This window comes from Novosphingobium sp. ZW T3_23, from assembly GCF_044987305.1.
Taxonomy (GTDB): domain Bacteria; phylum Pseudomonadota; class Alphaproteobacteria; order Sphingomonadales; family Sphingomonadaceae; genus Novosphingobium.
Map to the genome: position 1 here is coordinate 1 of NZ_JBJDRF010000027.1, position 54698 is coordinate 54698.

Sequence of the window (54698 nt, forward strand, 5' to 3'; positions counted from 1 at the left end):
GTTCGCGGATGAAGGCGGCGCCGTGGCGGCCGAGGCGGCGCGTCTCGTCCAGCGCGTTGATGACGAAGGCCGTGCGGGACAGGCCTTCGGGACCGGCATCGCCGAATACTTGCGGAAGCAGGGCCAGCGTATCGGGCTGGGCGTTGATCGTGCAGACGTGGGCGCAGGCATGTTCGATCAGGCGGCGGGCCAGGCGGGTGTCGCCCGAGGGCACGTCCACCACCAGCACACGTTCCTTGCCGGGCTGGAAATAGCCCAGATCATTGAGCATAGGCACGAAATCGAGATCTTCCGATGCGCGGCGCCAGCTGCGCAAGTTGATGCCGCCGACCAGGACCGCCTCGTCCGCAGGCGCGGTAAGCGCGGGGAGCGAGGTCGCCGGCGAAAGGCCGAAGTGCAGCGGAAGCGTGTCGCGCGCGGCCACGCTGACGACGGTCACGTCCGAACCCTGCGCCGAAAGGCCCATGGCCAGATGAGCGGCAACGAAAGTGTTCCCGGTTCCCCCCTTGGGACCGTGGCAGACGATCATCGGCATCAGATTTCCCCCCGGGCGCCAAGGTCCGACAAATGACGCAGCATCGCTCGTACATCGCGAACGGGTTCTTCAACAACTGGTTTTGCAATCGTCGTTGAAACGGATTGTTGCTCGTACCTGCTGAACAGGTTCTTGAGAGGCTCTGCGGAAAGTTCCTGAGCGGAACTTTCGATCTCCGCAGGCGCGCTTTCGATCGCAGTCTGGTCGAGCGTCTGGAGGCGAGGGTCGCGCAGAAGTGCCTCCAGGATGGGCCAGAGTTCAAGATCGGAAAACCGGTCCTCGAATTCCTTATAGGCGAATTCGTTGCGACCCAGACGGTCCAGCAGATTCCTCGCATCAATGCGCATGACGATCCCCGTTGTTGCCTGGAGAGGACTGACAACTAATGGTTAACATCGTATTTATACGTGAAATTCCGGTCCGAAAATCCCTGACTTAGCAGTTTTTTCTCGAATCGAGGGCGTTTCCGCCATCCACCCCGACCATCTGTTCACTCTGGAACGCATGCAGCGTTCGCCCCTCACTTATGTTGGAAGCTAACGATTGCAGATTTTCGGAAGGTTAAGACCGGCAAAGAAAAAGGCACCACCCTCCGAGGAGAGTGGTGCCCGGGGACGGGATCGAACCGCCGACACCATGATTTTCAGTCATGTGCTCTACCAACTGAGCTACCCGGGCAAAACCAAGCTTTTCAGCGAATTTTCCGACTGCCGAAGCGGTCGTTCGCTGCTGGTGGCGGGCCTATGAAGAACCTTGGCCAGCTTGGCAACCCTAAAATGACGATCCTGTTTCAATCGTCCTGTGGATAATTTTCCGAGTCCGGATTTTGTGCCGCGGGCGCGCCGGGCAGGGCGTAGCCGTCGCCCAGCCATTGCAGGAGGTCGCGATCGCGGCAGCGTTTGGAGCAGAAGGGAGCATGTTCGGCCACGCGCGGCTTGCCGCAAATCGGGCACTTCGCATTGGCCCTGACAGTCTTGTTCTCGGTCATGACGTGATCGCCTGCGCGAATCCGCCCCGCAGCGCAAGAGCGGCATCCTCTCGCCACGCGATCGTCCGTCCGGTGCGGCGGGCGAGTTCGCCTTCCCACTCGGCCGTCACCCGCGCACGCACGCGAGGGTGAGCGGTCAGGAGCAGGGTGCCGGGTTCCTGGATGCGTTCGGCCTGCCGCAGCAGGAGCCGGGCGCAGGCCGTGGCCGGTTCGTGGCGCAGGCGGTGAAGCAGCGAAGGGCGCTCCAGCCGCGCGACGAGGTGGACGAAGCCGAAGCCGTTCATCGCCGTGTGCTGGTGGGGCCAGTGGTCGAGCGCGGCGGCGAGCGCATCGTCCACGGCGCGCCGGTCTTCCTTGCGCTCCAGCGAGGGGAAGTCGATGCCGATCGAGCCGCCGAGGTCGAAGAGGCCGATGGCGCGCGCGATCGCAGGAACGGCTGCGAGGGCCAGTGCGCGCGGAGGAAGGGTGCCGTCGATGTCGATCAGCGTCATCGCGGGCGTGGGGATCACCAGCAGTTCGCCGCCGTCGAAAGCCAGTTCTCCGTCCAGCGCTTCCGCGAAGACTTCGGGCCAGGGGTCTTCGGGGAAGGCCCTGACCCGGCGCGCGGGTATTCCGGTGTCGCGCAGACTATCGAGCAGCGGGGGCGCCGGGCGCGGCGATTGCGTGGTCGGTCTTGCCTGAGCGCGCTTGAGGCGGCCGGTCTCCGCCATGGCGGCGCGGGTGATCTGGACGCGGAGCAGGGCGCCTTCGGCGGCATCGGGCGGGAGGCCGTCCACAAGAGCTTCCTCTCCGGAAAGAAAGCGCAAGGTGCCCCGCCGCGCGCCTTTCGCGCGGGAGATCAGCACGGCCTCGGCCACTTCACCGGCGGCGAGGCGGCCGTCCCATTGCAGCCTGGCGGCGACGACTTCGCCGTTTTCGACCAGGATCGCGCGACTTTCGCCGATCCCGTCCTCGATCAGCCATTCAGTCATGGGCGCCTTCAGGCGACTGCAAAACCGGCTGCCTTCAGCAGTGCCCGCGTTTCGAAGAGAGGGAGGCCGACGACGCCGGAATGGCTTCCCGAGATCGTGGCGATCAGGCCTTCGGCGCTGCCCTGGATGGCATAGCCACCGGCTTTTCCGTCCCATTCGCCGCCCTCGATATAGGCATCGATCTCCTGCTGGGAGAGCGGCTTGAAGCGCACGATCGTCTCCGAAAGCCGCTCGCGCAGGGTTCCGTCGGGGGATCGCAGGGCAATGGCGGAAAGCACGCGGTGGCGGCGACCGGAGAGCAGGGTCAGGCAGGCCCGGGCCGTCGCTTCGTCTTCGGCTTTGGGAAGGATGCGGCGGCCACAGGCCACGACGGTGTCGCCGGCCAGGACGTGTGCATCGTCGGCAGCGATGGCCAGCGCCTTTTCACGCGCCATGCGGCGGGCATATTCGCGAGGTATTTCCCGGTCGTGCGGCGTCTCGTCGATGTCGGCGGCCATGACCGCATCGGGAACGATGCCCAGCCTGCCGATCAGTTCGCGGCGGCGCGGGCTCGCGGAGGCGAGGACCAGCCGCAGATCGGGCTGGGGCGCGAGAACGTCTCCGCCAGGAGACGCAATATCAGTAAGAACCGGGGCCACCGCGACCAGGCATGAAGCGGTAGGTGATGCGACCCTTGGTAAGGTCGTAAGGGGTCAGCTCGACGAGCACTTCGTCACCCACCAGCACGCGGATGCGGTTCTTGCGCATCTTGCCCGCGGTGTGACCGAGGATCTCGTGGCCGTTTTCCAGCTCTACGCGGAACATCGCGTTAGGGAGGAGTTCTACGACCCTACCACGCATTTCAAGGAGTTCTTCTTTCGCCATCGGCGATCAATACCCGTAATCTTGCTGATGATTGCGGCGCGCCATAGCCACGACTCACCGAAAATGGAAGCCTTGGCTGACGAGCGCGCGGCCGTGATTTCCAGATAGCGCGTTTTCATGTCGGGCCGTTTCCCAAATGCCGCAGCATTGTCGATGGAGTCATGACCGAAACGACCTGCGACAACTGCACGAAATGTGCGACAAAAAGTTACCCGGCGCGATCTTGCCGGAGCCTCGCCAGCACGGCATCAGCACGGCGAACCGACTATAAGGTTCGGTAAAAGACGGAGACTTTGCCGTCTTCTTGCGGAGATTTCAGGTGCGGCGCGTTCAACTCCTTCCCCTTGCCGGGGCCCTGTTCGGTAGTGTCTGTCTGCCGGCGCTCGCTCAGGCCCAGGTAGGGACTACATCGCTGGCGCCGACCTCGCTTGCAGCGACATCGCTTGCAGTAGCGGGCGCCGTCGGTGGCACGGGGGGCGGAACCGATCCGGTCGCGCCTGCCGCTGCTGACGACGACAAGGACGATGAGGATCCGCTGGAAGTAATCGGCGCTGACATCGTCGTCGTGGCGCCGCGCATGCAGGGGCAACTCGATGTCCCCAACCAGCCGATCGTGACTTTCGACGAGGACGACATCGCCGCCTATGGTGCCGATTCGATAGGCGACCTGATCGATGCGATCTCGCCGCAGACCGGCAGCGGGCGTGGGCGCGGCTCGGGAACACCGGTGATCCTCGTCAACGGCCAGCGGATCACGTCCTTCCGGGAGATGCGCAACATCCCGCCCGAAGCGATCCGGAAGCTGGAAGTGCTGCCGGAGGAAGTGGCGTTGCGCTTCGGCTACTCGGCCAACCAGCGCGTGGTGAACCTGATCCTGAAGGACAGGTTCTCGGCGACTACAGTAGCCGGAGAATACAACGCCCCAACGCGGGGCGGCTACGACAACTACGAGCTGGAAAGCGGCGTGGTGAAGATCGCCGGTCCCCGCCGTTACAATTTCAACGCCAAGTATACCGACACCTCGATGCTCACCGAAGACGAGCGCAACGTGACGCAGACGGAATCGTCCGTGCCCACCGTGGCAGGCGATCCGGACCCGGCCCGCTATCGCAGCCTGGCGGCCGCCGATTCCGAGCTGACGCTGAACGGCACGCTGACGCAGAACCTCGGGGACGGCGGCATGGCGGGATCGATCACCGCCAACGGCGCCTATACCCACGGCGTGACGACATCGTTTTCCGGCCTCGACACCGTGACGCTGACTTCGCCTACCGGCGCCGCCGCCGTGCGAACCCTGCCCGATCCGCTGACGACGCGCGTCGTCACCGATACGTTCTCGGCCGGGCTGGGCTACAGCACGATGATCGGCCGATGGATGTTCAACATCACCGGCGATGGCAGCTATGTCGATGCGGACACGCGGATCGACCGCCGGCGCGACCTGTCCGGGTTGCGCGACGCGGCGCTGGCGGGCACGCAAGACATTGCCGGAGCGCTGCCGAGCGTGCCCGGTGCGGGAGTGGACACCGCGCGCAGCCGAACGGCCTCGCTTACGTCGCTTGCCACGCTCTCCGGCACGCCGTTCAGCATGCCGGCCGGCGATGCCAACCTCACGTTCAAGGGCGGCTATGACTTCAGCCGCGTGCAAAGCGCCTACCGGTCGGACACGTTCTCGCAGAACACGCTGAGGCGCGGCGATGTCTCCGGGGGCGTGAACCTGGCGATCCCGCTGACGAGCAGGGGCGACTTCCTGGGCGGCATCGGCGATCTTGCGTTGAACGTCAGCGCGGGCCTGAACCACTTGTCCGACTTCGGCACGCTGACCGACTGGAGCGCCGGGCTCACCTGGTCTCCCACCGAGAAGCTGACGTTCCAGGCGAGCTACCTGGTCGATCAGGAAGCCCCGACCCTGGCCCAGCTCGGCGCGCCCAACGTCACGACCTACAATGTCTCGGTCTATGACTTCACGACGAATTCGACGGCGCTGGTGACGGTGCTGAGCGGCGGGAACCCCGATCTTCTCAAGGAAACCCAGCGCGACATCAAGCTGTCGGCAACCTGGGAACTGCCGTTCATGCAGCGCTCGAATCTCATGATCGAGTATTTCCGCAACCGCTCTTCCAACGTGACCAATGCCTTTCCGCTCCTGACCCCGGCCGTGGAAGCGGCGTTTCCCGACCGGGTGCAGCGGGATGCGGACGGCAACCTGACCTATATCGATCAGCGGGCGGTGACGTTCGACGAGGAAACCAGCTCGAGCATCCGCTGGGGGCTGAACCTGTCGGGGAATCTCGGCAAGGAGCAGCCGGGCGGCTTCGGTGGCCCACCGCCGCCCGGAAACGGCCCGCGTGGTGGTCAGGGTGGCAGCCAGGGTGCAGGTCAGGGCGCGGCGAAGGGCGCAGGCGGCGGATCGGGCGGACCGCCCCCGGGCGGCCCCGGCGGCCCCGGAGGAAAGGGAGGACGCTGGAACCTCTCTGTCTATCACACCTGGCGCTTTACCGACCGCGTGAAGATCGCGGATGGCGTGCCGGTGCTCGATCAGCTCGACGGCGAAGCGCTCACCTCGGGCGGCGTGCCGCGCCACGCCATCGAGGCTGAGGGCGGCGTGTTCAAGAACGGCTACGGCATTCGCCTCAAGGCCGAATGGGAGGCACCCAGCCGCGTCGACGGTACTGGCGCGGCCAGCAGTTCCGATCTGCGCTTCGGCAGCACGTTCGACGTGAACCTGCGCATTTTCGCCGATCTGGGCAAGAACGCCGATCTCGTGGCGAAGATGCCGTTCCTGAAGGGCACGAGAGTCTCGCTGGTGGCGGACAACCTGCTCGATTCGCGCCAGAAGGTGACGGACGCGACTGGCGCGGTGCCGCTGGCCTATCAGGCCGCCTATCGTGCGCCGCAGGGCAGGGTGCTGGGCATCGATTTGCGCAAGATGTTCTGAACCCCACGTCCCGGGCTCGACCCGGGACCGCTGGCCGTGAACGGCCCACCTCACGGCAGGGCGCCTCTCACGCAAGCTATCGCCTCAAGAGCTGCCAGCGGTCCCGGATCAAGTCCGGGACGACGTTTTTGGAGAGCGCTTCCCCTCCGGCCCTTCAATCTCTATCTGGCCCTCATGGCGCGCACCCCTGCCGGAACTCCGGAACATCCCAACCGCACCGAACGCTTCAACGAGGAACGGGCGACGTTCACCCTGCGCGGTTCGGAGCAGCCCGACCTTCAGGCAGGCGTCGAGGCGATCCGCGAAGTCGTGCGCACCTTGCCCGCCAAGCCCGGCGTCTACCGCATGCAGGACGCACGCGGCGACGTGCTCTATGTCGGCAAGGCGCGGGTGCTGCGGAACCGGGTCGCCAACTATACCCAGTGGGAGCGGCTCCCCGGCCGCCTCCAGCGCATGGTCAGCCAGACGCGCAGCATGACCATCGTCACCACCAATTCTGAAGCCGAGGCGCTGTTGCTGGAAGCGCAGCTGATCAAACGCTTCCGCCCGGCCTACAACGTGCTGCTGCGCGACGACAAGTCATTCCCCTTCATCCTGCTGCGCGCGGAGCACGACTTTCCACGCATCATGAAGCATCGCGGCGCGCGCAAGATGAAGGGCAATTATTATGGCCCCTTCGCCAGCGCCGGTTCGGTGAACACCACGATCAACGCGCTCCAGAAGCTGTTCCTGCTGCGCTCCTGCACCGACAGCTTTTTCGCCCGGCGTGACAGGCCCTGCCTGCTCTACCAGATCAAGCGCTGCTCGGCGCCCTGCGTCGGCCGGATCGACGAGGCGGGCTATGGCGAACTGGTGAAGGAGGCCAAGGACTTCCTCGGCGGCAAGTCCAGCGCGGTGCAGAAGAAGATCGAGAGCCAGATGGCCGAGGCCGCCGCCTCGCTGGATTTCGAGCGCGCCGCCATGCTGCGCGATCGCCTTCGCGCGGCGACGTTCATCCAGGGCAGCCAGGCGATCAACGCCGAAGGCATGGACAGCGCCGACATCTTCGCGATGGCCTGCAAGAACGGCCAGATCGGCGTGCAGGCCTTCTTCATTCGCGGCGGCCAGAACTGGGGCCACCGCGCCTTCTTTCCGACCCATACGGAGGGACTGTCGGAAGAGGAGGTATTCCAGAGCTTCCTCGCCCAGTTCTACGAGGAAGTGCCGCCTTCGCGCACGATCCTGGTCGACCGTGAACTGCCCGAGGCCGAACTCATGGCCGAGGCCTTCCGCGAACTGGCGGGCGGCAAGGTGGAGATATCGGTGCCCCAACGCGGCAGCCGCCGCCGCCTGATGGATCAGGCCGTGCGCAATGCCGTGGAGGCGCTCGACCGCCGCATGGCAGAGCGCGGCTCGCAGGCCAAGATCTGGCGCGAGATGACGGAATTCCTCGAACTGCCGGACCTGCCGCAGCGCGTGGAAGTCTACGACAACTCGCATATCCAGGGCAGCAAGGCAGTGGGTGCCATGGTGGTGGCGGGGCCGGAAGGCTTCCTCACCAGCCAATACCGCAAGTTCAACATCCGCGAGGCGCAGTCCAACGACGACTTCGCGATGATGCGCGAAGTGATGACCCGCCGCTTCGGCCGTGTGCAGGAGGAAGACCCCGAGCGCGAGAGCGGGATGTGGCCCGATCTCGTGCTGATCGACGGCGGCAAGGGCCAGATGAGCGCGGTGAAGGACGCGCTGGAGGAACTCGGCATCGAGGACGTGAATCTCATCGCGATTGCCAAGGGGCCGAACCATGGCCGCGAGGGGCGTGAAATCTTCCACTTCCCCGATGGGCGCGAGAAAATGCTGCCAGTCAATTCGCCGCTGCTGTTCCACCTTCAGCGCCTTCGCGACGAAGTCCACCGCTTCGTCATCGGCGCGCACCGGGCGAAGCGCAGCCGGGCGATCACCGCCAGTCCGCTGGACGAAATTCCCGGCATCGGCCCGGCGCGCAAGCGGGCGCTGCTGCTGCACTTCGGCACCGCCGGAAAAGTGCGCGCGGCCAGCCTGGCAGACCTCCAGCGCGCGCCCGGCGTCAGCGCGGCGGTGGCGCAGACGATCTACGATTTCTACCATCCGAACGGCTGACCGTTTCCATACGAACAGCCGACCGCCATCGACGAACGACATGACTGACCCGTGACAGCGCCCGATCCTTGGCGCTAGGACACGCGCATCCGCTTGCGCGCGCGAAAACTCTCGCGCATCAGCAACAAAGCCCAGTTCCCGGAGCTTCAGCCTTTCATGCGTTCTTCCCTGCGTAACCTTGCCACGGCCGGCGCCGTGATCGCTCTTGCCGTTTCCACGCACGCTTTCGCCGCGACCGTGCCCCCCGCATCATCGGGCGAGCCGGTGCCGCTGGCCGCGACCGTGCCGAGCGACCTGCCGCGCAATGCCCGTCCCACCCACTATCGCATCGAGATCACTCCCGATGCGCAGAAGCTGACGTTCTCGGGCACGGTTTCGATCGACCTCACCGTCTTCACCGCCAGCGATGCCTTGACGCTTCACGGTAACGGACTGGCGGTCTCCGCCGCGAAGCTGATCACGGCGAACGGTGCCCAGATCGCCCTCCAGACCACTGCCGACGACAAGGCGCAGACCCTGCGCTTTGCAGCCGGGAAGCCGATCGCGCCGGGCAAGTACCGCCTCGACGTGGCCTATTCCGGCAAGATCGGCACGCAGCCCTCGGGCCTGTTCGCGCTCGACTATCCCGACAAGCGCACCGGCAAGGACGTGCGCGGCCTGTTCACCCAGTTCGAGGCTCCCGATGCCCGCCGCTTCGTCCCCAGCTTCGACGAACCGAGCTATAAGGCGACCTTCGACCTCACCGCCGTCGTCCCCGCCGATCGCATGGCCGTGAGCAACATGCCGGTGAAGGGCCAGGAAGTGCTTCCCGGAGGCCTCAAGCGCGTGGTCTTCGCAACGACTCCGAAGATGAGTTCCTACCTGCTGTTCTTCGGCATGGGCGATTTCGAGCGCAGCGCGAAGAAGGCGGCGGACGGCGTGGAAGTGGGCATCGTCTCGCCCACCGGCAGCGGCGCCAAGGCGGACTATGCCCGCGACGGCCTCGCCCAGATCCTGCCGTGGTTCGACGACTACTTCGGCGTGAAATTCCCGCTGCCCAAGCTCGACAACATCGCCGCGCCCGGCTCGTCGCAGTTCTTCGGGGCGATGGAGAACTGGGGCGCGATCATGACCTTCGAGCGCATCCTGCTGCTCGATCCCGCCGTGACCAGCCCCTCGGGCAAGCAGAGCATCTACAGCGTCCAAGCCCATGAAACCGCGCACCAGTGGTTCGGCGACCTCGTGACGATGGCCTGGTGGGACGACATCTGGCTGAACGAAGGCTTCGCCAGCTGGATGGCCGACAAGGTCACCGATCATTTCAACCCGGAATGGAACTGGAAACTGAACGGCATCGACGGCCGCGAAGGCGCCATGGCGCTCGACGCGCTGCCGACCACGCACCCGGTGGTGCAGAAGATCCGCACCGTTTCCGAGATGGAACAGGCCTTCGATTCGATCACCTACCAGAAGGGGCAGGCGGTCATCTCGATGCTGGAAGATTACGTGAGCGCAGATACCTGGCGCGCGGGCATGCAGACCTACATGCGGATTCATGCCTTTTCGAACACCAGCAGCCGCGACCTCTGGGCGGCGATGGAATCGGCCGGCGGCAAGGACGTGGACCTGATCGCAGAGGCCTTCACCCATACGCCCGGCGTGCCGCTGCTGCGCGTGAACGTCTCGGCCTGCGCGGACGGCAAGACCCGCCTCGACCTGACGCAGGACGCCTTCTCGCTCGATCCCTCGAACAGAGGCGGCGAGAAGCCGACCTGGCCGATGCCGCTGCTGATCCGCGCCGGCAACGGTGAGCCCACGCGTCACCTGATGACCGGACGGACCGAGAGCCTGACCGTCGATAGCTGCGATGCCGTGCTCGTGAACGCGGGCCAGCTTGGCTACTATCGCACGCTCTACAATGCCAAGGCGCTCGATGGGCTGGTTTCCTCGTTCGGTTCGCTGGCGCCGATCGACCAGTACGGGCTGCTGCGTGACAACCTTTCGCTTTCGCTGGCCGGTTATCAGGACATGTCTACGGGCCTGCGCCTGCTCTCCTCGGTCCCCGGTACGGCCGATGCGACGCTGGCGGGCAAAGTCGTCGGCCAGTGGGAAGGCGTCTACGGCCTGCTCGACGACGCCAGGGTGAAGGGCAAGCTCGCAGCGCGCATCTCGAAGACCTGGGCGCCGCGTCTCGACAAGCTCGGCTTCGATCCGGTCGCCGGTGAGCCGCTGACCGACACCAAGCTGCGCGCGCAGTTGATCGACACGCTCGGCTCGATCGGCGACAAGCGCGTCGTGGCGGAAGCGCGCCGCCGTCTCCAGGGACTGGCCACCGATGCCAAGTCGCTCGACGGTCCGCTCAAGGGCACCTGGCTCGGCGTCGCGGCGGCCAACGCGACCCGCGCGGACTGGGATCTTCTACGCCAGCAGGCCGCCAAGGCCGGCAGCTTCGTGGAACGCCAGCTTTACTACACGGACCTCGGCATGGCGCGGGACGAGGCGATTGCGAAGGACGCTCTCGCGCTCGCGATTTCGGGCAAGCCGGACGCGACCAGCGCTTCGCAGATCATCACCACGGTCGGCCGCGCACACCCGGAAATGACCTTCGATTTCGTCCGCGAACATCAGGCGGCGATCGACGGACTGATCGAACACTCCGGCCGCGCGCGCTTCTTCGCACGGATCGTTGCATCGAGCACCAACCCGGAGATGGTCGGCAAGATCGAGGCCTATGCCGCGACGCTTCCGGCCGATGAGGCCAAGCCGGTGGTGCAGGCTGTGACCGGGCTGAAGGAGCGTCTGGCCAATCGTCCGCGGCAGCGGGTCGAGGTGGCGGCCTGGGTGAAGAAAGCGAAGTAAGATTCCGGGGGATGATCCCCCGGACCCTCGGAATGGCAGCGGAGCGCACGACCTATCCGTCGTGCGCTCCTTGCGGCGCAGCCATTAAGTCTCCCGACGCAGCCATGGGCACGCAACGGCGTTGGTCCGCTTGAGCTAGACAGTCATGGGGGTGCAGGGGGGCTATGCTCCCCTGCTTCTCTCCTACTTCCTGAACCTGCGAAGCACCCGCCAGACCAAGGCCTTCCCCCGGTTCCGCTTCGGCCACCGCCCGGTCCGGCGCGGCGTCAGTCCCAGCCCCCGCAGCCAACCGTTGAACGCCCGCGCGTCCGCTTCGGCAAAGCTCCATTCCGAGCGCCAGGTGATCGACAGCGAAACCGACGGCGCGCTGCCGTTGCGCACGAAGTGCGGCGCCATGACCGGAACGTAGACGGCCTCACCCGGCGAGAGCGCGAACTCGGTGCCGCCGGAGAGCAGCTCTTCGCGCCACTTGAGTTCGCGGCCGCCGCCGGTGTGGTAGGTCTCGTGGACCTGATCGGGCGCGAAGCGGGGATCGCCGGCGGGGAACTGGGTCATGACTTTGTTGCCGCGTAATTGCAGCAGGATATTGTGCTCAGGGTCGAAGTGGTAGGGCGTGACACCGCCAGCGGACGTCACGAAGGCGAAGGCCTGGAGCTTCATCATGCGGCCGGTCCTGGCCTCGATCGCCGGGCGCAGCTCGTCGAGGAGTTCACCGAGCAGCCGCGCATAGTCCGGGTGTTGCTCGATGTTCTTGATGACGGCCCAGGAATTGGTCGTCTCGATCTCGCGGATGGTCCGGCCGATGGGAATGCCGGTGGGCGCAGGCTTGCCGTCCACGCCGAGGGGCTGGTTGCCGAAATTGTATTCGACCGAAGCGGCGGGCAGCGATTCCGCAAGCGCGGCCAGTGCTTCCAGGGACATCAGCGGATGTTCGCCCAGGGCGTGGGCCAGCTTGTGCGGCACTTCGGGGTAACTTTCCGAGAAGCGCGCGCGGACTTCCTCCGGGAAGACGGCGGCACTCCCGGTTTTCGAGAACAGGTTCACGAGTTCCCTCCTGCGGGGCTGCGCGCGATTTCCGCGCGGACGAAATGGCGGAAGAGGCGGCGGCGGATCGGGCCGCCGATGGCGATGGAGAGCCGTGCCATCGCCCGGCGTTCGCGCCAGATATGGTCGATCATCGGATGGTCGGCGGCGGCGCAGCTATCGGTCCAGCGGATATCCGCCCGTTCGAGAATGCGCAGGTTTTCGCGCTGGAGCAGGACGCCGGGGGAGAAGCGGGAATAGCTCTCGTCGAAGGCCGTCTTGAAGGAAAAGGCTCCCGGCGGGGTCAGGAAGCTGGCGAGCATGGCGATAGGGCGGCCGTCCAGCGTGAGGGAAAGGCGTTCGAGGCGTCCCCTCTCGGCCGCGCCATGCAGGCTTTCGCGGAAGAGGTTGCCGGTGGCGGCGTGATTCGCCAGCGCGGAGCCCGCCTTGCCCTTCCACCCCGAGGCTTCGAGCGCGAGAAAGGCGTCGCACCAGGCGCCGAGGCCATCGGCATCCTCGCGTCGCTCCACTGCGAGCGTCCCGATTTCGGCAAGGCGGCTGGCCTGACGGCGCAGTTCCTTGCGTTTCTTGCCCGAAAGCGAGGCTTCCAGATAGGCATCGGGCGCAAGGCTGGAAGCGAGCAGGGCACGGTCCTCGCGCAGCACTACTTCGCATTCGCGTCGCTGCCGGGCCAGGACTTGCGAAAGCGTGGCATGGAGCGGGCCTTCGAGGGGGATGGCGCGCAAGTGGAGGAACAACGCCTTTCCCGCCGTCTTGTCAGCCCAGTCCAGCACGGCCCGCCAGAACAGGTCTTCCGCGCCGCGACGTACCAGCGGAGCGCCGCAGAAGCAGTTGTCGTGCAGCCAGCTTGCCAGATTGGGCACCGGCCAGCGATAGTAGCGCGGGCTGCGCAGGATCGGCATCAGTCCGGCAAGTCGGCCGTCCATCTCGAACCGCAGGATCATGACGGCTTCGCTATGCAGAAGGCGACGCAGCGAGGGCAGGAGATACCAGCTCTCGAAGAAGGGGTTGGGCTCGCTGGCGTCGACGGCGAGGCGGTCCCAGGCCCGGACTTCGGTTTCGAGCGTCCGCCATGGCACGCAGCGCAGCGAAACGGCCGCCGAGGCGGTCTCTTCGCGAACCGAATGGGCCTCTGGGTCGAACATGGTCTCGCCTGCTTATCCTCGCAGGGGTTCTAGCGCATCGCTCTCAAGGAAGTGCTAACGTGGGAAAGAGTCCGGCCCCGGCGGAGCGATCCGCCGGGGCCGGACGCCCACATATTATCCGTTTCAACCTGCCGCCAGCGCAGCCAGCAGCAGCAGGGCGACGATATTGGTGATCTTGATCATCGGATTGACCGCAGGCCCTGCGGTATCCTTGTACGGGTCGCCCACGGTGTCGCCGGTGACGGCAGCCTTGTGGGCTTCCGATCCCTTGCCGCCGTGGTGGCCGTCCTCGATGTATTTCTTGGCATTGTCCCAGGCGCCGCCGCCGGAGGTCATCGAGAGCGCCACGAACAGTCCGCCGACGATCACGCCCAGCAGCAAGGCACCGAGCGCGGCAAAGCCATTCTCCGTGCCGGCGACGGCGGAGATCGCGAAGTAGACCACGATCGGCGCCAATACCGGCAGCAGCGAGGGCACGATCATCTCCTTGATCGCCGCCTTGGTGACGAGGTCCACCGTCCGCGCATAGTCGGGCTTGGACTCGTAGGTCATGATGCCGGGATTGGCCTTGAACTGCTCGCGCACGTCCACCACCACGTCGCCCGCCGCGCGGCCCACGGCGGTCATGCCCATTGCTCCGAACAGGTAGGGCAGCAGCGCGCCGAGCAGCAGGCCGACGATGACGTAGGGGTTCTCCAGGCTGAAATCGACGTTGAGGTCCGGGAAGAACTCCTTGAGGTCGGTTGTATAGGCGGCGAAGAGCACCAGCGCGGCGAGGCCCGCCGAGCCGATCGCATAGCCCTTGGTGACGGCCTTGGTGGTGTTGCCCACCGCGTCGAGCGCGTCGGTCTTCTCGCGCACGGCATCGTCGAGGCCTGCCATTTCGGCGATGCCGCCGGCATTGTCGGTGACGGGGCCATAAGCATCGAGCGCGACGACCATGCCGGCCAGCGCCAGCATCGCGGTGGCCGCATAGGCGATTCCGAGCAGCCCGGCGAGCTGGTAGGCGATGACGATGCCCGCAACGATCACCAGAGTTGGCAGCGCCGTGGCTTCGAGGCTGATCGCAAGGCCCTGGATCACGTTGGTGCCGTGGCCGGTTTCCGAGGCCTTGGCGATCGAGCGCACCGGGCGGTAGCCGGTTCCGGTGTAATACTCGGTGATCCAGATGATCAGGCCGGTGATGACCAGGCCGAGCAGTGCGCAGTAGAACAGCGTGCGGCCGGTGAAGCCGGTCTCGCCGATCATCGCATTGATGCCGCCGAGCGAGAAGTCGATTGCCCACCAGATTGCCGGGATCGAAAGCACGGCGGTGACCAGGAAGCCCTTGTACATGGCGCCCATGATGTTCTGCGAGCTGCCGAGGCGGACGAAATAGGTGCCGACGATCGACGTGACGATGCAGACGCCGCCGATCAGCAGCGGCAGCGCCATCAGGCCTTCGAAATTGTCGATGCCCTTCATCAGCAGGGCGGTCAGCACCATCGTCGCGCCCACGGTGACGACGTAAGTCTCGAACAGGTCGGCGGCCATGCCGGCGCAATCGCCCACATTGTCGCCCACGTTGTCGGCGATGACGGCGGGATTGCGCGGATCGTCCTCGGGAATGCCGGCCTCCACCTTGCCCACCAGATCGGCGCCGACGTCGGCCGCCTTGGTGAAGATGCCGCCGCCGAGGCGCGCGAAGATCGAGATCAGGGAAGCGCCGAAGGCAAGGGCGGTAAGGCCCTGGACCACGGTGCGGTCCTCTCCGCCGACGTCATGCCCGCCGGGACCGGTCAGATACCAGTAGAACACCGCGATGGCGAGCAAGGCCAGCCCCGCCACCAGCATGCCGGTGATGGCGCCCGCGCGGAAGGCCAGCGTCAGGCCCTGCTGCAACCCGGTCTGCGCGGCGGCGGCGGTGCGCACGTTCGAGCGTACCGAGATGTTCATGCCGATGAAGCCGGCGAAGCCCGACAGGATGGCGCCGATCACGAAGCCTACGCCCGAGACGGTTCCCAGCGTGACGACGATGATAAGCGCCACGACGATGCCGACGATCGCGATCGTCGAATACTGTCGCTTGAGGTAGGCTTGCGCGCCTTCCTGAATGGCGGCGGCGATTTCCTGCATCTTTTCGTTGCCGGCTGGCGAGCCGAGCACTTGGCGGCTGGTGACGAAGCCATAGAGAATGGCCAGAAGCCCCAGGACAATTGCGATCGTGACTGGATTCACAAAACGCCCCCTTTTCCCAACGATGTAACGACGGGTTTTCCCGTTCGACGCGACTATGGCTATAGGGAAGCGCGACTAGTGGCAAGCGCGTTGATCGGATGGGGAATAGTACCCAATCCGTCGTCCCGGACTTGATCCGGGACCGCTGTCAGTTCTTTAGGCGCAACCTTGCGGGGAGTCTCACCACGCCTATTTGTGGGCGCGGCTTCGACAGCGGTCCCGGATCAAGTCCGGGACGACGGATTCACAAACCGGATTTAATGCTGGTAGCCGAGCTTCTCGGGCAGGGGTGTCGGCTGGCCGTGCCATTCCAGCGCGATGCCGTCTCCAACGCTCACCGCGCCGATCGGGTGGACGCGCGAACCAGCGCAAGTGGCGGCCGCGCGGACGTAGGCGCTGTTCACAGCCGGCGCGGTGAACAGCAGGACGTAGTCGTCCCCGGCGGTCATCGCGGAAATCCGCTGTTCCAGCCCTTCGCCCACGGTGGCGACGAGGGCGCGGGATAGCGGCACCTCGTCGGCGGCGATGGTGATTGAAACCTTGCTGGCCGCCGCCATGCGGCGCGCATCGACCAGCAGCCCGTCGGAAACGTCCATCATCGCCGTCGCCAACGGGGCGAGTGCCACGCCGAGCGCAGGTTCCGGCATCGGGCGGCGATATCGGTCGGCCAGCAGTGCGGCTTCCGGCGTCTGCACCCGGCTGCCCGAGGTCAGGAGTTCGAGCCCGAGTCCGGAATCGCCGATAGTCCCGCTCACCCAGACGAGATCGCCGGGCTGGGCCCCGCTGCGCGACGGCACCGGGCAGTCTTCCGGGCCGCGTCCCAGCGCCGTGAGCGAGAAACTGCGCGCCGACCCTTGCGGCATGCGGACGGTATCGCCGCCCAGCAGCGGTAGCTGGAAATGGCGACAGGCAAGCTCAAGGCCGGAAAGGAACGCGCGGTCCCATTCCTCGTCCCCCAGGGCGTGGGACTTGAGGCAGCCGAGCGGTTCCGCGCCTTTGGCGGCCAGGTCAGAGGCGTTCACGGCGACGAGTTTCCAGGCGACGTCTTCCGGCGGATCGTCCGGCAGGAAGTGAACGCCCTCGACCAGCGTGTCCATGGTCAGAACTAGCTTCTCGCCGCCGAGATCGAGCACGGCCGCGTCGTCCGCCAACCCGCGCGCGGCGGGGGTGACGGCAATGGCGCGCAGAGCGTCGATGAAGGCGAATTCGCGGGTCATGATGCAACAATGGGCCCCGCAGGGCCCATTGTCGAGATCAGGCGAGAACGCCGCAATGCTGCGCAAAAAATCAGCGAACCGCCTTGGCCACGGCATCGAGCACGCCGTTGACGAACTTGGCCTCGCGTGCGTCGAAGAAGGCGTGGGCGACGTCGAGATATTCGCCGATCGCTGCACCCGTGGGTACGTCCGGGCGGGCGAGCAGCTCGTAGACACCCGCGCGCAGGATCTGCAGCATGGTCTTGTCGAGACGGGCCAGCGACCAGCCTTCGGCCAGCTTGCCGGACAGCAGTTCGTCGATCTCGTCGCGGCGGGCGATCACGCCCTTCACCACGTCGTCGAAGAAGGCGACCTCAGCCTTGGCGTACTGATCTTCGTCGATTTCCGCGCCGAGCCGGTGGCGGTGGAATTCGTCGAGCAGGATGGCCTGCTGGGTGCCTTCCATGTCGAACTGATAGAGCGCCTGGACGGCGGCGAGGCGCGCGGCCGAACGGGCTTGCTTCGAATTGGGCTTGGAGTTGCTCATTGGGAAAGTCTCACGGAAATGGAGCGCGCGTGCGCGGGAAGCCCTTCGGCGTCGGCGAGGGCAACGGCGGCGGGGCCGATGGCCTCAAGCGCCGCCTGGTCGAGCTGGATGAAGCTGGTGCGCTTCATGAAATCGAGTACGGAAAGCCCCGAGGCGAACCGCGCGCGGCGCCCGGTGGGCAGCACGTGGTTGGGGCCGGCGACGTAATCGCCCACCGCTTCGGGGGTCATGCGGCCCAGGAACACCGATCCGGCGTGGCGGATCTTGCGGAACAGGCTTTCGGGATCGTCGGTGGCGATCTCGACATGCTCGGCGGCCAGGGCGTCGGCCAGGGCGGGAGCTTCGTCGAAACTCTCCACCACGACGATCACGCCGTAGTCGTTCCACGACTGGCGCGCGGTCGCTTCGGTGGCGAGGGCGGAGAGTTCGATCTCCACCGCCTCGGCCACGGCATCGGCATAGGCCGCATCGTCGGTGATGAGTATCGACTGCGAGGTAGGGTCGTGCTCGGCCTGGCTCAGCAGGTCGGCGGCGATGCGGCGGGGATCGTTCCTGGCATCGGCGATCACCAGGATTTCGCTGGGACCGGCCACCATGTCGATGCCGACGACGCCGTAGAGCTGGCGCTTGGCCTCGGCCACCCAGGCATTGCCGGGGCCGGTGATCACATCGACCGGCGCGATCTGATCGGTGCCATAGGCCAGCGCGCCCACCGCATGGGCACCGCCCACGCGCCAAACTTCGTCCACGCCCGCAAGGTGGGCGGCGGCGAGGACGAGCGCGTTGACTTCGCCCTTGGGGGTCGGCGTGACGACGACGAGGCGTTCGACCCCGGCCACTTTGGCGGGGATCGCGTTCATCAGCATCGAAGAAGGATAGGCTGCGCGGCCGCCCGGCACGTAAAGCCCGGCAGCATCGACTGCGCGCCAGACCGCGCCGAGGCGCACGCCGGCAGCATCGGTGTAGTCGCGGTCCTCGGGCAGTTGCGCGGCGTGATAGGCACGGATGCGCGTTGCCGCGAGTTCGAGGGCTTCGCGAAGTTCGGGCGAGAGCGCCTCGAACGCCGTGCGGCACATCTCGGCCTCGATCCGCCAGCCGGTCTGGTCAAGATCGTGGCCATCGAACCGTGCCGTATAGTCGGCCAGCGCCACGTCGCCCCGCTCGCGCACCGCGGCGAGAATATCCGCCACGTCACGCGCCACGTCCACCGCACTTTCGCGGCGATCGGCGACGACGCGTCGGAAAGCCTCGGCGAAATCCGCGTCCTTGCTGAACAGGCGCAGCATCAGGCGGCGGCCTTCGCTTCGGCAACCAGCGCGCGAAAACGCTCGACCAGCGCCGCAACGCGATCGTCGGTCTTCAGGGCGGCGCGGTTGACGATCAGGCGTGCCGAGATGTCGAGGATGCGGCTCGTCTCGACGAGGCCGTTCTCCTTGAGCGTGCGGCCGGTCGAGACGAGGTCGACGATCCGGCTGGACAGGCCGAGCGAAGGCGCCAGCTCCATCGCGCCGTTCAGCTTCACCACTTCGGCCTGAACGCCCAGCTTCTCATAATGCTTGCGGGTGAGGTTCGGATACTTGCTGGCTACCCGCAAGTGCGAGGGCAGGGTGCCGCCCTGTTCCCCTTCGCGCTCCGCCACCGAGAGGCGGCAGTGGCCGACGTTCAGGTCCACCGGCGCGTAGAGGTCGGGATAGGCGAATTCCTCGACCACGTCCGAACCGACGATACCCACCTGGGCCGCGCCATGGGCCACGAACGTCGCCACGTCGAAAGCGCGCACGCGGATCAGGCGCATGTCGCTGTTCTCGCAGGCAAATGAAAGCGCGCGAGACTTCTTGTCGTGGAACTCCGCCTCGGGCACCACGCCGGCATGCGCCATCAGCGGCAGCGCTTCGTCGAGGATTCGGCCCTTGGGCACGGCGAATGTCAGGGTTGTCGGCATGGTGCGCGCATTTAGGCTGGGATTGCTAAAAGGGCAACCGGGGATAGATCCCCGGTTCAACCGCGGATAACGGCGCGCGGTTTTACTCTCCGGGGGCGCGTGCCTTGATCGCAAGGGCATGGACGCGCTGGCCGGGGATGTCGCCGAGCGCGGCGTTCACCAGGCGTTGGCGCTGGAGGCGCGAGACGCCGGCGAAGGCAGCGCTTTCGATATCGATGGTGAAATGCGATTCGCCGGTGCCGTCATCGCCCATGTGACCCGCGTGACTGGCGGAATCGTTGACGACGTCAAGATAAGTGGGGGCGAAGGCGGCTTCGAGAAGCTGCCGCATTTCCTGTGCGATCGGTCCGTTCATGGGGTTCCATTTAGGCGTTCGATCCCCCATCTGGAAGCCGGTGAGACATTCTAGATTTCATGGCAGGGTCGAATCCGGTGGTCGCATGTGCAACTGGCCGGGCTGCGAGGAGGCGGGCGAGTTCCGCGCGCCGGGCGCGCGCCTGCCCGGTTTCGACGGGCCGGGCGACTATCGCTGGTTCTGCCTCGGCCACGTTCGCGAGTTCAATTCGGGATACGACTACTTCGACGGCATGAGTGCCGAGGAGATCTTCCGCGCGCAGTCACCCCTCCATGGCTGGGAGGCGCAGAGCCGTGCGTTTCGCCCGGATGCTGGAGTGGACGGCACGCCGCGCTGGGCCGATTTCTCCGATCCGCTGGAAGCGATCAGCGGCCGGGCCCGGGCGCACATGCGTCAGCGGCAAGCCGACATGAAGCCCGAATATGCCCGTTTCAACCCGGATGAACGGCGCGCTCTCGACGTGCTGGGGCTGGAGGGCGACGTTGACAGCAAGACCCTGAGGCTGCGCTACACGCGCCTGCTGCGCCAGTATCACCCCGACCATAACGGCGGCGACCACAGTCGCGCCTCGCGTCTTCAGGGTGTGGTGGAAGCCTATCAGTTGCTGCGGAAGTCGCCGGCTTTGGCTTAGGGCTGTGCTGACAATGGCAACGGAATTTGTCACTAAAGATTTCGCGGACTTCCCTTAGGATATCTTTTGCCGAGTCATTGGATTGGCTCGGAAAAACTCTATCCTGGAGCCATTTCCGCCATGCAGAGACGCGACTTTCTTGGAGGATCGGCCTTCGTGGTGGCGGCGGGGCTGGCGCGCCCGGTTCTCGCGGAAGCGCGCGCGCCGATCGTCAGCCGGATCGCGCTGATGAGTGGCCGCGTGGTGACACCGGTGACCATCGGCGGAAAAGGGCCTTTCCTGTTCATGCTCGATACTGGCGGCGCAACAAGTCTCATTGAGACCGGCCTTGCCCGTGAACTCAAGCTCAAGTCCACGGGGCCGACCCGGATGGTCGGCATGGGCGGACAGGCGGTGCTGGGCAGCTATATGGCGCGCGATGTCGTGTTCGGAGGCGGCGTGAGGCAGCCGACCGCTTCCTTCTCCGCCATGGAAAACCGTTTCGGTGAGGGCGTGCGCGGATCCCTGGCAGCAGGCCTGCTCACCACCATGGACAGCGACCTCGATATCGAAGCGGGCGAATGGCGAATCTATCCCGACGGGCGCCCTGCGCGCGAAGGGCTCATTCAGCTGGAAAACGCCATTCGCACCGACGGGTCGTTGGGGCGGAATGCAGCTTCTCCGCGCCTTTGGGGAGCCGCCGCGTTCAATGGGACGGCGATCGACTGCCTGCTCGACACCGGCGCACCGGGCGCGTTTTCGATGGGCCATGATGCGGCGCGACGTCTCGGCCTTTGGGACGATGCCCGTCCGTTCGCCCCGCAAGCCGTCGGCGGCGTAGGAGGAACTGGCGGCATCGGCAGGATCGTGAGGTTGGAGAGCGTCGTGTTTGCCGGGCAACGCTTCGAACGGCCACTCGTGCTGCTGCGACCACCTTCCGACGCTGTAAGAAGCCATGATGCGATCGTCGGCCTGCACGTCCTTCAAGGCTTCAATCTTTCCACCGAAGTGCGGACGAGATCGCTTTGGTTGCAGCGACATGCGAACGCCGTTCCCATGCTGGAACGCTACGGGCTTTCCGGGTTGTGGCTGAAGGACGAGGGGCGCGGGGTGCGCGTCGCCGTCGTGGGACCGGGAAGTCCGGCAGCGGTCGCGGGTATCCAGGCCGGAGATCACATCGTGGGCTTAAACCTGAGGGCGGCGATCGCGCTCGTTACCGGACATCCGGGAAAGGAAGTCGCTCTATCGGTCGCGAATACGGGGCCGACGCGATCGATACGTTTCGTGCTCGCCCCATTTCTTTGACCGGTAAGGCTGGCACTCTCACCCTCGTTCCCGCTCGCAAATCTCGGCAAGCTGTTGCGCGCAGACGCCCCAGCCTTCCTCGAAGCCCATCTCCTCGTGCTGCTTCATAGTCTCGGCGCTCCAGTGGCGGGCGCGGGCGGTGTAGCGGGTGCCGTTGGCTTCGGGGGCGATTTCCCAGATGCCGATCATGAAGGGGCCGGACGGCTGGAAACCTTCCGTGACGGCATCCGTGGTGACGAAGCGACGGCCTTCGTCATAGGCCAGGTAGATGCCGTTCTGCGGCGCGGTCTCGCCATCGGGGCCGAACATCGTCATGCGACAGGTGCCACCGGGACGCCTGTCCTGTTCGTCGATTTCGACACGCCAGGGGCGGGGGCACCACCACTCCTCCTGCCGGTTCGCCATGACCTCCCATACTTCGGCGACCGGTGCGTCGATGTAGCGCGTGACCGAGAGTTCGTGGTTCGTATCGCTCATGGCAGGTTCTCCTCAATCGCGGTCCGGGGCGCCGAGCGGGAAGTAGGAACGGAACGGGCGGGCATCCTCGATGCAGCGCGAGACCGGCGGCAGGGCAAGGAGATGTGCACGCCAGGCGCGCAGACGCGGGCGGTCCTCCGGGATCGGATGAACCCAGTCGGCATAGAACAGCGATGGTGCCGCGGCGCATTCGATCAGCGAGATCTGGTCCATCTGCGGATAGAACTGAAGCCAGCCTTCCAGCCAGGCATAGACCCTGTCCAGCTGTTCGCGCGCTTCGGCACAGCGCGCCTGGTCCGGGTTGGCGGCGTCCCGAATATATTCGTTCACGACGATCTGCATCACGTTCATGACGTAGTTGTCGAAGACGCGGTCGAGCATGCGAATGGCCGTTGCCGCATCGGGATCTTCCGGAATCAGCATCCCCGGCGAGACATGATGCCGGTCGAGATATTCGATGATCGTCGTCGCTTCGAACAGAAGGTTCTCGCCGTCGCGCAGCACCGGGAATTTGCCGAGCGGCCCGGCCATCTGCACCACTTCGGCATGGTCCGGATGCTCCTGGTCCAGGATGCGGAACGCGAAAGGCACTTCATAGGCGTAGAGCGGGATCAGCGCCTTCCAGGTATAGGACGAGAAGGGGTGGCCGAACAGTTCGAGGCTGGGTTCGGGGTTCATGCCCCGGCGGTTCCGGAAGCGTTTCCGGCGACGGCGGCCTCGATCGCGGCGATATCGATCTTGCGCATCGTCATCATCGCTTCCATGCCCCGCTTGGCTGCCGCACGATCGGGATTGACGAGGGCGTCGCTGAGGGCCTTGGGGGTGATCTGCCAGGAGAGGCCCCATTTGTCCTTGCACCAACCGCACATGCTTTCCGCGCCGCCGTTATCGACGATGGCGTTCCAGTACCGATCGGTTTCCTCCTGGGTCAGCGTCTCGACCTGGAACGAAAACGCCTCGGACTGCGGGAACGTCGGGCCGCCGTTCAGGCCGATGCACTCGATGCCCATTACCGTCAATTCCACGGTGATGACGTCTCCCGCCTTGCCGTCCGGGTAGTCGGTGGGCGACTGGACGACGCGGGTGACATGGGTTTCCGGAAAAACCGAAGCGTAGAAGTTCGCCGCTTCCTCGGCTGCGTCGTCGTACCAGAGGCAGACCCGGTTCTTGGCCGTCACTTTTTCATCTCCTCGATGAGGGCGTTGTCCACGGCTTTGGCCGCCTTGTAGGCATCGCGCGCCTGGAGGCGGTCGGCATAGGCCACGAAGGCCGGGCGAGGCGGCATCGTGCCGAAGGTCAGCCCCCAGTCCACTGCACTGCCGACATAGACGTCGGCCATGGTGAAGCGCTTGCCGCAGACGTAGTCCGCCCCTTCGAAATGCCCCTCCAGCGCATTGATGGTTCGCTCGAAGTTGCCCCAGCCGGCCATTACCTCCTGTTCGGGGGAAGGTTCGCACTTGAAATGGCGCGAGGTGATCGCCTGCTCCACCGGGCCGGCGGCGAACAGCGTCCAGCGGTAATAATCCGCCGCTTCCGCATCGCTCGGCAGCAGGCCCGCTTCGGGGTGCATGTCGGCTAGGTAAAGACAGATGGCCGCCGCCTCGGTGACGGTGCGGTCTACGCCGTCGGCATGGTGGACGATGGTGGGCACTTTACCCATGGGGTTCACGGCGAGGAAGCGCTCCGGCTTGTCCTTCCAGTCAACCAGCACCTGCTGGTAATCGGCGCCGGCCTCGTGGAGAGCCCAGCGTGCGATCTGCCCGCGCGACATAGGATTGGTGTAGAAGGTGTAGTCGGCCATGATCTCCACTCCGTCGTCCTGGTTGATGGCGGAACAATTATGGAACATTGCTCCGCCGTCAATGGCCTTGCGGTTCCGTCGCTTTTCAGTCGCCTTTGGGGCCGACGAGCCCGAAACCGGCGCCTTGCGGGTCGGTCGCCACGACGATCCAGTCGCCGCCGGGCACCTCATGCGGTCCCATCAAGACCGTCCCGCCATTCCCCTCGATCGCCTTTTTCGCCTCGGCGATGGAGGGTACGCCGAAGTAGAACATCCAGACCGAGGGCTGGCTTTCCTCCTGGCGTTGCATGATCGCGCCGAGCGTCTGGCCATGGTGGCCGATAAAGCAGTAATCTCCCATTTCGCCCATCGACATCTTCTCGTCGAAGGTGAAGCCGAAGTGCTTGCCGTAGAAGGCCATCGATCCGGCCTGGTCGGGGCTGGCCAGTTCGTTCCAGCGCACTCGCTGGTTTTCGGATACGGAGAACACGTCGCTGGCCGCGTCGGGCCGGTCGGCGGGCGGGATCGGCTTCATCAGGTAGATCGGCACGCCCTGCGGATCGGCGACCATGGCGATGCGGCCGACGGGCAGGTCGGTGGCGGGCATCTGCACTTTGCCGCCCTCCGCCGTGATCGCCTCGACTTCCGCGTCCACGTTCTCGACGTAGAGATAAGGCAGCCAGATCGGCCGCGCTCCACCCTCCGCCATGTCCTCGGTGATCTGCATCGCCCCGCCTGCCATGCCGCCGTCGTCACGGACGATCATGCGGTAGTCCAGGCCGCCGGATGATTCCGGATCGGAGTGGGTGGCGATGGTCCAGCCGACCACCTCGCGATAGAACGCCGCCGCGCCCTCGACATCGCTGGTCAGCAGTTCGTACCAGATGAAGCTTCCTACGGGATTGGCCACGCTCATTCTCCCGATCGGCTGGCGGGCAGCTCGAGAACGGCGTCGAACCCGCCGAAGATCATGCGCTTGCCGTCGAAAGGTGGCGGGTTGGTGGCCGGATCGAAGCGGGGATCGTTCTTCATGAGTTCCATGAGCAGGCCCATCTGCCTGTCGCGCGTCTCCTTGTCGGGCCACTCGATCCAGCTGAAACACACCGTTTCGTCTTCCTTGGCTTCCACCGAGCGGAAGAAGTCGGTCTGCTTGCCGTGCTGGATATCGTCGCCCCAGCATTCGACAACGCGGGTGGCGCCGTATTCCAGGAAGTACTCGTCCATCTCCCGGGCATGGGCGATGAACTTGTCCTTGTTGGCAAGCGGTACGGCAAGCACGAAACCATCGATATAAGGCATGGCTATTCTCCTAGTTGGCGGGAGAGGCGTAGCTTTCGAGTTGTTCTGCATGTGCCCGGCGAAAGGCGGGGCGGTTTTCCCCACGCGCCTTGTAGGCGGCGAGCGCGGGGTAGTCCTGGAGGATCGGTGTATGGTCGAGGATGCGCAGCACGGTGACCATGAGGATGTCGGCGATGGAAAAGGAACCTGCCAGGCAGTCCCGTTCCCCCAGCGCCGTCTGCAAATCGACGAGGCGGGCCGTCAGCAGCTTGACCGCGCTTGGCCGCGCCTCCGCGGCCCAGGGCTTTCCGGCTTGGAACAGGTCGAGCATCGCGATCTGCGCCACGAAGGGCTCCACGCTGTTGAGCGCCGCGAAGAGCCACGTGATCGCCTGCCAGCGGGCTGCGGGATCGACGGGAAGCAGCCGGGCGTCCTGCTCGCCAAGATAGAGCAGGATGGCGCCGCTTTCGAACAATTGGTGCTGGCCGTCGTCGAAAGCGGGCACCTGGCCGAACGGTTGCCAGGCCTTGTAGCTGTCAGGACGGGGCTTGAACACGTCCAGCAGGTCCACCCGGTAGTCCCTGTCGATTTCCTGGAGGGCCCAACGGATCCGCAAGTCGCGGACTTGCCCGCGAACCGGCGCGGGGACGTCTGCATAGGCCGTCAGGACGGTCGAGGCGGAATCGCATTGCGGCATCGATTCTCTCTCCGGTGCGATCGGATTCTCTCTCCGGTGCGATTGCGCGCGTGCCGGGAGCGATTCGTTATTGCGGGAGCCTGACAATTCAGGTTACAAAAAGCAACCATGAAGTTTGAAAAAGAAACTGGGTCACGCACAAGGCAGCGGTCACCTGATGATGGTCAGGCGACGCCTCACGGCCGCTGGTATCGCGACGCTTGCGGAGCGGCGTTCGCGATGGAACTCGTCGGTGAGCGTTGGACCTTGCCGATCATCCGCGAAATGATGCTCGGGCCGCGCCGCTTCAACGGTCTGCGCGCCGCGCTGCCCGGCCTCAGCGCCAAAGTGCTGACCGAGCGGCTCGCCAGCCTGGAGGGGACCGGGATCGTGCGCCGCGTGACACTACCGCCGCCGGCCTCGGTCCAGGTCTATGCGCTGACGGAATGGGGGCTGGCGCTGGAGCCGGTCATGCAGGAGCTCGGCCGCTGGGCGGTGCGATCACCGGGTCATGATCCGATGCTGCCGCTGACGCCGGTGGCGTTCATGCTCTCACTGCGGACGATGCTAGTGCCCGAGCGGATCGGCGATCTGGAACTGCGGGTGCTGTTCGAGGTGGGTGCGGCTCGTTTCGCGGGGACGCTGGGGCAAGGCGAGCTGCGGATCGCGCCTGCCGGAGAAGACGTGCCTGCGCCGGACCTCCGCTTTTCGGCGGAGACGGCCACCGATTACCTACCGGTATTCTACGGCAAGCGGTCGGTGGACGAGGCGGGCGGGAGGCTCTCAGTTGCAGGAGATGGGGCGCTCGCTGCGAGATTTATCGATCTGTTCGCCTTGCCTGGGAAGCTTTCTTAACCGCTATGGTTGAGCAACATATTTTCCGGTTCAAGGATCGGAGGCCGTATGTCGAGGATTATGGGCGTCTTTATTCGCGGCATAATGGACGGGGCATTATATGTGATCGTTCCGGTTGCGGTAATGACGTTCCTGTTTCTGGGGCTGGGCATGTACTTCCGAGGAACTTCCGGCCTCAAAGTAGCTCGTGTCGCTATAGTCGCGCTTTCAAGCCTGCCTTTTGTTTACATTGGAACGGGCATATTTATCGACGCACTTCAATCGGGGTTCGCCGGTCCCGTCTATCCTGACGAATTTCTTGCGTTCTACGTTTTACGCGCCTCCAGCCTTGCCCCGCTGGCCTCGATTGTCGCCGCGAAACTTTACGGTACGCGGGCATTCGGAAAAGCGCACAGTTAGGGCAGGGAGACTGTTGCGATCTGGGGTAAGGCACACCGCTGAAAGGCTGACGGAAGAAGAGCAGGAGGAGTTCGCGCAAAGGCGCAGAGGCGCAAAGGTGTTGCGCAAGGCCTCAGGTGCTCGGCAGCGCTAGAGCATGGCGGTAGCCACGATGTAGAGACGCAGAGCGGCTTCGCCGAAAGATCAATCTCTTTGCGCCTCCGCGCCTTTGCGCGAACCCTTTCTTCTTTTGACGAATGCGATCCGGGCGCCGTTTTTCCGATCCCTGCTCTGTTTCCTCCCACCGCATTCCCGATAAACCGCAAAGCCTGTTGCGGTGCAGCGCCCGCTTGTCTACGCGGGTGCAACGATGACTGAGACCGAGACCATGAAAGCCGAGAATCGTGACGCCACCGTGCTGGCTGCTCCCGACATCGAACTCGACGTGCGCGAGACCTTCGGAATCGATATCGACTGGAAGGTGCCCGCCTTCTCCGTCGCCGACGAGCGCGTGCCCGATCTCGACGAGACTTACGTCTTCGACCCGGACACCACTCTCGCGATCCTGGCGGGCTTTGCCTACAATCGCCGCGTCATGGTGCAGGGCTATCATGGCACCGGCAAGTCGACCCACATCGAGCAGGTTGCCGCGCGACTCAAGTGGCCGTGCATCCGCATCAACCTCGACGCGCATATCAGCCGTATCGACCTGATCGGCCGCGACGCCATCGTCCTGCGCGACGGTCTTCAGGTCACCGAATTCCGCGAAGGCCTGCTGCCCTGGGCGCTCCAGCACCCGGTGGCGCTGGTGTTCGACGAATATGACGCGGGCCGCCCGGACGTGATGTTCGTGATCCAGCGCATCCTCGAAACCGAGGGCAAGCTGACCCTGCTCGACCAGAACCGCGTGATCCGCCCGGATCGCAACTTCCGCCTCTTCGCCACCGCCAATACGGTGGGCCTTGGCGACACTTCGGGCCTCTATCACGGCACCCAGCAGATCAACCAGGGCCAGATGGACCGCTGGAACCTGGTGGTCGGCCTCAATTACCTGCCCGAGCCGGTCGAGACCGAAATCGTCTCGAAAAAGGTGCCGCAGGTGGACGCCAAGACCATCTCGAACATGGTCAAGGTGGCGGACTTCACCCGCCAGGGCTTCATGAACGGTGACATCTCGACAGTGATGAGCCCGCGTACCGTCATCACCTGGGCGCAGAATTCGGGAATCTTCAAGGACGTGGGCTTCGCCTTCCGCCTCTCGTTCCTCAATAAGTGCGACGAGACCGAGCGGGTGATGGTGGCCGAATACTACCAGCGCGTCTTCGGCAACGACCTGCCGGAAAGCGTCGTCGGCAAGGTTTGAAGCCCGGCCGATACGATATGGAAAAGGGAGGCCGTGGCCTCCCTTTTTCGTTTGGGGACCCGGAGTAAAGCCTCGGGGGTCAAGCCTCCGGGTAGATCGCCTTCACGAAATAGAGCCCGTCCGGCGGCGAATTGAGCCCCAGCGCCTGCCGGTTGCGGGCTTCCAGCGCCTCGGCAACCTGCCGCTCCTGCCAGCGTCCCATCCCTACCAGCGCAAGGCATCCCACCATCGAGCGGACCTGATGGTGCAGGAAGCTGCGCGCTTCGGCCTCGATCAGCACCATCTCGCCCTCGCGCCGCACGTCCAGACGATCGAGCGTCTTGAGCGGGCTTTGCGACTGGCAGTGCGTAGAGCGGAAAGTGGTGAAGTCGTGCAGTCCCACCAGCATCTGCGCGGCGCGGTGCATGGCGGTTTCGTCCAGCGGCTTGGCCACCTGCCAGGCCTTGCCGCGTTCCAGAGTAAGCGGCGCACGGCGGTTGGCGATGCGGTAGATGTAGGCGCGGCCCACGCAGGCGAACCGGGCATGCCAATCGTCCGGCACGATCTCGCAGGCGACGACGGCAATGGGATGAGGCCGCAGCCGGGCGTTCATGCCCTCCATGAACTGAAACGGCGTGAACGGCTTGGCGATGTCGATATGCGCCTTCATGCCCAGCGCATGAACCCCCGCGTCGGTCCGGCCGGCGGCATGCATGCTCGTGGTCTCGCCGGTCAGGGCAAAAGCCGCTTCCTCGACGCTCTGCTGCACCGAGGGGCCATGGGCCTGGCGCTGGAGGCCCATGTAGGGGGCGCCGTCGAATTCGAGAGTAAGGGCAAAGCGGGTCATCGCGCCGCCGATACAGGACTGCGCGGCCGCTGCAAACGGCTTGGCGCAAGGCGGGAAGGGGCGCATCCTCGTTTCGGACAGACAGCAGGCAGATGGGGAGAGCGGCGGATGGCCGAGGAAGCACCGCGTTTCGAGATTTTCCGGGGTTGCGACGCGCCTTCGCTGGACGAATGCGGCTGCATGACCCTGGCGGGCGAAGCGCCGAACATGATCGCAGCGCTCCCGCTGTTCGCCGGGGCCGGTCCGGAGACGGGCGAACGGGTGGACGTGCCCTATCGCAGGCCGGGCATGAGCCTCGCGCGGCTCATGCTCAAGAGCGGGTTCACGCTGCCACTCCATAGCCACGACTGCGACTGCCTCTATTACATCGTCGCCGGAAGCGTGGAATTGGGCACCGAGACACTGTTCGCAGGGGACGGCTTCTTCGTCGGTAGCGCGGTACCCTATGCCTATGTCGCCGGGCCTGAGGGCGCGGAAGTCCTGGAGTTTCGCGCTACGGATGCCTTCGACATCCGCGTGCGGGACAAATCGCCGGAAGGCTGGGCGAAGGCCGCCGAGCGGGTTCGTGAAGCGCAGGAACGCTGGGCGAGCGAGGCGCCCCCCGTTCGCCAGCTTCCCGCGCGCGGATCGCCCGAACGGACCTGACGCTCAGCCCAGGCGGGTGCCGGCCGGAATCGGCCGCCCGCGCAGCAAGTCGGCGCTGTCCATGGCCGGCTTGCCTGCGCGCTGGATACGGGTGACACGGATCGCGCCCTTGCCGCAGGCGATCGTGAGCGAATCGTCCAACGTCACGCCGGGCTCGCCCGAGGCGTCGACCGGATCGGCCGCCAATACCTTGTAGCGCTCTCCCTCCAGTTCGAAGAAGGCGCCTGGCGCAGGCATGAACGCCCGTATCTGCCGTTCCACCTGCTCGGCGTCCTGCGCGAAGTCGATCCGGGCCTCGGCCTTGTCGATCTTCTTTGCGTAAGTGACGCCCTGCTCCGGCTGGGTGACGGCGCGATGAACGGCCAGATCGCGCAGGGTGCCGACCATGAGCTGGGCGCCTTTGTCGGCCAGCTCCGCAGTGAGTTCGCCTGCGGTCTTGCGGTCGATCGTGGTGCGCAGCGTGGCCAGCATCGGGCCTGTGTCGAGCCCCGCTTCCATCTGCATGATCGTCACGCCGGTGGTCGGATCCCCGGCGAGGATCGCGCGCTGGATCGGTGCGGCGCCGCGCCAGCGCGGCAGGATCGAGGCGTGGATGTTCAGGCAGCCGAGGCGCGGCGCATCGAGCACCGCCTGCGGCAAAAGCAGGCCGTAAGCCGCCACTACGGCGATGTCCGCTTCCAGTGCGGCGAACGCGGCCTGCTCGTCCGCGCCCTTGAGCGAGACGGGATGGCGCACCTCGATCCCGCGCGCCTCCGCTTCCTTGTGGACGGGCGAGGGCGTCAGTTCCTTGCCGCGACGGCCGCCGGGGCGAGGGGGCTGGCTATAGGCGGCCACGACTTCGTGTCCGGCTTCGACCAGTGCGACGAGAGCGGGCACCGCAAAATCCGGCGTTCCCATGAAGACGATGCGCATGGTGTGGGGAATTCTCCGAAACACTTCCTCTAAGGCTGCGAAGGCCCTATCTCCGGCGCCATGGCATCGCAAGAGATCGAGACGCTTACCGCCGCACTGTCGCGGCTTCCCGGCCTCGGCCCCCGTTCCGCCCGCCGCGCGGTACTTTGGCTGATCAAGCGTCGAGAGACGTCGCTGGTGCAATTGGTGGATGCGTTGGCGGCCGTGAGGGAAGCGCTCGTCGAGTGCCAGGCATGCGGCAACATCGACACGACCAACCCTTGCGGCATCTGCGCCGATCCGCGCCGCGACCGGACCTCGCTTTGCGTGGTGGAGGAAGTGGCGGATCTCTGGGCCCTGGACCGCGCGCACCTGTTCACCGGGCGATACCACGTACTCGGCGGCAGGCTGTCCGCGCTCGACGGGGTGCGGCCGGAAGATCTGACGATCGACCGCCTTTTAAGCCGCGTGGGAGAGGGGGGCATCGACGAGGTCGTGCTGGCCATGAACGCCACGCTCGAAGGGCAAACGACCGCGCACTATATTGCCGAGCGCCTTGAAGGGCTTCCAGTACGGATCACGCAGCTCGCCCACGGCCTTCCGGTCGGTGGAGAGCTGGACTATCTGGACGAGGGCACGCTGGCTCAGGCGATCCGGGCGCGCCGTCCGGTATTGTAGGATCTTCGTCCCGATTACTGTCATCGAAGCGTCCATCTTGCGGGAATCGGCCATCGCGCCTATTTGCCAACCATGGCTATCCGTGAAATCCTCGAAGTTCCCGATCCGCGTCTCAAGCAGGTTTCGGTCCCCGTCGAAAAGTTCGATGACGAGTTGAAGACGCTCGTCGAGGACATGTTCGAAACCATGTACGACGCGCCGGGCATCGGCCTTGCCGCTATTCAGGTGGGCGTGCCGCTGCGCGTGCTGGTGATCGATCTCCAGCCGGACGACGAGGATGCCGAGCCGGAAGTGTGCACCGCCCACGGCGGCCATCACCACACGCACCAGCCGACCAGGAACGAGCCCCGGATCTTCATCAATCCGGAGATCCTCGATCCTTCGGAAGATCATACCGTCTACCAGGAAGGCTGCCTTTCGGTTCCGGAGATCTACGCGGACGTCGAACGTCCCTCGCGAATCCGCGCCCGCTGGCAGGATCTCGACGGCACCGTCCACGAGGAAGACATGGACGGCCTGATGGCCACCTGTCTCCAGCACGAGATGGATCATCTCGAAGGCATTCTCTTCATCGACCACCTGTCGCGCCTCAAGCGGCAGATGGCGCTCAAGAAGCTGGACAAGCTGCGCAAGGCAGCTTGATCCAATTCTAAAGCGAGCATTTTCTGCGGGCCGTGGATAATTCCACGGCCCGCTTGCGTTCATGGTCCGTTCCGGTAGTGTGCAGTCACCAATCAAGAGCAGATTGGTTCAAGGAAACTTGAGGCTGTAAGGTCCCACGAACTTAGTTGAATCTTTTCGAACGAAGCGCATCCCTCGATAAGAGCTTAGCCACCGAGACATAGCGTGAAGAGCGATAACGTCAGCGAAGCGTCGAACTAAGCAGTCAGCTCGCAACACAGAAAGGAAAACGGCCGTGAATCACCGGCTCTATTCTCTGTGTTGGCTGAATGATGGCGTTCATTGGCTGATCTTGAACTGCACAGGAGCCATTGTGGCTTCTTCCAGGACAGGGTTTGCCAACGAATCGGACGCTCTTCACGATCTTCAGAGAATGCTCTGAAGCCAACACAGCTCTGCCGCTGGGGAAACCCAGCGGCACCTGTGGAGTGGGAAATAATGGAAACAGCAGTAATCGCCATTTTTGCGCTCGTCGTCGGTCTTGGGGCCGGCTGGTTCTTCGGTTCCCGGCCGGTCGCCGAATGGCGGTCAAGGCACGAAGCGCGCGACCGGGAAGCGCGCGATCTGGACGAGCGCTTCCGGGCCGCCATCCGCGATCTTGCGAGCGCTACGGAGCGTGCCACCCGTGCCGACGATCTCGCCGATGCTCTTGAGCGCGCCCGTATCGACCATGGCTTGGCGGTGGATGGGCTGCGCAAGGAGCACGGCGAGACGGTTGAGCGACTGCGATTCGAGCATGTACAGCTGCTCGATCGCACGCGCGGCGAACTGACGCAGGTTCTCGAACGCACCCGTGCGGAACATTCCGGTATCGTCGATGCCTTACGCCGCGAACAGCGCGAGCTGGCTTCGGAACTGGCGACGCTGCGAGAGAAGTCCGCCAATTTCGACGAGCAGAAACGCCTTCTTCTCGAAGCGCAGGAAGCGTTGCGGAAGGAGTTCGAGAATGCCGGGGCCAAAGTGCTGGCCGGCGCTCAGGACGCCTTCCTGCGGCGCGCAGGTGCGCGGTTCGAGGAAAGCGAAAAGGCCAATGCCGAGCGTATCGCCACGCTGCTTGCGCCGGTTGGCGAGCGGCTGAAGTCCTACGAGCAGCAGGTGTCCGCGCTGGAGGCCAAGCGAGTCGATTCCTTCGGCCAGCTTACGGGCCTGATCCAGTCGATGCGCGAAGGGCAGGAAAAGGTGCGCGAAGAGGCGCAGCGGCTTGGCAATTCGCTACGCAATGCACCCAAGGCGCGCGGGCGCTGGGGCGAACAGCAGCTCCGCAACGTGCTGGAGCAATGCGGTCTGTCCGAACATACCGATTTCGTTACCGAGCACTCGATCGATACCGAGGAAGGGCGTCTTCGCCCCGACGCGATCGTCAACATTCCCGGCCAGAAGCGGCTGGTGATCGATGCCAAGGTTTCGCTCAACGCCTATCAGGAGGCTTTCGAAGCGCAGGATGAGGTCGCCCGCGATGCCGCGCTGCGTCAGCATGTCGCCTCGATGCGCAATCACGTGCAGACTCTGGGCGCCAAGAGCTATCAGAGCCAGTTCGAGGATGCGCCGGACTATGTCGTCATGTTCGTGCCGGGTGAGCATTTCGTGGCTGCGGCACTGGAGCAGGATCCGGAACTCTGGGATTTCGCATTCCGTAACAAGGTTTTGCTGGCTACACCCACCAACCTCGTCGCGATTGCGCGGACCGTGGCGCAAGTCTGGCGGCAGGATGGCCTTGCTCGCGAGGCGCGCGAAATCGGCAGGATGGGCGGCGAACTTTACGATCGTTTGGCGACTGCGAGCGAACATCTGAAGCGGGTAGGCAACGGACTCGAATCGGCGGTCAACAACTACAACAAGTTCGTCGGCAGCTTCGAACGCAACGTGCTCAGTTCCGGCCGCCGCCTGCGGGACAAGCACATCGAGATCGGCAAGCGCGAGATCGACGATGTGCCGCAGATCGAATCGACGCCGCGTTATGGTTCGGAGGCCGTTACGGAAGAGATCGAGGCAATCGCCGAAAGCCCACCCTCGCAGTAGAATATCCTGCCCGAAATCGCGGAATAAGGGTCAGTTCCCGGCGGTGCGGGTGGGGCGTTCCATCGGCCCGCCTTCGCGCACGAGTTCGGCGGTGTGACCGCTCGATTGCAGGATCATGTGGTTGCCTTCGATGGCAAAGCGCGGCGTCGCCACAAGCAGAGCGTTGACGGCCTTTTCCTGGTCCCAGGCCGGAATCGTGCAGGTCATTTCGGTAAGCGCGAGGGGCCCCGCGATCAGGCGCTCCTCGTCGATGCGCCACGGACCGTCCATGCGGTTGCAGCCGACCTGCACGCCCACCTTGCGACCTTCGAAGGTCAGGCTGGCATCATTGGAATCGGGCCTTTGGCCATCGATCAGGGCGAATCGCCAGGTCGTTCGGGCGAGGGGCGAATCCTCTCCTTCCACGGAGCAGGATGCCACGCAGAAGGCAGCGATTGGGGAGAGGAGGCAACATGAAAATAAAACGGCGCGCATGATCGCGCCACTCTACACATCCCAGATGATGCCCGGATGAACGTACCGCTCAGGTATCGCCCTCAAGATGCGCCAAAGCTTCGTAGGCGAGCACGGCGCCGGCCACGGCGGCGTTGAGGCTGTCGGCCCGGCCGCGCATGGGGATGGTGACGCGCAGGTCGCAGGCTTCCTCGTAAGCTTGCGGCAAGCCTTGCGATTCGTTGCCCACCATCAGGAAGCAGGGCGCGGCATAGGGCGCTAGCCGATAGTCGGTGGGGTCGCGCAGCGAGGCGGCCACGAGTTGCCCGTCGCCTGCCCGTAGCCAGTCATGGAACTCGTCCCAGCGGGCTATGGCGATTTTCTGCGTGAAGATCGCGCCCATGCTGGCGCGAACGGCTTCCACGGAAAAAGGATCGGCGCAGTCGTCGAGGAGGATCAGCCCACCCGCTCCAACCGCGTCGCCGGTGCGGAGCATGGTGCCGAGGTTGCCGGGATCGCGCAGGGCCTGCGCGACCAGCCAGATCGGCGCCGCGGCCCGGTCGAGGTTGGCGATCCGCGTGTCGAACTCGGCAAAGACACCGGCGACTGCCTGCGGGTTTTCCTTGCCGGTCACCTTGGCAAGAATCTCCACGTCCATCTCGACGATCTCCCCCCCTGCGGCGGCAACGGCTTCTTCAAGCGTGTCGAGCAGGGGATGCGGATCGCGGCCGATGGCCATAACAAGCATTTCGGGCACGATGCCGCATTCGCGCGCATCGGTGAGCAGGCGCAGGCCCTCAGCCAGGAAGCGCTGTTCCCGCTTGCGGTGCTTCTTCTCGCGCAGGGAGCGCAGGAATTTTACCAGCGGGTTCGAGAAACCGGTAATGGTGCGGCGGTAAGCCGCGCGGTCGGCAGGGGTCATTCTTCGCCGAAACCGTCGCGCACAAGCGTGGCCAGAACGGCAAGAGCATCCTGCGCGCCGTCGCCCTTGCAGGCGATCTCGATGCTGTCGCCCTTGGCGGCGCCCAGCATCATCAGGCCAAGGATGGAATTGCCGGCTGCTTCGGTGCCGTCTTTCCCGACCGTGACGAATACCGATTCCGGCAGTTCGGCGACATGGTTGACGAACTTGGCACTCGCGCGGGCGTGCAGGCCGCGCTTGTTGACGATGAGAACCGTCTCGCGGAAATCGCTCATGCGGCGTCTTGCCCCAGGTATTCGCTGGCGATCGTGATGTAGTTGCGGCCGGCATCGCGCGCGGCGGCGGCGGCATCGCGCACTGACATGCAGGCGCGCGCCTTGGCCAGGCGAATCAGCATGGGCAGGTTGATTCCGGCGATAACTTCCACCTTGCCGGCCTGCATCAGCGAGATGGCGAGGTTGGAAGGCGTACCCCCGAACAGGTCGGTGAGGATGATGACGCCTTCGCCGCTGTCGACGGCCGTGATGGCTTGGGCGATCTCGCTGCGACGACGTTCCATGTCATCATTGGGACCGATGCAGACGGTAGCCACCGCCGACTGGTCTCCGACGACGTGTTCCATCGCGTGTACGAATTCCTCGGCAAGATTGCCGTGAGTGACCAGGATCATGCCGATCATGCTGGGATTAGGCTCCGAATTTCCTGCGAATGCGACCGGGTTATATAATCTTCTTTCACGCTACCGGACCCCTTCGAGACTTTCCCCCCTCGAGAAGATCAGCAGCCCGCGAGCCCAGGTTGCGATGCAACAATGTGGGCGAAAATCCTGCTTCGCGCAAGGCCGCAGCCATCTGCTCGGCCGTAAAAACGGAGCGGTGTCGCCCTCCGGTACATCCGAAGGCGATATGCACATAGGCCTTGCCCTGGGTGCGATAACGCGGAAGCAGCAGCAGAAGAAGGTCGCGAATCCGCGCAAAAGCTTCATCGAATGCGGGATCGGTGCGGATGTAATCGCCCACCGGAGCGTCCTGTCCGGTCATCGGGCGCAGTTCGGAATCCCAATGTGGGTTGTTTACGAAACGCATGTCGAAAACGAAGTCGGCCAGTGGGGGCATCCCGCGTGAAAAGCCGAAGCTGGAGATCGTGATCGTGAGGTCTTCCGGCTCGTCCGTGGCGAAGCGTTCGCGAATCGCACGTTGCAGGTCGTTAGATGTGAATTCGGTTGTTTCGACGAGAATGTCCGCCCAGCGCCGAAGGGGCGCCAAAAGCTCACGCTCGGCGCGGATGCCGCTATCCACCGGGCCGTCGGCCGCGAGGACATGGCGCCGGCGGGTTTCGTTGAAGCGGCGTTCGAGTTCCTTGCTCGAACAGTCGAGGAACAGCGTGGTGACCTCGAGATCCTGCCGCTCGCCCAGGGCCTTCACCTGGGCGATGACCCGCTCCGGATTGAAGCCGCGCGTGCGGCAATCGAAACCGATCGCCAGCGGCGAGGGGTCGTCCGAGGGCTTGCCCTCGATCATGCGTTCCAGCAGGCGCACCGGGAAATTGTCGATGATTTCCCAGCCGAGATCCTCCAGCACGCGCAGGACCGTGGTCTTGCCGGCACCCAGCATGCCGGTGACCAGCAGCACTTTCTGGCGATGGGCTCGTTCTACAGCTTCGGGAGCCGTCTCGGGGGGAAGATTGTCCTGCATCGGGGGGTGTTTGCGCCCGGCTGCCGGGAAAGAAAAGAGGCGATCCTACAGGTTGTCACTAGGTGAGGCCATAATGCAACAAGGCCAGCTCCACCTTCAGCGCCAGCGGTCCGGCGTGGGGCCATAGGCGCAGGGCAGGAAGCGAAACACCGTCGATGACGAGGCTGTCCGCCGCTTCGATGAACCTTGGCGCCCCGTCATCGAGCGTGACGACAAGGGCCACCGGAGCTTCGTCCCGGCAAGCGAAGGGCAGTATGCCCAGATTGCGCACTTCCAACAGGCCGCGCGTGTTCGGATGGGGCTGGGCGTGGAGGCGACCGTGGCGTTTCCCAAGGAGCACGCCATCATCCCCGATAAGTTGCGCGCCGCGATCGATCAGAGCCAGCGCAAGGCTGGACTTGCCCGTGCCGGATGCGCCCTCGATCAGCACGGCCCGGTCCTTGATCGCCACGCAGGTCGATTGCCGGGTAAAAGCATCCGTCATCGTCATTCCCCCAGCCAGGCGGGAAGTGAGATCAGCAGGCGCGCGCCCTGCTTGCCGTCGGTCCGATCGGTCGCCCGCAGCTTTCCATAGTGGGCTTCCACGATGGTGCGCGCGATCGCGAGGCCGAGGCCGGAGTGCTTTCCGAACTCTTCGCTGGTGGGGCGCAGCGAATGGAAGCGCTCGAAGATCTTTTCCCGTGCTCCTTCCGGGATGCCGGGGCCGTGGTCGGAGACGGAGAGCGTGATGCGGCCTTCATTGCGACCGACTGCGACTTCGATCGGGGTGCCTTCCGGTGAGAAAGAAATCGCATTGTCCAGCAGGTTCTGGAGCACGCGCTCCAGGCGCGGGGCGTCGCCTGCGACGAAAAGCGGGCCATCGGCCTCGCGGGTCACCTGAATGGGACAGGCGCCGTTGACGCCGCGCTGCTCGCGCTCCGCCACCAGCGCGCGGACCAGGCGCAGCATGTCTACCGGCTCGAAGGTCGTCCGGCTGAGTTCGCCGTCGATGCGGCTGGCGTCAGCGATCTCGGTCACCAAGAAATCGATTCTCCGCACGTCGTCCTTGGCGATGCCTAGAAGCTGGCGGCGCAGCGCCGGATCGTCGACACGGTCGAGATTTTCGAGTGCGCTGCGCAGGCTGGTGAGGGGGTTCTTCAACTCGTGCGCGACGTCGGCGGCAAAGCTCTCCACGGCGTCGATGCGTTGCCGCAAGGCGCCGCTCATGTCGGAGATGGCGCGGGCAAGCAGGCCGATCTCGTCGCGCCGGTCCGGCAGGCGCGGGACCACCACGCTGCGATCCCGCCCCAGGCGCACGCGTACGGCGGAGCGCACCAGCTTGCGCAGTGGCTCCACGATGGTGCGGGCCAGAAACAGCGAGAGCAGGATCGACACCGTAAGCGCCGCGCCGACGATGATCGCGAGCGTCTGCCGCGCCATGCGGACGTTTTCGGTGATGTCGCGGGCGTTGCGCGTGACGAGGAGCGCTTCGCCGCCCTTGCCGACCGGGGTTGCCGCGATGATCACGGGCGTGCGGTCCGGCGCGGCCTTGTGGCTCACTTCCGTGCGCCCGCTGGCGAGCGTTGCGGCCACTTCCGGCCAGGCCGATGCGCCGGCACCTGGTGCGTCGTGATAATCCGCCACCGGCGGCGATCCGAGCACCCAGTCCATGCCCTTGTCGAGCGCGCGGGCGGCATCCTGAAACCAGGGTTCGCTGGCGGGATCGACAAGGGTGTAGGACGGCTTGGCAAGGGCGAAACTGTCCGCCACGAGCGCGCCCTTGCCATCGAAGAGCCGCAACCGCAGCGCCTGGCCCGATCCGATCCGCGCGATGAGGTCGCGCCGGTGTTCGAGGTTTTCTTCGGCCAGGGCGATGGCGACTACCTCGGCTTCCGCGCGGGCGAGGCGGAAGCGTTCGTCCAGCAGCTCCCGGCGATAGGAATCGATATAGAACAGGCTGCCGGCGAGGAGGGCCAGCGCGATCACGTTCACGGCCAGGATGCGCGCCGTCAGCGAGACGCGCCAGGACAATCCCAGCCTGATCGGCAAGGAGGCCTTGCGGCGCTTGCGCTTGCGTTGGGGCGCGTCGCCTTTAGCCATCGGTGAAGGAATAGCCGGCGCCGTAGAGCGTATCGATGGCGGAGAATTCCGGATCGACCGCCCGGAACTTGCGGCGCAGGCGTTTTATATGGCTGTCGATCGTGCGGTCGTCGACGTAGACGTCCTCGCTGTAGGCCGCGTCCATCAGCTGGTTGCGGCTTTTCACCACGCCGGGCCGCAGGGACAGGGCTTCCAGGATCAGGAACTCGGTGACGGTCAGGGAAACCGGCTCGCCGTTCCAGGTCACCTGATGGCGTGCCGGATCGAGGCTGAGCCGGCCGCGCACGACCGGATCGGGCAGGTTCTCCTGAACGGTTTCCTCGGTTCCGGCCCTGGCCAATTCGCTGCGACGAAGGATGGCGCGGATGCGGGCGACGAGCAGGCGTTGGCTGAACGGCTTGGTGATGTAGTCGTCCGCGCCCATGGCCAGGCCAAGCGCCTCGTCGGGCTCTTCGTCCTTCGAGGTGAGGAAGATCACCGGCAGGCTGGATTGTTCCCGCAGGGCCTGGAGCAGGTGCAACCCGTCCATGCGCGGCATCTTGATGTCGAAGATGGCCAGGTCCGGCGGATTGTCCGTCAGGGCTTTCAGCGCGGTTTCGCCATCGGTGTAGAGACGCGTGGCAAAGCCTTCGGCCTGGAGGCCGATCGATACCGTGGTGAGGATATTGCGATCGTCATCCACCAGCGCGATCGACTGCTGGCGAGGGCGCGCGGGCGCGATCTCGTCGGTGGAGGTACTGCCCGGTGGGGAGCCTGGTAGGGGGGCGGCTGGAGTGCCGGAACTGGAGGATGCCTTGGGTTCGACCATGGATTGCGCTGCGTTCCTTCCGTGCAATCGAACGCTGTAGTTAGCGATGGCCCGCCGGCCCGTCCACGGGTTTGCGGCTCGTCCCGAAATTGCACCGGAATGGTCCGGGTGCATTCGTCCTACCTCGCTCGCTCCATTTATTTTTGCAAAAAATTGACGGAAAAGGAGGCAGGCGAATAATCGCCAGCCGATTCTTGCGCAAAAATGTCGGGGCGTGTCCGGTTCCCGCCGGTCCCGCCTTCAATGGAGGAGATGACATTGGCCGCTACCCTTAAATATTCGCTTGCCAGCCAAGGCATAGAAACCAGGGCGAAGATCCTGGCCAACCTGGGCACCGCGCCTCTGGTCGAGCAGGCCATCAGAAATGGCGAAGGCGTGCTCGCCGCCGAAGGTCCGTTCGTCGTGGCCACCGGCAAGCACACCGGGCGTTCGGCCAAGGACAAGTTCATCGTCAAGGATGCCGAGACCGAGAATACGGTCTGGTGGGGCAAGACCAACGTGCCGATGACGCCGGAGCACTTCGCCGCGCTGAAGCAGGATTTCCTCGCCGCCGTGGCCGAGAAGGACCAGCTTTACGTTGCGGACCTGTTCGGCGGATCGCAGCCCGAACACCGCGTCAACGTTCGCGTCATCAACGAGTTCGCCTGGCACAACCTGTTCATCCGCACCCTGCTGGTCCGTCCCACCGAGACCGAGCTGGAGCGTTTCGAGCCGGAATATACGATCATCGATCTGCCCAGCTTCCGCGCCGATCCAGAGCGTCACGGTTCGCGCTCGGAAACCGTGATCGCGGTCAACTTCACCGAGAAGCTGATCCTGATAGGCGGCACGGCCTATGCGGGCGAGATGAAGAAGTCGGTATTCGGCATCCTCAACTACCTGCTGCCGACCCGCGGCGTGATGCCGATGCACTGCTCGGCCAATATCGGCCCCGAAGGCGACACGGCGGTGTTCTTCGGCCTTTCCGGCACCGGCAAGACCACGCTTTCGGCCGATGCTTCGCGCACCCTGATCGGTGACGACGAGCATGGCTGGTCGGACACCGCCGTGTTCAACTTCGAAGGCGGCTGCTATGCCAAGATGATCCGCCTCTCGCCCGAGGCAGAGCCGGAAATCTTCGCGACCACCAAGCGGTTCGGCACGGTGCTGGAAAACGTGGTGATCGATCCGGACACCCGCCAGATCGACCTCGACGACAATACGCTGGCCGAGAACAGCCGCGGTTCCTATCCGATCGACTTCATTCCCAACTGCTCGGAAAAGAACCTGGGCCCGGTGCCGAAGAACATCATCTTCCTCACCGCCGATGCCTATGGTGTGTTGCCACCGATCGCGCGTCTCACGCCCGATCAGGCCATGTATCACTTCCTCTCGGGCTATACTGCGCGCGTTGCCGGCACCGAAATCGGCGTAACCGAACCGGAAGCGACCTTCAGCACCTGCTTCGGTGCACCTTTCATGCCGCGTCACCCCTCGGTCTACGGTAACCTCCTCAAGGAGCGCATCGCCAAGGGCGGCGTGAAGTGCTGGCTGGTCAATACCGGCTGGTCGGGTGGCAAGGCGACGATGGAGGGCATCAAGCGCATGCCGATCAAGGCGACTCGCGCGCTGCTCAATGCCGCGCTCGACGGCAGCCTCAACGATGCGCGGTTCAAGGAAGATCCGAACTTCGGCTTCGAGGTTCCGGTGGCGGTGCCAGGCGTGGACGACAAGCTGCTCGATCCGCGTGGTGCCTGGGCCGATGGCGCGGAATACGACAAGACCGCGCAGACGCTGGTAAAGCAGTTCATCGACAACTTCGCGCAGTTCGAGGAACATGTGGACGAAGGCGTTCGCAAGGCGGCGCCAATAGCGGCTCCCGTCGCGGCCTGAACATGCCGCGTTGAAATAAACTCTGCCTGATTACAGGGAGGCTCCTTGGCTTAGGCCATGGAGCCCCTTGTTTTGTCATCAATACCGTGCATCTTCATGGTCCCCCTCTAGGAGAATGACCATGGGACTATTCGACGGTATCCTTGGACAAGTCAGCGATCATCCCGATGTTGCGAACCTCGCCACAAAGCTGGGGCTTGATACGGGCACGACCGAAAAGGCAATCGCGGCCCTGGGCCTGGCACATCAGGAACCGGGCGATACTGCCGAGCTGGCGGCCGAAAAGACCGGCCTGGGGGTCGGCACCATCCAGCAGGTGATCGCAGCGATCGGCGGCGAAGGCTCGCTCTCGCAGTTCGCCAGCCTCGTGGGCAGCGACCCTTCGAAATTCACGGCCTTTCTCGACAAGGACGGCGACGGCAGCGTCATTGACGACCTGACCGACATGGCCAAGGGCTTCTTCGGCAAGAAGTGAGCGCGATCACGAATGTAGGCGGATAATCGTCGTCCCGGACTTGATCCGGGACCGCTGGCCGAGCTTCGCCCACTTTTCGTGCGGGCGCTGCTCTGCGATGCTTTGCCTCAAGTATTGCCAGCGGTCCCGGGTCGAAGCCCGGGACGACGTTTTCGTTCAACGCTTCAGCTCGGATCAACCCGTCTTGCGGATGGCGATATAGCTGTCGATGTTCTTCGCCAGCACGTCGAGCGGCACGTTGCCGCCATCGACCACGGCCTGGTCGAAGTCCCGCAAGTCGTAGCGCGATCCGAGTGCCTGCTGGGCGCGGGTGCGCTGTCGGTTGATCTCGGAATGGCCCATCTTGTAGCCGCAGGCCTGACCCGGCCATGAGCAGTAGCGGTCCACTTCGTTGACCACTTCCTCGCGCTTGTTCCCGTTCTGCTCCATGAAGAAGCGCACAGCCTGTTCGCGCGTCCAGCCCTTCGAGTGGAGACCGGTGTCGACCACCATACGGCAGGCGCGGAAGGCTATCGACTGGAGATAGCCGAGCTGGCCGACCGGATCGTCAGCATAGGCGCCCAGTTCGTCGGCAAGCTGCTCGCCGTATAGCGCCCATCCTTCGGAATAGGCGTTGAAGGCCAGGATCGAGCGGATCAGCGGCAGGCGGTTGGCGTATTCGCCCTGCCAGACGTGGCCGGGAATCGCTTCGTGGTGGACCAGCGTTGGCAGGTCATACTTGCGGTGCAGGTCGGTGGTGCGCAAGTTGATCCACATCTTGCCCGGAACCGAACCGTCAATCGAACCGGCGCCGCCATAAGCGGTGGGCGCGCCCGGTTCCTCGGCCAGCGGCAGGCGGCGCACTTCGACATTGCCCTTCACCGGATCGCGGAAGGCGCGCGGCATCTGGGCGCGGATCCAGTCGATCCGGTGGCGGATGAAGGCCATGATCTCGGCGCGGCCGGGATCGCCTTCGGAGAACATGAAGCGCTTGTCCGTGCCCAGCGCCGTCATGCGTTCGCCCACGGTGCCGGTGGTATAGCCGAGCTTGCGCAGGATCGGATCTATGCGGGCGTGCAGCGCCGCCAGTTCTTCAAGTCCGCGCCGGTGGATGTCTTCGGCAGGGACCGGCGTGGTGGTGCTGGCGCGCAGGGCCCAGGCGTAGAATTCCGCGCCGTGCGGACGCTCGCGCATGCCGGGGTCGCTCTTGGCGAGGCCGCGCTGGCGCTTGAGTTCGGCAAGCTGGCGTTCGAGCGCAGGCACGACTTCGGCGGAGACGATGGCCTTGGCGCGGGCTTCCCAATTGCCCGGAATGGTCTTGGTACGGCCCACCAGCGAGCTAACGAGACCGCCGCCGTTGTTCCGGGCATCCTCGATCGTGCTGGTCATCTGCGCGATGGCGCGGTCGAGCAGGAAATCGGGCGGGACGAGGCCCTGGTCCGTGGCCTTGCGGATGCGTTCCAGTTCGCCGTCGAGCTGCTTGTCGAACTGCGAGAGGCGCGAGACATAGGCTTCGGCGTCTTCGGCGGACTTCACCGGATGGTCGGCGTCGAGGAACTTGGGCGTGTCGAGATAGGCGCCGACGTTCTGGATCACGACGTAAGGCGTGTTGCGCCAGCCGCCCACGGCAACGTCGCCATAGGGCTGGGCAAAGCCGTCGAGCGAGGTCTTGTAGGCGCTGCGCACGACGGCAAGGCTGGTCTGCGTCGCATGGTCGAGGCCGGCCGTCGGGAATGCCTCGACGCGGGCGAGGTCTTCGCGCAGGGTCTGTGCCAGGGCCGCTTTGCCGGCGAAGGAGCGGTCTTCCGCCTTGGCGCGCAGCGCGGCATGGGCGCCGACATCGATGCCGAGCCCGGTCGCGCCTTCGGGGTTGTGATCGAGCAGGCGCCAGGCGATCGAATCGAGCAGGGCAGCGGCGTTCTGCTGGTTCGAGGCGGCAGCGGCCCAGGCGACGCGGGGCAGCGCCATACCGGCGGTGCCCGCGGCGAGGAGTTGGAGCGTGGTGCGCCGCGAGAGCGATGCGGCGGTCATGTCAGGGTTCTTCATGGCGGCGAAATCTGGCCGGGCCGACTGCGCCTGTCAAACCCGCTCGCGCGATGCGGAGGAGTGGGTTAGGGGATAAACCATGGATATTGCCCTCTCACTGATGACCCTGACCATCGTGGCGCTCGTGCTGGGCGCGGTCGTGCTCTGGCGGCGGGGCGGCAATCGCAAGCAGGCGGGGCTCATGCTGGTGCTGGCGGCGGTGCTAATTGCAAACGTCGCGATCTGGACATTGCCGAACTCGGAGGGCGAGTCTCTGGTGAAGGCTGCGGATACGGAAAAGGCGCCGGAGTAAGCTCGCGGCGCCTTTTGGTTCGTAACCAACCTTTATGCCCAACCTTTATGCATCGTCACCCTGAACTTGTTTCAGGGTCCATTTCTCGGTCTGGACTGGAGGTGTCCGATTCCGCGCGGAAATGGCGGATTATCCCGACAGGTCTCAGATCCAGAACCACGATGGACCCTGAAACAAGTTCAGGATGACGTGAACCGTAGCGCCCGCTGTGCGGGCGCTAACTGTTCACGTCACTTGATCGGGCAGTCCGGCGCAAGGCGCATGTCGAGGTAATTGTCGACCGAGCGCATCAGGTCGTCCATTTCGTTCTCGAAGAAATGGTTGGCGCGCGGGATTTCGTCATGGTGGATGGTGATGTGCTTCTGCGTGCGCAGCTTGTCGACCAGCTTCTGCGTGGCGACGGGGGTGGCGACGGTGTCGCCCGCGCCCTGGATCAGGATGCCCGAAGCGGGGCAGGGGGCCAGGAACGAGAAGTCGTACATGTTCGCCGGGGGTGCGACCGAGATGAAGCCGCGAATTTCGGGGCGGCGCATCAGCAGCTGCATGCCGATCAGCGCGCCGAACGAGTAGCCGGCGATCCAGGTGGTCGAGGCTTCGGGATGGATCGACTGCACCCAGTCGAGCGCCGCCGCCGCATCGGAAAGTTCGCCCACGCCGTTGTCGAAGCTGCCCTGGCTACGGCCGACGCCACGGAAATTGAAGCGCAGGGTCGCGAAGCCGCGCGCCACGAAGGTCTTGTAGAGATGCTGCGTGATGCGATCGTTCATCGTCCCGCCGGCCTGTGGGTGCGGGTGAAGGATCATCGCTACGGGCGCGCGCGGACGCGGCGCCGGCTGGAAGCGGCCTTCGAGGCGACCTTCGGGTCCGGGGAAGATGACTGCGGGCATAAGTTTCGCGAACCTGACCTGTTGAAACTCCCGCGAAAACGGCGGCGATTTTCTCGCCAGCCATCGCGGGAGTGGAAAAAGGGAAGATCGCTATATAGAAACCTTCGCTCCGAAAACAACTTTTCAAGCGATGTCAGCCCAACAGATCTATCTCGACCATGCGGCGACCACGCCGCTTCTGCCTCAGGCGCGCGAGGCGTGGCTGGAAGGTGCCGCGCATTGGGCCAACCCGTCCAGTCCGCACAAGCAGGGCCGCGCCGCGCGCGCCGCGCTGGAGGATGCACGCGAGCGGGTGAAGAAAGCGCTCGGCTGGGACGGCGAGGTGATCTTCACGTCCGGCGCGAGCGAAGCCCTGGCTATCGGTCTGGGGCGGGCGAAGGCGGTGCGACGGCTCGTCTCGGCCGTTGAGCACGATGCGGTGTTCCGTGCCGCGCCCGACGCGCAGGAATTGCCGATGCGCGATGGCGAGGTGGACATCGACGCCCTGAAGGATGCGCTGGCCCTGCCGGACAGGGCCGTCGTGGCGGTGCAGTCGGTCAATTCCGAGACCGGCACCGTTCTCCTGCCCCACGCCACCAGTCCCCTGGTCGAACGGGTTCGCGAGGCGGGTGGGCTGGTCCTGGCGGACTGTTCGCAGTCGGCGGGAAAGATGGTGCTGCCGGATGCCGACATGATCGTCCTCTCGGCGCACAAGCTTGGCGGTCCGATCGGTATCGGCGCCTTGCTGGTGAAGGACTTCGCCATGATCGAGCCCAGCGGCGGGCAGGAGCGCGGATATCGGGCCGGGACCGAGAACCTGCCGGGCGCGCTCGGTCTTGCGGCCGCGCTGGAAGCGGGCGGCGGGGAGAACTGGGCCACTACGGCAGAGCAGCGCTTCGAGTTCAGGAACGCGCTGGCCCGCCACGGCGAGGTTCTGCAACCGGGCGTGCCGTGCTCGCATATCTTCGCACTCGCCGCGCCGCGTCTTGCGGCCACGGCCATGCTCATCCGCATGGATGCCGCGGGCTTTGCCATTTCGGCCGGAAGCGCCTGTTCTTCGGGTACGCTGAAGCAGAGCCGGGTGCTCAAGCGGTTCGGCATCGCGGAAGATCTCGCCCGTCGCACCGTGCGGGTCAGCATCGGCTGGAATACCACGCCGGAGCAGCTCGATGCCTTCGCCGAAGCCTGGGCCAAAGTGAACGCATGATCTACCTCGACTATCAGGCGACTACGCCGCTGGCGCCCGAGGCGCGTGACGCCATGCTGCCCTGGCTCGGCGGACCGGAGGCCATGGGCTTCGCAAATCCGCATAGTCCGCATCGGCCGGGCCGGGCTGCCGCCGCGATGGTCGAAGTCGCGCGGGAGCAGGTGGCCGCTCTGCTGCCTTCGGGCGGGCGGGTGGTCTTCACCTCGGGAGCGACCGAGGCCATCAATCTGGCGCTGGCGGGAAGCCGAAGGAAGCGCCTGGCCGTCTCCGCAATCGAACATGCCGCCGTGCTCGATACCGCACGGGCGATCGATCCTGGCCTCGCCGTTCTGCCGGTAGACGGGGCCGGGCTGGTCGATCCGGAAACCGCGCTCCCGGCGGATGTCGGCCTTGTCGCGGTGATGCAGGTGAACAACGAGATCGGCACGATCCAGCCGGCCGAGGCTCTGGCCGAACGGGCCCATGCCCTTGGAGCGCTGTTTCTCTGCGACGCCGTTCAGGGAGCGGGAAAGCTGCAAGCGCCCAGCGGCGCGGATTTGATCGCGCTTTCGGCGCACAAGCTTTACGGGCCCAAGGGGATCGGCGCGCTCTGGGTCCGGGACGGGGTGGAACTCGCGCCGATGATCCACGGTGGCGGGCAGGAGCAGGGTTTGCGTTCCGGGACGCTGAGCCCTGCGCTTTGTGCGGGGTTCGGGGCTGCCGCCAAGCTGGCGGCAGCTTGCATGGATGAGGATGCGGCAAGGGTTGCGACCTTGTGGAGCGCGGCACGCGAGGTGCTCTCACGCTGGCTGCTCAACGGTTCGCCGGAGCATCGCTGGCGCGGAAACCTCAATGTGCGGTTGCCGGGGCTGGATGTGGGCCGCCTGATGTCGGACCTTCGCGATCTGGCCTTTTCCGCCGGTTCGGCCTGCGCGAGCGGTTCGGGTCGGCCCAGCCACGTGCTCAAGGCGATCGGACTGTCCGATTCAGACGCCAAAGCCTCTATCCGTCTGGGATTCGGGCGATATAGTGACTTTGGGGAGCTGATGGATGCCTGCGAACGAATAGAAGCCGCAGCAGCGGCGCAGGGAGTCTGAGTTGCTGAACGTTAGGTTCTTGACCGCGGAAGGAAAACTCGTCCTGGCAGAGGCCGAGACGGGAGACGTGCTGCTGCGCGTGGCGCAAGGCGTGGGAATGCCACTGGAAGGAACGTGCGAGGGCCAGATGGCCTGCTCGACCTGCCATGTCATCGTCTCGCCCGATTGGTTCGACCGGCTGGAGCCTGCCTCGATGGACGAGGAAGACATGCTGGATCTGGCCGCCGGAGTGGCGCGAACCAGCCGCCTGTCGTGCCAGATAGAATTGACTGATGCCCTGGACGGACTGGAAGTGCGGATCCCCGGCGTTTCGCGTGACATGCAGATCGGCTGATGTGCGTGGGGGCTGTCGTCCCGGACTTGATCCGGGACCGCTGGCGGCCTTGAGGCGCATGCTCGCGGAACGGCGCCCTGACGTGGGTTGGGCTGTTCCCGGCCAGCGGTCCCGGGGCAAGCCCGGGACGACGGGGGATTAGGCGGCTGCCGTCGCGTTCTGCACCGCTTCGATCACGGCCCGCGAAAACGCCGGAATGTCGTCGGGCTTGCGGCTGGTGATGAGCAGGCCATCCACCGTGACTTCCTGATCGACCACCTCGGCTCCGGCATTGCGCAGATCGGTGCGGATCGAGGGCCAGCTGGTCACGGTCCTGCCGCGAACGACATCGGCTTCCACCAGTAGCCAGGGGCCATGGCAGATCGCCGCCACGGGCTTGCCGGCGTCCAGGAAGTCTCGCACCAGTTGGACGGCTTCCGGCTTCGTGCGCAACACGTCTGGGTTCATCTGGCCGCCGGGCAGCACCAGCGCATCGAACCCGTCCGCGCTTACCGAATCCAGCGCCGCGTCGACCTTGACGCTGTCGCCCCAGTCGGTGTGCTGCCAGCCCCTGATCTCGCCGCTTTCGGGACTGGCGATCACGGTTTCGATGCCGGCTTGGTTGAGCGCATCGCGCGGCCCGGTGAGTTCGGATTGCTCGAAACCGTTGGTGGCGACGATGAGAACGCGGCTGGGCATGGGAAATCTCCTTTGTCTGAGCTTTGCAAAAGGAATGAGTGGCGGAAAACTTCCGTTCCGGTGGTTCCGCTCGGCTCGCCGCGTTGCTAGGTCTGTTGGTCATGGTGACCACGACCGACGAAGATTCCGATCCGTTCGACGCCATCGTCGATGCGCCCTTCGATGCCGCGCTGTCAGAGCGCTATCTCGTCTATGCCCTGTCAACGATTACAGCGCGTTCGCTGCCGGATCTGCGTGACGGGCTGAAGCCGGTGCATCGTCGCCTGCTTTGGGCGATGCGGCAGTTGAAGCTCGATCCGGCTAGCGCCTACAAGAAGTCGGCCCGTGTCGTGGGTGACGTGATCGGCAAGTATCACCCCCATGGCGACGCCTCGGTCTACGATGCCATGGTCCGTTTGGCCCAGGATTTCTCGCTGCGCTACCCGCTCGTGCAGGGGCAGGGCAACTTCGGCAATATCGACGGCGATAACGCGGCCGCCTATCGCTACACCGAAGCGCGCCTGACGCGCACAGCCATCCATCTCATGGCAGGGCTGGACGAAGGCACGGTCGATTTCGTCCCCACCTACAACGGTGAGGAAAGCGAGCCGGAAATCTTCCCCGGCATGTTCCCGAACCTGCTGGCCAACGGTTCCACCGGCATCGCCGTGGGCATGGCAACCTCGATCCCCAGCCACAACGTTGCCGAGATCATCGACGCCACGATGATGCTGATCGACAATCCCCATGCCGAACACGACCAGCTCATGCAGGTCTTCCACGGCCCGGACTTCGCGACCGGCGGCATGGTGGTGGACAGCCCCGAGGCGATCAGCCACGCCTACGCGACCGGCAAGGGCGCCTTCCGCGTGCGGGGACGTTTCTCCTGCGGCAAGGATGCGGCGGGCAACTGGGAGGAAACCGGCGTCGAGAAACTCGGCAGCGGCCAGTGGCAGCTGGTCATTTCCGAGATCCCCTATATGCTGGCCAAGGGCAAGCTGATCGAGCAGGTCGCGCAGCTCATCGCCGATCGCAAGCTGCCCATTCTCGAAGACATCCGCGACGAGAGCGACGAGCAGATTCGCATCGTCTTCGTACCGAAGAGCCGCAACGTCGATCCGGAACTGCTGAAGGAAAGCCTCTACCGGCTGACCGACCTGGAGAGCCGCTTCTCGCTAAACCTCAACGTGCTGGATTCGCACCGCACGCCGGGCGTCCTGGGTCTCAAGCTGCTGCTGTCCGAATGGGTCTACAGCCAGATCGACATCCTGCTGCGCCGCACCCGGCACCGGCTGGACAAGATCGCCTCGCGGCTGGAACTGGTCGCGGGCTACATCATTGCCTATCTCAACCTCGACCGGATCATCGAGATCATCCGCACTGAGGATGAGCCCAAGCCGGTGATGATGGCCGAGTTCGAACTGACCGACCGCCAGGCCGAAGCGATCCTCAACATGCGCCTGCGCAGCTTGCGCAAGCTTGAGGAGATGGAGCTGCGCAAGGAGCACGCGGACTTGCTCAAGGAGCAGGACGACCTCAACAAGCTGCTGGAAAGCCCGGCGCGGCAGCGCACGCGGCTGAAGCGCGATCTCACCAATCTGCGCAAGGACTATGCCGAGGATACCGAACTCGGCCGCCGCCGCACCACGATCGCGCAGGCGACGCCGACGGTCGAATTCTCGATGGATGCGATGATCGAGAAGGAGCCGGTGACGGTTATCCTCTCTCAGCGCGGCTGGATTCGCGCGGCCAGGGGGCATGTGGCGCTAGACGGCGACTTCAAGTTCAAGGAAGGCGACGGCCCCGCTTTCGCGTTCCACGCGCAGACCACCGACAAGATCCTGATCGCGGTGGACAACGGACGCTTCTACACCCTCGGCGCAGACAAGCTGCCCGGCGCGCGCGGCTTCGGCGAGCCGATCCGCACCATGGTCGATATCGACGCGGAAGCGCATGTCGTGTCGGCGCTGCCCTACAAGCCCAAGGCGCAGTTGTTGCTGGCTTCGAACGTCGGACGCGGCTTCGCGGCGGAGGCGGACGAACTTCTGGCCGAAACCCGCAAGGGGCGTGCGGTGATGTCCACCAAGCAGGGAGTGCATCTGGCCTTCGTGAGAGAGATCCCGGTGGAGCACGATCACGTCGCCGTGGTCGGAGACAACCGCAAGCTGGTGATCTTCAGCCTCGAGGAACTGCCGGTCATGGCCAAGGGCCAGGGCGTCACGCTCCAGCGCTACCGCGACGGCGGGCTGTCCGACATCATCACGCTCAAGCTGGAGGACGGTCTGTCCTGGACGATGGGCGGCGATAGCGGCCGCACCCGCACCGAGAAGGACATGGTCATGTGGAAGGTCGCGCGCGGCGCGGCAGGCCGCCTGCCGCCGGTCGGGTTCCCGAGGGACAACAAGTTTCAAGGGTGATGTGATTAGATCGTCGTCCCGGACTTGATCCGGGACCGCTGGCAAACCTTTAGGCGCAACCTTGCAGAACAGCGTCTGGCCGAGGGTTGGGCGTGGCTAGGCCAGCGGTCCCGGATCAAGTCCGGGACGACGTATTTCTGCGTATTTCTGCCCTACTTCGCCGGTTGCGGAAAGTGCGGCACCAAGATCAGCGTCCGCCCCTCCACTCGCCAGCTTGCCAGCCGCGAGAGCAGGTTCATGCCGATGACGTTCTGGTCCTCCAGGCCCGGCGCCACCACCACGTCGAGCTGACGCGCAACGACGCTGCCGAAGCGCAGTTCGTCCACCGTGCCCAGCTGCGCCGCCACCGTACCGTTGGCCGTCCGCATGGCGATATTCTGGCGCAGCGGCTGGGCGCGGACTTCGGCGGCGTTGGCCATTCGCGGCGAGATGGCGGTGAGGGTCGCGCCGGTATCGACAAGGAAATCGCCTTCCACGCCGTTGATCGTGGCACGGACCCAGAAGTGCCCGTCGGGCTTCATCGGTACGCGAGTCTCGCCGCCGCTCACGCTCTGGCGCGAGAGGCCCAGTTCCGGCAGTTCGACGCCGGGGAGGGCGAAGTCCATGCCGCTGGTGAGGCGGGTCGCCTGCGCGACCGTCAGCAGCAGTGCCGCGACGAGGCCGAGATTGCCGATTCCGCGAATGAAGCCGCCGAAAAAGGGCAGCGGACCGCGCAGCAATCCGCCCAGAACGGTGACGAAAATCGCCGCCAGGGCCAATGCCAGCAGCGGCTGGCTCGCCAGGAAAGACAGGAGTTCGGGAAAGTCCATCACCGGCCCATAACAGGAACATCCTGTCGGAATGCTGACAGGATCACGGCCTGGTGACGCGCAGATTCATGGAGTCTGGCCTGCCAGTTCCGCATCGAGCAGAGCCGAGACGCGGGCCTCGTCGGGGAAGCCTTCGGCAATCCAGCGATCTTCCACCCGGCGCAGCAGCCGCGCGACTTCCGGCCCGGCGCCCACCCCGCGCGCGACGATCTGCCCGCCCTTGAGCGGAAATGCCGGAACCTGCCAGCCCGTCAGCGGCGCGGCATCGGCCCCGGCGATCAGCACGCGGTCGAGCGCGCCTTCGATGCCCATGCGGTAGGCCAGCACGCGTGCATCTCCGGCGTCCTCGGAGCGGCCGGCGGCGGCGGCGAGGCGCTTCTTCTGCGCGCCCGACAGGCGGAAGCGCGAGGCGACCTGCTCGGCCAGCGGCACTTGCGCGGGCAGGAGCGCGGCGAGGCGGCGGATCGCATCGGGCTCCACGCCCTGCGCCCGTTCCGCCGCGACGAGCGCCGCCAGGGCTTCGGGCCGGGCCTCGGGCAGGATCACGGCCAGCACGCCGAGTTCGGCCATGCGTGCGACGGTCGCTGCTGGATCGGGCAGGCCAAGCAGGTTCATCATCTCCATGCCCACCCGTTCGCGCGACAGGCCCTTCAATGTCGGCGCGAGTTCGGAGCAGGCGCTTTCCGCCTCGGCGTCCGCGGGGACCGAACCGAAGCGGGCCTGGAAGCGGAAGTAGCGCAAGATGCGCAAGTGGTCTTCGCGGATGCGCTGGCAGGCATCGCCGATGAAGCGGACGCGGCGCGAGGCCAGATCCGCAAGGCCGCCGAACCAGTCGAAGATCTCACCCGTCACAGGATCGGCGTAGAGCGCGTTGATGGTGAAATCGCGCCGCGCGGCATCCTCGCGCCAATCGGTGGCGAAGGCCACGGTGGCGCGGCGGCCATCGGTGGAAACGTCGTGGCGCAGGGTGGTGATTTCGACCGGGCCGCCCGGCAGTACGGCGGTGACGGTGCCGTGCTCGATTCCGGTGGGGACGTGGCGGATATCGGCGTTCCACAGGCGCTGCATCACCTCTTCGGGCAGCAGCGACGTGGCCATGTCGATGTCCTTCACCGGCTGGCCGAGCAGGGTGTCGCGCACGGCGCCGCCCACGTAGCGCGCGTTGTCGTGACCCAGTGCGGTCACCAGCGCGGCAAGGTCTTCGCGGGCCATCCAGTCGGCGGTCAGTGTCTCAGTCATTCCAGTTCAGCCTGTGGGCAAGGTTGTGAAGGATCGCGCCGGTAACCCCCCAGATCCGATGATCGGACCAAGTGATCTCGACGAAGGCGTGGCGTTCGCCCTCGGCTTCGATCCATTTCGTTTTCTGGTTGGCCGGATCGAGCACGAATTCGGCCGGGGCTTCGAACCATTGCGCGACCTCGGCGGGGTTCGGGATGATCGGCAGGTCGGGCGGGATCACGCCGATGACCGGGGTGATCTCGTAGCCGCTACCTGTACGGTAACGGTCGCCGGTGCCGATCACCTGCACGTCGCGGGGACGGATACCCAGTTCTTCCTCGGCTTCGCGCAGGGCGCCTTCGATCGCGGTTTCGTCGGGGTCGAGGCGGCCACCAGGAAAGGCGATCTGGCCGGGGTGGGCGCGCATCGTCGAAGGCCGGTGCAGCAGCAGCATGCCCGGGCGCGGCCGCTCGGTGAGGGTGATGAGGACGGCGGCGGGCTTGAACGTCTCTATCGCGTGAATGCGCGGGTCGATCCAGAGTTCGCCCGGCGAAGCCTTCAGTCCGGCTTCGAAACGTCGGGAAACATCGTCGAACAGGCTGCTCATGCAGGGACCAGTCCGAAGGTCGTGCCCTGGCTGGAGACCGTCAGATCCTCGCCGCTGGCCAGTGCGATCTCCACGAGCTGACCATAGGTGCTGCGGTTCAGGCGCGCTTCGGCGCCGTTGCGGACACCCAGATAGATCGCGGGCGTCTCGGGATCGCCCTCGCTGCGGATCGGATGGTCCGGCCCGGCGATGACCAGATCGTCGGTGTTGAGCCGGAACACCAGCGCGTCGCCGTCGCGTCGCACGTCGACGGCGATGAAAGCCGCGTCCTCGACCGCGATCGCCAGCTTCTCGACCGGGGTGACGAGCCAATGTGCGCCTTCGCCGTCTCGCAGCAGCAGCGAGGCGAAAGCGCGGACCATGGCGGGACGGCGAATCTCCCCGCCCTGATGGAACCAGCGGCCGTCGGCGCGGATGACCATCTCGCTTTCGCCGATGTGCTGCGGCGACCATTGGGAAACCGGCGGCAGCTTTCGTGCCGCGACCAGCTCTGCCACCTGGCCGAGCGAGAGGGCGTTCAGTTCGGGCGGCGGTTCATAAGGCATGGGTTCCCGATGCCAGATAGGGGGCCGCGCGCCAAGGCCCAGCGGTCACTCTTCATTGCCGGAGCCACGGTCCCAGCATGCCCTCGCGCGGGAGCACGGCGGGATTCTCGCAGCGCACCAGCAGGCGGTGGCGCTCGAACGGGCCGGGGAGGCTCCAGCCTTGCGTGCACTCGTTGCTGTAGCCCCAGAAGCGGCCATAATAT

58 protein-coding genes and 1 tRNA gene (1 of these 59 running past the window's edge) are annotated in these 54698 nt (G+C 65.1%); 19 read left to right on the forward strand and 40 right to left on the reverse strand.

The genetic code is table 11. The annotated features are described in order from the left end of the window. From ACI3K3_RS14490 to infA, 7 genes are all read right to left on the reverse strand, one after another. Positions 1 to 535: cellulose synthase operon protein YhjQ/BcsQ (locus ACI3K3_RS14490; RefSeq protein WP_404914842.1), on the reverse strand; the 535-nt coding region annotated here is incomplete at its 3' end. Then, positions 535 to 882 carry a hypothetical protein gene (locus ACI3K3_RS14495; protein WP_404914844.1) on the reverse strand — a complete coding sequence of 116 codons (348 nt, stop codon included), beginning with the start codon at positions 880 to 882 and terminating at the stop codon, positions 535 to 537. The genes ACI3K3_RS14490 and ACI3K3_RS14495, both read right to left, overlap by 1 nt. A gap of 255 nt (positions 883 to 1137) precedes the next feature. Further along, a tRNA-Phe gene (locus ACI3K3_RS14500) sits at positions 1138 to 1213 on the reverse strand. Between the two features lie 112 nt (positions 1214 to 1325). After that, complete coding sequence (gene yacG / locus ACI3K3_RS14505) at positions 1326 to 1523, reverse strand: DNA gyrase inhibitor YacG (RefSeq protein ID WP_404914846.1); 198 nt, start codon at positions 1521 to 1523, stop codon at positions 1326 to 1328. After that, positions 1520 to 2494 carry a ribonuclease E/G gene (locus ACI3K3_RS14510; protein WP_404914848.1) on the reverse strand — a complete coding sequence of 325 codons (975 nt, stop codon included), beginning with the start codon at positions 2492 to 2494 and terminating at the stop codon, positions 1520 to 1522. Before ACI3K3_RS14510 ends, yacG begins: the two co-directional genes overlap by 4 nt. A gap of 8 nt (positions 2495 to 2502) precedes the next feature. Further along, a complete protein-coding gene (locus ACI3K3_RS14515) occupies positions 2503 to 3132 on the reverse strand; it encodes a Maf family protein (protein ID WP_404914850.1) in 630 nt (209 codons plus the stop codon). Next, positions 3113 to 3358, reverse strand: a complete 246-nt coding sequence (gene infA / locus ACI3K3_RS14520) for a translation initiation factor IF-1 (protein WP_313442420.1) — start codon at positions 3356 to 3358, stop codon at positions 3113 to 3115. Before infA ends, ACI3K3_RS14515 begins: the two co-directional genes overlap by 20 nt. A gap of 319 nt (positions 3359 to 3677) precedes the next feature. Here infA and ACI3K3_RS14525 point away from each other — a divergent pair, with 319 nt between their 5' ends. From ACI3K3_RS14525 to ACI3K3_RS14535, 3 genes are all read left to right on the forward strand, one after another. Further along, complete coding sequence (locus ACI3K3_RS14525) at positions 3678 to 6296, forward strand: TonB-dependent receptor (protein ID WP_404914852.1); 2619 nt, start codon at positions 3678 to 3680, stop codon at positions 6294 to 6296. 174 nt (positions 6297 to 6470) lie between these two features. Then, complete coding sequence (gene uvrC, locus ACI3K3_RS14530; RefSeq protein WP_404914854.1) at positions 6471 to 8414, forward strand: excinuclease ABC subunit UvrC; 1944 nt, start codon at positions 6471 to 6473, stop codon at positions 8412 to 8414. 156 nt (positions 8415 to 8570) lie between these two features. Continuing rightward, a complete protein-coding gene (locus ACI3K3_RS14535) occupies positions 8571 to 11252 on the forward strand; it encodes a M1 family metallopeptidase (protein WP_404914856.1) in 2682 nt (893 codons plus the stop codon). Positions 11253 to 11435: 183 nt separating this feature from the next. Here ACI3K3_RS14535 and ACI3K3_RS14540 read toward each other — a convergent pair whose 3' ends face one another. The 8 genes from ACI3K3_RS14540 to ACI3K3_RS14575 all read right to left on the reverse strand — a co-directional run bounded on the left by ACI3K3_RS14540 (position 11436) and on the right by ACI3K3_RS14575 (position 19698). Then, positions 11436 to 12290 carry a transcriptional regulator gene (locus tag ACI3K3_RS14540; protein WP_404914963.1) on the reverse strand — a complete coding sequence of 285 codons (855 nt, stop codon included), beginning with the start codon at positions 12288 to 12290 and terminating at the stop codon, positions 11436 to 11438. Between the two features lie 2 nt (positions 12291 to 12292). After that, positions 12293 to 13441 carry a GNAT family N-acetyltransferase gene (locus ACI3K3_RS14545; protein ID WP_404914858.1) on the reverse strand — a complete coding sequence of 383 codons (1149 nt, stop codon included), beginning with the start codon at positions 13439 to 13441 and terminating at the stop codon, positions 12293 to 12295. A 123-nt stretch (positions 13442 to 13564) separates the two neighbouring features. Next, positions 13565 to 15658 carry a sodium-translocating pyrophosphatase gene (locus ACI3K3_RS14550; protein WP_404914860.1) on the reverse strand — a complete coding sequence of 698 codons (2094 nt, stop codon included), beginning with the start codon at positions 15656 to 15658 and terminating at the stop codon, positions 13565 to 13567. Between the two features lie 257 nt (positions 15659 to 15915). Continuing rightward, positions 15916 to 16875, reverse strand: coding sequence for a thiamine-phosphate kinase (thiL, locus tag ACI3K3_RS14555; RefSeq protein WP_404914862.1), 960 nt, complete (start codon positions 16873 to 16875; stop codon positions 15916 to 15918). A 70-nt stretch (positions 16876 to 16945) separates the two neighbouring features. After that, positions 16946 to 17401, reverse strand: a complete 456-nt coding sequence (gene nusB, locus ACI3K3_RS14560) for a transcription antitermination factor NusB (protein WP_404914864.1) — start codon at positions 17399 to 17401, stop codon at positions 16946 to 16948. Beyond that, positions 17398 to 18687, reverse strand: a complete 1290-nt coding sequence (gene hisD / locus ACI3K3_RS14565; protein WP_404914866.1) for a histidinol dehydrogenase — start codon at positions 18685 to 18687, stop codon at positions 17398 to 17400. The genes nusB and hisD overlap by 4 nt, the downstream gene beginning before the upstream one ends. After that, positions 18687 to 19343 carry an ATP phosphoribosyltransferase gene (gene hisG / locus ACI3K3_RS14570; RefSeq protein WP_404914868.1) on the reverse strand — a complete coding sequence of 219 codons (657 nt, stop codon included), beginning with the start codon at positions 19341 to 19343 and terminating at the stop codon, positions 18687 to 18689. The genes hisD and hisG overlap by 1 nt, the downstream gene beginning before the upstream one ends. Positions 19344 to 19425: 82 nt before the next feature. Beyond that, positions 19426 to 19698 carry a BolA family protein gene (locus ACI3K3_RS14575; RefSeq protein ID WP_404914870.1) on the reverse strand — a complete coding sequence of 91 codons (273 nt, stop codon included), beginning with the start codon at positions 19696 to 19698 and terminating at the stop codon, positions 19426 to 19428. A gap of 40 nt (positions 19699 to 19738) precedes the next feature. Between ACI3K3_RS14575 and ACI3K3_RS14580 the strand changes: the two genes are divergently transcribed. Together ACI3K3_RS14580 and ACI3K3_RS14585 are read left to right on the forward strand one after the other, a co-directional pair. Continuing rightward, positions 19739 to 20329, forward strand: coding sequence for a DnaJ domain-containing protein (locus ACI3K3_RS14580; RefSeq protein ID WP_404914872.1), 591 nt, complete (start codon positions 19739 to 19741; stop codon positions 20327 to 20329). A gap of 120 nt (positions 20330 to 20449) precedes the next feature. Beyond that, positions 20450 to 21613: an aspartyl protease family protein gene (locus ACI3K3_RS14585; RefSeq protein WP_404914874.1), complete on the forward strand. Its 1164-nt coding sequence runs from the start codon at positions 20450 to 20452 to the stop codon at positions 21611 to 21613. A gap of 18 nt (positions 21614 to 21631) precedes the next feature. On the opposite strand, the gene ACI3K3_RS14590 is transcribed toward ACI3K3_RS14585, so the two are convergent. The 7 genes from ACI3K3_RS14590 to ACI3K3_RS14620 form a co-directional block, all read right to left on the reverse strand. Beyond that, on the reverse strand, positions 21632 to 22090 hold the full coding sequence (locus ACI3K3_RS14590; RefSeq protein WP_404914876.1) for an SRPBCC family protein: 459 nt from the start codon (positions 22088 to 22090) through the stop codon (positions 21632 to 21634). Between the two features lie 12 nt (positions 22091 to 22102). Beyond that, the gene (locus ACI3K3_RS14595; RefSeq protein ID WP_404914878.1) at positions 22103 to 22768 is read right to left on the reverse strand and encodes a glutathione S-transferase family protein; all 666 of its coding nucleotides are present in this window, start codon (positions 22766 to 22768) and stop codon (positions 22103 to 22105) included. Next, complete coding sequence (locus ACI3K3_RS14600; protein WP_404914880.1) at positions 22765 to 23268, reverse strand: VOC family protein; 504 nt, start codon at positions 23266 to 23268, stop codon at positions 22765 to 22767. Before ACI3K3_RS14600 ends, ACI3K3_RS14595 begins: the two co-directional genes overlap by 4 nt. Continuing rightward, on the reverse strand, positions 23265 to 23891 hold the full coding sequence (locus ACI3K3_RS14605; RefSeq protein WP_404914965.1) for a glutathione S-transferase family protein: 627 nt from the start codon (positions 23889 to 23891) through the stop codon (positions 23265 to 23267). Before ACI3K3_RS14605 ends, ACI3K3_RS14600 begins: the two co-directional genes overlap by 4 nt. Before the next feature lie 85 nt (positions 23892 to 23976). Then, positions 23977 to 24786, reverse strand: a complete 810-nt coding sequence (locus ACI3K3_RS14610) for a VOC family protein (RefSeq protein WP_404914882.1) — start codon at positions 24784 to 24786, stop codon at positions 23977 to 23979. Further along, positions 24783 to 25169, reverse strand: coding sequence for a DUF1428 domain-containing protein (locus ACI3K3_RS14615; protein ID WP_404914884.1), 387 nt, complete (start codon positions 25167 to 25169; stop codon positions 24783 to 24785). The genes ACI3K3_RS14610 and ACI3K3_RS14615 overlap by 4 nt, the downstream gene beginning before the upstream one ends. Before the next feature lie 10 nt (positions 25170 to 25179). Further along, positions 25180 to 25845 carry a glutathione S-transferase family protein gene (locus ACI3K3_RS14620; protein ID WP_404914886.1) on the reverse strand — a complete coding sequence of 222 codons (666 nt, stop codon included), beginning with the start codon at positions 25843 to 25845 and terminating at the stop codon, positions 25180 to 25182. A 219-nt stretch (positions 25846 to 26064) separates the two neighbouring features. Here ACI3K3_RS14620 and ACI3K3_RS14625 point away from each other — a divergent pair, with 219 nt between their 5' ends. The 3 genes from ACI3K3_RS14625 to cobS all read left to right on the forward strand — a co-directional run bounded on the left by ACI3K3_RS14625 (position 26065) and on the right by cobS (position 28420). Continuing rightward, entirely contained in the window at positions 26065 to 26679 is a 615-nt protein-coding gene (locus tag ACI3K3_RS14625; protein WP_404914888.1) for a winged helix-turn-helix transcriptional regulator, read from the forward strand. Between the two features lie 60 nt (positions 26680 to 26739). Then, a complete protein-coding gene (locus ACI3K3_RS14630) occupies positions 26740 to 27078 on the forward strand; it encodes a hypothetical protein (RefSeq protein ID WP_404914890.1) in 339 nt (112 codons plus the stop codon). Between the two features lie 349 nt (positions 27079 to 27427). Beyond that, the gene (cobS, locus tag ACI3K3_RS14635; RefSeq protein ID WP_313438214.1) at positions 27428 to 28420 is read left to right on the forward strand and encodes a cobaltochelatase subunit CobS; all 993 of its coding nucleotides are present in this window, start codon (positions 27428 to 27430) and stop codon (positions 28418 to 28420) included. Between the two features lie 79 nt (positions 28421 to 28499). Here cobS and truA read toward each other — a convergent pair whose 3' ends face one another. Next, positions 28500 to 29246, reverse strand: a complete 747-nt coding sequence (truA, locus tag ACI3K3_RS14640) for a tRNA pseudouridine(38-40) synthase TruA (RefSeq protein WP_404914893.1) — start codon at positions 29244 to 29246, stop codon at positions 28500 to 28502. 108 nt (positions 29247 to 29354) lie between these two features. Between truA and ACI3K3_RS14645 the strand changes: the two genes are divergently transcribed. Beyond that, positions 29355 to 29891, forward strand: coding sequence for a cupin domain-containing protein (locus ACI3K3_RS14645; protein WP_404914895.1), 537 nt, complete (start codon positions 29355 to 29357; stop codon positions 29889 to 29891). A gap of 3 nt (positions 29892 to 29894) precedes the next feature. Here the strand turns inward: ACI3K3_RS14645 and fmt are convergent, their stop codons facing one another. Next, positions 29895 to 30803, reverse strand: a complete 909-nt coding sequence (fmt, locus tag ACI3K3_RS14650; protein WP_404914897.1) for a methionyl-tRNA formyltransferase — start codon at positions 30801 to 30803, stop codon at positions 29895 to 29897. A 60-nt stretch (positions 30804 to 30863) separates the two neighbouring features. Here fmt and recR point away from each other — a divergent pair, with 60 nt between their 5' ends. The 3 genes from recR (at position 30864) to rmuC (ending at position 34160) form a co-directional block, all read left to right on the forward strand. Beyond that, positions 30864 to 31460, forward strand: a complete 597-nt coding sequence (gene recR, locus ACI3K3_RS14655; protein ID WP_404914899.1) for a recombination mediator RecR — start codon at positions 30864 to 30866, stop codon at positions 31458 to 31460. Between the two features lie 72 nt (positions 31461 to 31532). Continuing rightward, complete coding sequence (gene def / locus ACI3K3_RS14660) at positions 31533 to 32102, forward strand: peptide deformylase (protein ID WP_313438201.1); 570 nt, start codon at positions 31533 to 31535, stop codon at positions 32100 to 32102. A 477-nt stretch (positions 32103 to 32579) separates the two neighbouring features. After that, positions 32580 to 34160 (forward strand): DNA recombination protein RmuC, encoded by a 1581-nt coding sequence (rmuC, locus tag ACI3K3_RS14665; RefSeq protein ID WP_404914901.1) that lies wholly within the window; start codon positions 32580 to 32582, stop codon positions 34158 to 34160. Positions 34161 to 34190: 30 nt separating this feature from the next. Here rmuC and ACI3K3_RS14670 read toward each other — a convergent pair whose 3' ends face one another. The 8 genes from ACI3K3_RS14670 to ACI3K3_RS14705 form a co-directional block, all read right to left on the reverse strand. Further along, positions 34191 to 34580 carry an META domain-containing protein gene (locus ACI3K3_RS14670; protein WP_313438196.1) on the reverse strand — a complete coding sequence of 130 codons (390 nt, stop codon included), beginning with the start codon at positions 34578 to 34580 and terminating at the stop codon, positions 34191 to 34193. Positions 34581 to 34683: 103 nt separating this feature from the next. Beyond that, positions 34684 to 35514, reverse strand: coding sequence for a TrmH family RNA methyltransferase (locus ACI3K3_RS14675; RefSeq protein WP_404914904.1), 831 nt, complete (start codon positions 35512 to 35514; stop codon positions 34684 to 34686). Next, positions 35511 to 35789: an HPr family phosphocarrier protein gene (locus ACI3K3_RS14680; protein WP_313438190.1), complete on the reverse strand. Its 279-nt coding sequence runs from the start codon at positions 35787 to 35789 to the stop codon at positions 35511 to 35513. The genes ACI3K3_RS14675 and ACI3K3_RS14680 overlap by 4 nt, the downstream gene beginning before the upstream one ends. Beyond that, the gene (locus ACI3K3_RS14685; protein WP_313438187.1) at positions 35786 to 36193 is read right to left on the reverse strand and encodes a PTS sugar transporter subunit IIA; all 408 of its coding nucleotides are present in this window, start codon (positions 36191 to 36193) and stop codon (positions 35786 to 35788) included. Before ACI3K3_RS14685 ends, ACI3K3_RS14680 begins: the two co-directional genes overlap by 4 nt. A gap of 55 nt (positions 36194 to 36248) precedes the next feature. Next, positions 36249 to 37208, reverse strand: coding sequence for an RNase adapter RapZ (gene rapZ / locus ACI3K3_RS14690; protein ID WP_404914906.1), 960 nt, complete (start codon positions 37206 to 37208; stop codon positions 36249 to 36251). 58 nt (positions 37209 to 37266) lie between these two features. After that, entirely contained in the window at positions 37267 to 37692 is a 426-nt protein-coding gene (locus ACI3K3_RS14695) for an HPr kinase/phosphorylase (RefSeq protein ID WP_404914908.1), read from the reverse strand. 2 nt (positions 37693 to 37694) lie between these two features. After that, positions 37695 to 39287, reverse strand: coding sequence for a stimulus-sensing domain-containing protein (locus ACI3K3_RS14700; protein WP_404914909.1), 1593 nt, complete (start codon positions 39285 to 39287; stop codon positions 37695 to 37697). Next, complete coding sequence (locus ACI3K3_RS14705) at positions 39280 to 40095, reverse strand: response regulator transcription factor (protein ID WP_404914911.1); 816 nt, start codon at positions 40093 to 40095, stop codon at positions 39280 to 39282. Before ACI3K3_RS14705 ends, ACI3K3_RS14700 begins: the two co-directional genes overlap by 8 nt. Positions 40096 to 40353: 258 nt before the next feature. On the opposite strand from ACI3K3_RS14705, the gene ACI3K3_RS14710 reads away from it, so the two are divergent. Together ACI3K3_RS14710 and ACI3K3_RS14715 are read left to right on the forward strand one after the other, a co-directional pair. Beyond that, complete coding sequence (locus ACI3K3_RS14710; protein ID WP_404914913.1) at positions 40354 to 41967, forward strand: phosphoenolpyruvate carboxykinase; 1614 nt, start codon at positions 40354 to 40356, stop codon at positions 41965 to 41967. A gap of 121 nt (positions 41968 to 42088) precedes the next feature. Next, entirely contained in the window at positions 42089 to 42442 is a 354-nt protein-coding gene (locus ACI3K3_RS14715; RefSeq protein ID WP_313438172.1) for a hypothetical protein, read from the forward strand. Between the two features lie 174 nt (positions 42443 to 42616). On the opposite strand, the gene ACI3K3_RS14720 is transcribed toward ACI3K3_RS14715, so the two are convergent. Continuing rightward, positions 42617 to 44467: a DUF885 domain-containing protein gene (locus ACI3K3_RS14720; protein ID WP_404914915.1), complete on the reverse strand. Its 1851-nt coding sequence runs from the start codon at positions 44465 to 44467 to the stop codon at positions 42617 to 42619. Positions 44468 to 44546: 79 nt separating this feature from the next. Between ACI3K3_RS14720 and ACI3K3_RS14725 the strand changes: the two genes are divergently transcribed. Then, a complete protein-coding gene (locus tag ACI3K3_RS14725) occupies positions 44547 to 44759 on the forward strand; it encodes a hypothetical protein (protein ID WP_404914917.1) in 213 nt (70 codons plus the stop codon). 230 nt (positions 44760 to 44989) lie between these two features. Here the strand turns inward: ACI3K3_RS14725 and ACI3K3_RS14730 are convergent, their stop codons facing one another. Continuing rightward, entirely contained in the window at positions 44990 to 45646 is a 657-nt protein-coding gene (locus tag ACI3K3_RS14730; RefSeq protein ID WP_147219702.1) for an alpha/beta hydrolase, read from the reverse strand. Between the two features lie 130 nt (positions 45647 to 45776). Between ACI3K3_RS14730 and ACI3K3_RS14735 the strand changes: the two genes are divergently transcribed. Genes ACI3K3_RS14735 through ACI3K3_RS14745 form a run of 3 tightly spaced genes read left to right on the forward strand, consistent with a single transcriptional unit; the run spans position 45777 to position 48242 of the window. After that, positions 45777 to 46832, forward strand: a complete 1056-nt coding sequence (locus ACI3K3_RS14735) for a cysteine desulfurase family protein (RefSeq protein WP_404914919.1) — start codon at positions 45777 to 45779, stop codon at positions 46830 to 46832. Further along, entirely contained in the window at positions 46829 to 47908 is a 1080-nt protein-coding gene (locus ACI3K3_RS14740; protein ID WP_404914921.1) for a cysteine desulfurase family protein, read from the forward strand. The genes ACI3K3_RS14735 and ACI3K3_RS14740 overlap by 4 nt, the downstream gene beginning before the upstream one ends. A gap of 1 nt (position 47909) precedes the next feature. Continuing rightward, entirely contained in the window at positions 47910 to 48242 is a 333-nt protein-coding gene (locus tag ACI3K3_RS14745; protein WP_313438156.1) for a 2Fe-2S iron-sulfur cluster-binding protein, read from the forward strand. Between the two features lie 138 nt (positions 48243 to 48380). Here ACI3K3_RS14745 and ACI3K3_RS14750 read toward each other — a convergent pair whose 3' ends face one another. Beyond that, positions 48381 to 48920: a type 1 glutamine amidotransferase domain-containing protein gene (locus ACI3K3_RS14750; protein ID WP_404914923.1), complete on the reverse strand. Its 540-nt coding sequence runs from the start codon at positions 48918 to 48920 to the stop codon at positions 48381 to 48383. Positions 48921 to 49021: 101 nt separating this feature from the next. On the opposite strand from ACI3K3_RS14750, the gene parC reads away from it, so the two are divergent. Further along, positions 49022 to 51316, forward strand: coding sequence for a DNA topoisomerase IV subunit A (parC, locus tag ACI3K3_RS14755; RefSeq protein WP_404914925.1), 2295 nt, complete (start codon positions 49022 to 49024; stop codon positions 51314 to 51316). 152 nt (positions 51317 to 51468) lie between these two features. Here the strand turns inward: parC and ACI3K3_RS14760 are convergent, their stop codons facing one another. The 5 genes from ACI3K3_RS14760 to ACI3K3_RS14780 all read right to left on the reverse strand — a co-directional run. After that, on the reverse strand, positions 51469 to 52125 hold the full coding sequence (locus ACI3K3_RS14760) for a TIGR02281 family clan AA aspartic protease (RefSeq protein ID WP_404914927.1): 657 nt from the start codon (positions 52123 to 52125) through the stop codon (positions 51469 to 51471). A gap of 66 nt (positions 52126 to 52191) precedes the next feature. After that, positions 52192 to 53364 (reverse strand): CCA tRNA nucleotidyltransferase, encoded by a 1173-nt coding sequence (locus ACI3K3_RS14765; protein WP_404914929.1) that lies wholly within the window; start codon positions 53362 to 53364, stop codon positions 52192 to 52194. Continuing rightward, complete coding sequence (locus tag ACI3K3_RS14770; RefSeq protein ID WP_404914931.1) at positions 53357 to 53950, reverse strand: CoA pyrophosphatase; 594 nt, start codon at positions 53948 to 53950, stop codon at positions 53357 to 53359. The genes ACI3K3_RS14765 and ACI3K3_RS14770 overlap by 8 nt, the downstream gene beginning before the upstream one ends. After that, positions 53947 to 54495, reverse strand: coding sequence for a DUF1285 domain-containing protein (locus ACI3K3_RS14775; RefSeq protein WP_404914933.1), 549 nt, complete (start codon positions 54493 to 54495; stop codon positions 53947 to 53949). The genes ACI3K3_RS14770 and ACI3K3_RS14775 overlap by 4 nt, the downstream gene beginning before the upstream one ends. A 52-nt stretch (positions 54496 to 54547) precedes the next feature. Further along, on the reverse strand, positions 54548 to 54698 hold the final stretch of the coding sequence (locus ACI3K3_RS14780) for a GNAT family N-acetyltransferase (RefSeq protein WP_404914935.1). Its footprint extends 371 nt past the window's final position; only the last 151 of its 522 coding nucleotides appear in the window; the start codon falls outside the window, past its right edge; its stop codon occupies positions 54548 to 54550.

What these genes read in the sequence shown, in the direction of transcription:
- ACI3K3_RS14735 (WP_404914919.1), top strand. Translation starts at nt 45,777, where the DNA reads ATGTCAGCCCAACAGATCTATCTCGACCATGCGGCGACCACGCCGCTT.
- ACI3K3_RS14770 (WP_404914931.1), bottom strand. Translation starts at nt 53,950, where the DNA reads ATGAGCAGCCTGTTCGACGATGTTTCCCGACGTTTCGAAGCCGGACTG.
- ACI3K3_RS14645 (WP_404914895.1), top strand. Translation starts at nt 29,355, where the DNA reads ATGGCCGAGGAAGCACCGCGTTTCGAGATTTTCCGGGGTTGCGACGCG.
- ACI3K3_RS14685 (WP_313438187.1), bottom strand. Translation starts at nt 36,193, where the DNA reads ATGATCGGCATGATCCTGGTCACTCACGGCAATCTTGCCGAGGAATTC.
- ACI3K3_RS14705 (WP_404914911.1), bottom strand. Translation starts at nt 40,095, where the DNA reads ATGGTCGAACCCAAGGCATCCTCCAGTTCCGGCACTCCAGCCGCCCCC.
- parC (WP_404914925.1), top strand. Translation starts at nt 49,022, where the DNA reads ATGGTGACCACGACCGACGAAGATTCCGATCCGTTCGACGCCATCGTC.
- ACI3K3_RS14605 (WP_404914965.1), bottom strand. Translation starts at nt 23,891, where the DNA reads ATGGCCGACTACACCTTCTACACCAATCCTATGTCGCGCGGGCAGATC.
- ACI3K3_RS14620 (WP_404914886.1), bottom strand. Translation starts at nt 25,845, where the DNA reads ATGCCGCAATGCGATTCCGCCTCGACCGTCCTGACGGCCTATGCAGAC.
- ACI3K3_RS14610 (WP_404914882.1), bottom strand. Translation starts at nt 24,786, where the DNA reads ATGAGCGTGGCCAATCCCGTAGGAAGCTTCATCTGGTACGAACTGCTG.
- cobS (WP_313438214.1), top strand. Translation starts at nt 27,428, where the DNA reads ATGACTGAGACCGAGACCATGAAAGCCGAGAATCGTGACGCCACCGTG.
- thiL (WP_404914862.1), bottom strand. Translation starts at nt 16,875, where the DNA reads ATGACCCGCGAATTCGCCTTCATCGACGCTCTGCGCGCCATTGCCGTC.
- ACI3K3_RS14760 (WP_404914927.1), bottom strand. Translation starts at nt 52,125, where the DNA reads ATGGACTTTCCCGAACTCCTGTCTTTCCTGGCGAGCCAGCCGCTGCTG.
- ACI3K3_RS14730 (WP_147219702.1), bottom strand. Translation starts at nt 45,646, where the DNA reads ATGCCCGCAGTCATCTTCCCCGGACCCGAAGGTCGCCTCGAAGGCCGC.
- uvrC (WP_404914854.1), top strand. Translation starts at nt 6,471, where the DNA reads ATGGCGCGCACCCCTGCCGGAACTCCGGAACATCCCAACCGCACCGAA.
- ACI3K3_RS14775 (WP_404914933.1), bottom strand. Translation starts at nt 54,495, where the DNA reads ATGCCTTATGAACCGCCGCCCGAACTGAACGCCCTCTCGCTCGGCCAG.
- ACI3K3_RS14595 (WP_404914878.1), bottom strand. Translation starts at nt 22,768, where the DNA reads ATGAACCCCGAACCCAGCCTCGAACTGTTCGGCCACCCCTTCTCGTCC.
- def (WP_313438201.1), top strand. Translation starts at nt 31,533, where the DNA reads ATGGCTATCCGTGAAATCCTCGAAGTTCCCGATCCGCGTCTCAAGCAG.
- hisG (WP_404914868.1), bottom strand. Translation starts at nt 19,343, where the DNA reads ATGCCGACAACCCTGACATTCGCCGTGCCCAAGGGCCGAATCCTCGAC.
- infA (WP_313442420.1), bottom strand. Translation starts at nt 3,358, where the DNA reads ATGGCGAAAGAAGAACTCCTTGAAATGCGTGGTAGGGTCGTAGAACTC.
- ACI3K3_RS14630 (WP_404914890.1), top strand. Translation starts at nt 26,740, where the DNA reads ATGGGCGTCTTTATTCGCGGCATAATGGACGGGGCATTATATGTGATC.
- ACI3K3_RS14695 (WP_404914908.1), bottom strand. Translation starts at nt 37,692, where the DNA reads ATGACGGATGCTTTTACCCGGCAATCGACCTGCGTGGCGATCAAGGAC.
- ACI3K3_RS14715 (WP_313438172.1), top strand. Translation starts at nt 42,089, where the DNA reads ATGGGACTATTCGACGGTATCCTTGGACAAGTCAGCGATCATCCCGAT.
- ACI3K3_RS14765 (WP_404914929.1), bottom strand. Translation starts at nt 53,364, where the DNA reads ATGACTGAGACACTGACCGCCGACTGGATGGCCCGCGAAGACCTTGCC.
- nusB (WP_404914864.1), bottom strand. Translation starts at nt 17,401, where the DNA reads ATGAGCAACTCCAAGCCCAATTCGAAGCAAGCCCGTTCGGCCGCGCGC.
- ACI3K3_RS14625 (WP_404914888.1), top strand. Translation starts at nt 26,065, where the DNA reads ATGGAACTCGTCGGTGAGCGTTGGACCTTGCCGATCATCCGCGAAATG.
- ACI3K3_RS14740 (WP_404914921.1), top strand. Translation starts at nt 46,829, where the DNA reads ATGATCTACCTCGACTATCAGGCGACTACGCCGCTGGCGCCCGAGGCG.
- ACI3K3_RS14585 (WP_404914874.1), top strand. Translation starts at nt 20,450, where the DNA reads ATGCAGAGACGCGACTTTCTTGGAGGATCGGCCTTCGTGGTGGCGGCG.
- ACI3K3_RS14590 (WP_404914876.1), bottom strand. Translation starts at nt 22,090, where the DNA reads ATGAGCGATACGAACCACGAACTCTCGGTCACGCGCTACATCGACGCA.
- ACI3K3_RS14545 (WP_404914858.1), bottom strand. Translation starts at nt 13,441, where the DNA reads ATGTTCGACCCAGAGGCCCATTCGGTTCGCGAAGAGACCGCCTCGGCG.
- yacG (WP_404914846.1), bottom strand. Translation starts at nt 1,523, where the DNA reads ATGACCGAGAACAAGACTGTCAGGGCCAATGCGAAGTGCCCGATTTGC.
- ACI3K3_RS14615 (WP_404914884.1), bottom strand. Translation starts at nt 25,169, where the DNA reads ATGCCTTATATCGATGGTTTCGTGCTTGCCGTACCGCTTGCCAACAAG.
- ACI3K3_RS14680 (WP_313438190.1), bottom strand. Translation starts at nt 35,789, where the DNA reads ATGAGCGATTTCCGCGAGACGGTTCTCATCGTCAACAAGCGCGGCCTG.
- rapZ (WP_404914906.1), bottom strand. Translation starts at nt 37,208, where the DNA reads ATGCAGGACAATCTTCCCCCCGAGACGGCTCCCGAAGCTGTAGAACGA.
- ACI3K3_RS14675 (WP_404914904.1), bottom strand. Translation starts at nt 35,514, where the DNA reads ATGACCCCTGCCGACCGCGCGGCTTACCGCCGCACCATTACCGGTTTC.
- ACI3K3_RS14510 (WP_404914848.1), bottom strand. Translation starts at nt 2,494, where the DNA reads ATGACTGAATGGCTGATCGAGGACGGGATCGGCGAAAGTCGCGCGATC.
- fmt (WP_404914897.1), bottom strand. Translation starts at nt 30,803, where the DNA reads ATGCGCATCGTCTTCATGGGAACGCCGGATTTTGCGGTGCCCGCTCTC.
- ACI3K3_RS14495 (WP_404914844.1), bottom strand. Translation starts at nt 882, where the DNA reads ATGCGCATTGATGCGAGGAATCTGCTGGACCGTCTGGGTCGCAACGAA.
- ACI3K3_RS14725 (WP_404914917.1), top strand. Translation starts at nt 44,547, where the DNA reads ATGGATATTGCCCTCTCACTGATGACCCTGACCATCGTGGCGCTCGTG.
- ACI3K3_RS14750 (WP_404914923.1), bottom strand. Translation starts at nt 48,920, where the DNA reads ATGCCCAGCCGCGTTCTCATCGTCGCCACCAACGGTTTCGAGCAATCC.
- recR (WP_404914899.1), top strand. Translation starts at nt 30,864, where the DNA reads ATGGCATCGCAAGAGATCGAGACGCTTACCGCCGCACTGTCGCGGCTT.
- truA (WP_404914893.1), bottom strand. Translation starts at nt 29,246, where the DNA reads ATGACCCGCTTTGCCCTTACTCTCGAATTCGACGGCGCCCCCTACATG.
- ACI3K3_RS14720 (WP_404914915.1), bottom strand. Translation starts at nt 44,467, where the DNA reads ATGAAGAACCCTGACATGACCGCCGCATCGCTCTCGCGGCGCACCACG.
- ACI3K3_RS14575 (WP_404914870.1), bottom strand. Translation starts at nt 19,698, where the DNA reads ATGAACGGACCGATCGCACAGGAAATGCGGCAGCTTCTCGAAGCCGCC.
- rmuC (WP_404914901.1), top strand. Translation starts at nt 32,580, where the DNA reads ATGGAAACAGCAGTAATCGCCATTTTTGCGCTCGTCGTCGGTCTTGGG.
- hisD (WP_404914866.1), bottom strand. Translation starts at nt 18,687, where the DNA reads ATGCTGCGCCTGTTCAGCAAGGACGCGGATTTCGCCGAGGCTTTCCGA.
- ACI3K3_RS14700 (WP_404914909.1), bottom strand. Translation starts at nt 39,287, where the DNA reads ATGGCTAAAGGCGACGCGCCCCAACGCAAGCGCAAGCGCCGCAAGGCC.
- ACI3K3_RS14535 (WP_404914856.1), top strand. Translation starts at nt 8,571, where the DNA reads ATGCGTTCTTCCCTGCGTAACCTTGCCACGGCCGGCGCCGTGATCGCT.